The 57,191-nt window shown below is 72.9% G+C and carries 48 protein-coding genes (1 of these 48 running past the window's edge); 22 read left to right on the forward strand and 26 right to left on the reverse strand.

Going from position 1 to position 57,191, the window contains the following annotated elements; all coding sequences use genetic code 11:
• Positions 1-50: 50 nt before the first annotated feature.
• The 4 genes from ACWD4A_RS08570 to ACWD4A_RS08585 form a co-directional block, all read right to left on the reverse strand.
• Positions 51-1,406: a phosphatase PAP2 family protein gene (locus tag ACWD4A_RS08570; RefSeq protein WP_451191142.1), complete on the reverse strand. Its 1,356-nt coding sequence runs from the start codon at positions 1,404-1,406 to the stop codon at positions 51-53.
• Positions 1,407-1,660: 254 nt separating this feature from the next.
• Positions 1,661-2,026, reverse strand: coding sequence for an iron chaperone (locus tag ACWD4A_RS08575; RefSeq protein ID WP_451191145.1), 366 nt, complete (start codon positions 2,024-2,026; stop codon positions 1,661-1,663).
• An 86-nt stretch (positions 2,027-2,112) separates the two neighbouring features.
• Positions 2,113-2,523, reverse strand: coding sequence for a hypothetical protein (locus tag ACWD4A_RS08580; RefSeq protein WP_451191147.1), 411 nt, complete (start codon positions 2,521-2,523; stop codon positions 2,113-2,115).
• 395 nt (positions 2,524-2,918) lie between these two features.
• Positions 2,919-5,918: a BTAD domain-containing putative transcriptional regulator gene (locus ACWD4A_RS08585; protein WP_451191150.1), complete on the reverse strand. Its 3,000-nt coding sequence runs from the start codon at positions 5,916-5,918 to the stop codon at positions 2,919-2,921.
• 242 nt (positions 5,919-6,160) lie between these two features.
• Here ACWD4A_RS08585 and ACWD4A_RS08590 point away from each other — a divergent pair, with 242 nt between their 5' ends.
• Together ACWD4A_RS08590 and ACWD4A_RS08595 are read left to right on the forward strand one after the other, a co-directional pair.
• Positions 6,161-6,619 (forward strand): hypothetical protein, encoded by a 459-nt coding sequence (locus ACWD4A_RS08590; RefSeq protein ID WP_451191153.1) that lies wholly within the window; start codon positions 6,161-6,163, stop codon positions 6,617-6,619.
• Positions 6,620-6,729: 110 nt separating this feature from the next.
• Positions 6,730-7,689, forward strand: coding sequence for a hypothetical protein (locus ACWD4A_RS08595; RefSeq protein WP_451191156.1), 960 nt, complete (start codon positions 6,730-6,732; stop codon positions 7,687-7,689).
• Between the two features lie 5 nt (positions 7,690-7,694).
• Here the strand turns inward: ACWD4A_RS08595 and ACWD4A_RS08600 are convergent, their stop codons facing one another.
• Positions 7,695-8,003, reverse strand: a complete 309-nt coding sequence (locus ACWD4A_RS08600) for an Hsp20/alpha crystallin family protein (RefSeq protein ID WP_451191159.1) — start codon at positions 8,001-8,003, stop codon at positions 7,695-7,697.
• A gap of 192 nt (positions 8,004-8,195) precedes the next feature.
• Here ACWD4A_RS08600 and ACWD4A_RS08605 point away from each other — a divergent pair, with 192 nt between their 5' ends.
• Entirely contained in the window at positions 8,196-8,669 is a 474-nt protein-coding gene (locus ACWD4A_RS08605; protein ID WP_451191162.1) for a hypothetical protein, read from the forward strand.
• 87 nt (positions 8,670-8,756) lie between these two features.
• On the opposite strand, the gene ACWD4A_RS08610 is transcribed toward ACWD4A_RS08605, so the two are convergent.
• Entirely contained in the window at positions 8,757-8,963 is a 207-nt protein-coding gene (locus ACWD4A_RS08610) for a cold-shock protein (RefSeq protein ID WP_451191165.1), read from the reverse strand.
• Between the two features lie 291 nt (positions 8,964-9,254).
• On the opposite strand from ACWD4A_RS08610, the gene ACWD4A_RS08615 reads away from it, so the two are divergent.
• Complete coding sequence (locus ACWD4A_RS08615) at positions 9,255-10,415, forward strand: VIT1/CCC1 transporter family protein (protein ID WP_451191168.1); 1,161 nt, start codon at positions 9,255-9,257, stop codon at positions 10,413-10,415.
• A gap of 45 nt (positions 10,416-10,460) precedes the next feature.
• Here ACWD4A_RS08615 and ACWD4A_RS08620 read toward each other — a convergent pair whose 3' ends face one another.
• Positions 10,461-10,991, reverse strand: a complete 531-nt coding sequence (locus ACWD4A_RS08620; RefSeq protein WP_451191172.1) for an N-acetyltransferase family protein — start codon at positions 10,989-10,991, stop codon at positions 10,461-10,463.
• A 149-nt stretch (positions 10,992-11,140) separates the two neighbouring features.
• Here ACWD4A_RS08620 and ACWD4A_RS08625 point away from each other — a divergent pair, with 149 nt between their 5' ends.
• The 5 genes from ACWD4A_RS08625 to ACWD4A_RS08645 all read left to right on the forward strand — a co-directional run bounded on the left by ACWD4A_RS08625 (position 11,141) and on the right by ACWD4A_RS08645 (position 19,102).
• Positions 11,141-11,542: an effector-associated constant component EACC1 gene (locus tag ACWD4A_RS08625; RefSeq protein ID WP_451191176.1), complete on the forward strand. Its 402-nt coding sequence runs from the start codon at positions 11,141-11,143 to the stop codon at positions 11,540-11,542.
• Complete coding sequence (locus tag ACWD4A_RS08630) at positions 11,539-16,092, forward strand: caspase, EACC1-associated type (protein ID WP_451191179.1); 4,554 nt, start codon at positions 11,539-11,541, stop codon at positions 16,090-16,092. The genes ACWD4A_RS08625 and ACWD4A_RS08630 overlap by 4 nt, the downstream gene beginning before the upstream one ends.
• A gap of 295 nt (positions 16,093-16,387) precedes the next feature.
• On the forward strand, positions 16,388-16,654 hold the full coding sequence (locus tag ACWD4A_RS08635) for a hypothetical protein (protein WP_451191181.1): 267 nt from the start codon (positions 16,388-16,390) through the stop codon (positions 16,652-16,654).
• 103 nt (positions 16,655-16,757) lie between these two features.
• Positions 16,758-18,359 (forward strand): DHA2 family efflux MFS transporter permease subunit, encoded by a 1,602-nt coding sequence (locus ACWD4A_RS08640; RefSeq protein ID WP_451191184.1) that lies wholly within the window; start codon positions 16,758-16,760, stop codon positions 18,357-18,359.
• A gap of 542 nt (positions 18,360-18,901) precedes the next feature.
• The gene (locus ACWD4A_RS08645) at positions 18,902-19,102 is read left to right on the forward strand and encodes a hypothetical protein (protein WP_451191187.1); all 201 of its coding nucleotides are present in this window, start codon (positions 18,902-18,904) and stop codon (positions 19,100-19,102) included.
• Between the two features lie 41 nt (positions 19,103-19,143).
• On the opposite strand, the gene ACWD4A_RS08650 is transcribed toward ACWD4A_RS08645, so the two are convergent.
• Positions 19,144-20,124, reverse strand: coding sequence for a GlxA family transcriptional regulator (locus tag ACWD4A_RS08650; RefSeq protein ID WP_451191190.1), 981 nt, complete (start codon positions 20,122-20,124; stop codon positions 19,144-19,146).
• 158 nt (positions 20,125-20,282) lie between these two features.
• On the opposite strand from ACWD4A_RS08650, the gene ACWD4A_RS08655 reads away from it, so the two are divergent.
• Complete coding sequence (locus ACWD4A_RS08655) at positions 20,283-20,996, forward strand: DJ-1/PfpI family protein (protein ID WP_451191193.1); 714 nt, start codon at positions 20,283-20,285, stop codon at positions 20,994-20,996.
• 112 nt (positions 20,997-21,108) lie between these two features.
• The gene (locus ACWD4A_RS08660; RefSeq protein WP_451191194.1) at positions 21,109-22,227 is read left to right on the forward strand and encodes a DUF5954 family protein; all 1,119 of its coding nucleotides are present in this window, start codon (positions 21,109-21,111) and stop codon (positions 22,225-22,227) included.
• 48 nt (positions 22,228-22,275) lie between these two features.
• Here ACWD4A_RS08660 and ACWD4A_RS08665 read toward each other — a convergent pair whose 3' ends face one another.
• The 5 genes from ACWD4A_RS08665 to ACWD4A_RS08685 are packed head-to-tail and all read right to left on the reverse strand — an operon-like array spanning position 22,276 to position 29,101.
• Positions 22,276-23,784 carry an MFS transporter gene (locus ACWD4A_RS08665; RefSeq protein WP_451191197.1) on the reverse strand — a complete coding sequence of 503 codons (1,509 nt, stop codon included), beginning with the start codon at positions 23,782-23,784 and terminating at the stop codon, positions 22,276-22,278.
• On the reverse strand, positions 23,781-25,565 hold the full coding sequence (locus tag ACWD4A_RS08670) for an IucA/IucC family protein (RefSeq protein ID WP_451191199.1): 1,785 nt from the start codon (positions 25,563-25,565) through the stop codon (positions 23,781-23,783). Before ACWD4A_RS08670 ends, ACWD4A_RS08665 begins: the two co-directional genes overlap by 4 nt.
• Positions 25,562-26,149 carry a GNAT family N-acetyltransferase gene (locus tag ACWD4A_RS08675; RefSeq protein WP_451191201.1) on the reverse strand — a complete coding sequence of 196 codons (588 nt, stop codon included), beginning with the start codon at positions 26,147-26,149 and terminating at the stop codon, positions 25,562-25,564. Before ACWD4A_RS08675 ends, ACWD4A_RS08670 begins: the two co-directional genes overlap by 4 nt.
• Positions 26,149-27,474 (reverse strand): lysine N(6)-hydroxylase/L-ornithine N(5)-oxygenase family protein, encoded by a 1,326-nt coding sequence (locus tag ACWD4A_RS08680; protein ID WP_451191204.1) that lies wholly within the window; start codon positions 27,472-27,474, stop codon positions 26,149-26,151. Before ACWD4A_RS08680 ends, ACWD4A_RS08675 begins: the two co-directional genes overlap by 1 nt.
• A gap of 34 nt (positions 27,475-27,508) precedes the next feature.
• The gene (locus ACWD4A_RS08685) at positions 27,509-29,101 is read right to left on the reverse strand and encodes a pyridoxal phosphate-dependent decarboxylase family protein (RefSeq protein WP_451191207.1); all 1,593 of its coding nucleotides are present in this window, start codon (positions 29,099-29,101) and stop codon (positions 27,509-27,511) included.
• Between the two features lie 249 nt (positions 29,102-29,350).
• Between ACWD4A_RS08685 and ACWD4A_RS08690 the strand changes: the two genes are divergently transcribed.
• Positions 29,351-31,405 carry a penicillin acylase family protein gene (locus ACWD4A_RS08690; protein ID WP_451191209.1) on the forward strand — a complete coding sequence of 685 codons (2,055 nt, stop codon included), beginning with the start codon at positions 29,351-29,353 and terminating at the stop codon, positions 31,403-31,405.
• The gene (locus ACWD4A_RS08695) at positions 31,395-31,991 is read left to right on the forward strand and encodes a GNAT family N-acetyltransferase (RefSeq protein ID WP_451191211.1); all 597 of its coding nucleotides are present in this window, start codon (positions 31,395-31,397) and stop codon (positions 31,989-31,991) included. Before ACWD4A_RS08690 ends, ACWD4A_RS08695 begins: the two co-directional genes overlap by 11 nt.
• A gap of 113 nt (positions 31,992-32,104) precedes the next feature.
• Here the strand turns inward: ACWD4A_RS08695 and ACWD4A_RS08700 are convergent, their stop codons facing one another.
• Positions 32,105-32,977 (reverse strand): 3-hydroxybutyryl-CoA dehydrogenase, encoded by an 873-nt coding sequence (locus ACWD4A_RS08700; RefSeq protein ID WP_451191213.1) that lies wholly within the window; start codon positions 32,975-32,977, stop codon positions 32,105-32,107.
• A gap of 127 nt (positions 32,978-33,104) precedes the next feature.
• Positions 33,105-34,391, reverse strand: a complete 1,287-nt coding sequence (aceA, locus tag ACWD4A_RS08705) for an isocitrate lyase (protein WP_451191214.1) — start codon at positions 34,389-34,391, stop codon at positions 33,105-33,107.
• 254 nt (positions 34,392-34,645) lie between these two features.
• Between aceA and ACWD4A_RS08710 the strand changes: the two genes are divergently transcribed.
• Positions 34,646-36,073 (forward strand): short-chain fatty acyl-CoA regulator family protein, encoded by a 1,428-nt coding sequence (locus ACWD4A_RS08710; RefSeq protein WP_451191216.1) that lies wholly within the window; start codon positions 34,646-34,648, stop codon positions 36,071-36,073.
• A 109-nt stretch (positions 36,074-36,182) separates the two neighbouring features.
• Here the strand turns inward: ACWD4A_RS08710 and ACWD4A_RS08715 are convergent, their stop codons facing one another.
• From ACWD4A_RS08715 to ACWD4A_RS08730, 4 genes are all read right to left on the reverse strand, one after another.
• Positions 36,183-37,745: a hypothetical protein gene (locus ACWD4A_RS08715; protein ID WP_451191218.1), complete on the reverse strand. Its 1,563-nt coding sequence runs from the start codon at positions 37,743-37,745 to the stop codon at positions 36,183-36,185.
• Positions 37,746-37,924: 179 nt separating this feature from the next.
• Entirely contained in the window at positions 37,925-38,377 is a 453-nt protein-coding gene (locus ACWD4A_RS08720) for a hypothetical protein (RefSeq protein ID WP_451191220.1), read from the reverse strand.
• Positions 38,377-38,982: a hypothetical protein gene (locus tag ACWD4A_RS08725; protein WP_451191222.1), complete on the reverse strand. Its 606-nt coding sequence runs from the start codon at positions 38,980-38,982 to the stop codon at positions 38,377-38,379. The genes ACWD4A_RS08720 and ACWD4A_RS08725 overlap by 1 nt, the downstream gene beginning before the upstream one ends.
• A gap of 541 nt (positions 38,983-39,523) precedes the next feature.
• Positions 39,524-40,819 carry a CAP domain-containing protein gene (locus tag ACWD4A_RS08730; protein ID WP_451191225.1) on the reverse strand — a complete coding sequence of 432 codons (1,296 nt, stop codon included), beginning with the start codon at positions 40,817-40,819 and terminating at the stop codon, positions 39,524-39,526.
• A 92-nt stretch (positions 40,820-40,911) separates the two neighbouring features.
• Between ACWD4A_RS08730 and ACWD4A_RS08735 the strand changes: the two genes are divergently transcribed.
• Complete coding sequence (locus ACWD4A_RS08735; RefSeq protein ID WP_451191227.1) at positions 40,912-41,736, forward strand: class I SAM-dependent methyltransferase; 825 nt, start codon at positions 40,912-40,914, stop codon at positions 41,734-41,736.
• Positions 41,737-41,879: 143 nt separating this feature from the next.
• Entirely contained in the window at positions 41,880-42,458 is a 579-nt protein-coding gene (locus ACWD4A_RS08740; protein ID WP_451191229.1) for an RICIN domain-containing protein, read from the forward strand.
• 60 nt (positions 42,459-42,518) lie between these two features.
• Here ACWD4A_RS08740 and ACWD4A_RS08745 read toward each other — a convergent pair whose 3' ends face one another.
• From ACWD4A_RS08745 to ACWD4A_RS08765, 5 genes are all read right to left on the reverse strand, one after another.
• Positions 42,519-42,866, reverse strand: a complete 348-nt coding sequence (locus ACWD4A_RS08745; protein ID WP_451191231.1) for a DUF488 domain-containing protein — start codon at positions 42,864-42,866, stop codon at positions 42,519-42,521.
• Positions 42,867-43,072: 206 nt separating this feature from the next.
• Entirely contained in the window at positions 43,073-44,104 is a 1,032-nt protein-coding gene (locus ACWD4A_RS08750) for an ABC transporter permease (RefSeq protein WP_451191233.1), read from the reverse strand.
• Complete coding sequence (locus ACWD4A_RS08755; protein ID WP_451191235.1) at positions 44,088-45,665, reverse strand: sugar ABC transporter ATP-binding protein; 1,578 nt, start codon at positions 45,663-45,665, stop codon at positions 44,088-44,090. Before ACWD4A_RS08755 ends, ACWD4A_RS08750 begins: the two co-directional genes overlap by 17 nt.
• A gap of 46 nt (positions 45,666-45,711) precedes the next feature.
• Entirely contained in the window at positions 45,712-46,752 is a 1,041-nt protein-coding gene (locus tag ACWD4A_RS08760; protein WP_451191237.1) for a sugar ABC transporter substrate-binding protein, read from the reverse strand.
• 145 nt (positions 46,753-46,897) lie between these two features.
• On the reverse strand, positions 46,898-47,695 hold the full coding sequence (locus ACWD4A_RS08765; RefSeq protein WP_451191238.1) for a hypothetical protein: 798 nt from the start codon (positions 47,693-47,695) through the stop codon (positions 46,898-46,900).
• Between the two features lie 306 nt (positions 47,696-48,001).
• Here ACWD4A_RS08765 and bla point away from each other — a divergent pair, with 306 nt between their 5' ends.
• Positions 48,002-48,859, forward strand: a complete 858-nt coding sequence (bla, locus tag ACWD4A_RS08770) for a class A beta-lactamase (protein WP_451191399.1) — start codon at positions 48,002-48,004, stop codon at positions 48,857-48,859.
• A gap of 7 nt (positions 48,860-48,866) precedes the next feature.
• On the opposite strand, the gene ACWD4A_RS08775 is transcribed toward bla, so the two are convergent.
• The gene (locus tag ACWD4A_RS08775) at positions 48,867-49,139 is read right to left on the reverse strand and encodes a hypothetical protein (protein ID WP_451191240.1); all 273 of its coding nucleotides are present in this window, start codon (positions 49,137-49,139) and stop codon (positions 48,867-48,869) included.
• 403 nt (positions 49,140-49,542) lie between these two features.
• Between ACWD4A_RS08775 and ACWD4A_RS08780 the strand changes: the two genes are divergently transcribed.
• The 4 genes from ACWD4A_RS08780 (at position 49,543) to ACWD4A_RS08795 (ending at position 55,688) form a co-directional block, all read left to right on the forward strand.
• The gene (locus tag ACWD4A_RS08780; protein ID WP_451191242.1) at positions 49,543-50,001 is read left to right on the forward strand and encodes a hypothetical protein; all 459 of its coding nucleotides are present in this window, start codon (positions 49,543-49,545) and stop codon (positions 49,999-50,001) included.
• 115 nt (positions 50,002-50,116) lie between these two features.
• A complete protein-coding gene (locus tag ACWD4A_RS08785; RefSeq protein WP_451191244.1) occupies positions 50,117-54,439 on the forward strand; it encodes an HAD-IC family P-type ATPase in 4,323 nt (1,440 codons plus the stop codon).
• Between the two features lie 459 nt (positions 54,440-54,898).
• A complete protein-coding gene (locus ACWD4A_RS08790) occupies positions 54,899-55,261 on the forward strand; it encodes a hypothetical protein (protein ID WP_451191246.1) in 363 nt (120 codons plus the stop codon).
• A gap of 7 nt (positions 55,262-55,268) precedes the next feature.
• Positions 55,269-55,688, forward strand: a complete 420-nt coding sequence (locus tag ACWD4A_RS08795) for a glyoxalase (protein WP_451191248.1) — start codon at positions 55,269-55,271, stop codon at positions 55,686-55,688.
• Between the two features lie 13 nt (positions 55,689-55,701).
• On the opposite strand, the gene ACWD4A_RS08800 is transcribed toward ACWD4A_RS08795, so the two are convergent.
• Positions 55,702-56,835: a questin oxidase family protein gene (locus ACWD4A_RS08800; RefSeq protein WP_451191249.1), complete on the reverse strand. Its 1,134-nt coding sequence runs from the start codon at positions 56,833-56,835 to the stop codon at positions 55,702-55,704.
• A gap of 62 nt (positions 56,836-56,897) precedes the next feature.
• Between ACWD4A_RS08800 and ACWD4A_RS08805 the strand changes: the two genes are divergently transcribed.
• Positions 56,898-57,191, forward strand: partial view of a MarR family winged helix-turn-helix transcriptional regulator gene (locus tag ACWD4A_RS08805; RefSeq protein ID WP_451191251.1) — the 5' portion only. Its footprint extends 186 nt past the window's final position; only the first 294 of its 480 coding nucleotides appear in the window; the start codon lies at positions 56,898-56,900; its stop codon lies beyond the right edge, outside the window.

Below are 57,191 nucleotides of genomic sequence, written 5' to 3' on the forward strand. Positions count from 1 at the left end.
GTCAAAGCGGGGGTCCGGAACACCGGACCCCCGCTTTGACGCGACACGACTCAGACCAGTTCGGGTTGCGGTTCCGGTTGCCGTGCCGGTGCGGCCTTCGGTTCCCACAGTTTGGTGGTCCGCACGTAGCCGTAGATCACCGAGGTCATCGCCAGGATGAGAAGGGGGCCGAACACCCACGGATGTTCGGCCATCCGCATCGGCAGATAGCGGTAGGACACCAGGAGCGCGGCGAATACCGTCGTGCCGTAGGCGACCAGCCGGATTCCGGACCGGTCCCAGCCACGGTCGAGCGAGCGCAGCGCCGTCTCGATCGTGAGCGTGAACACCACACCGGCCACGAGATCCGCGCCGTAGTGGTAGCCGAAGCCCAGCGTCGCGCCGAGCGTGGCGATCAGCCAGAACGTCCCCGCGTATCGCAGGGCCCGGGGGCCCTTGCGGGTATGGATGAAGATCGCGGTAGCCCACGCCGTGTGCAGGCTGGGCATGCAGTTGCGCGGGGTGAGTCCGTCGTACGGCACCGGGTGCGGGGCGGAGACCGGCGGCAGCGTGTGCGGCCACAGGTCGGCCACCGCCCACTGCACGCCGCCGGTGCCGGAGGTGCCCGGTCCGTAGGCGAAGACCGGTCCGACCACCGGGAAGATCATGTAGATGGCCGGCCCGAGGAGGCCGATCACCAGAAAGGTGCGCACCAGATGATGGCGCGGGAAGCGGCCCGCGGCCGCCACGTTGCGCAGCTGGTACAGCGCGACGACGATCGCGGCCACCGCCAGCTGGGCGTAGACCAGGTCGAGAAGATGGGTGCCGACCGGGGCGGTGGCTCTGAGTATCCGGCCTGCCAGCCACGACGGGTTGCCCAGCGCGTGATCAGCTGTTGCCACGTACTGGTCGAGCACCATGGGGCGGGTCTTCGCCGTGATGAGCAGCCAGGTGTCGCCGATCTTGCGGCCGGCCACCAGCAGCAGGCCCAGCCCGACGCCCTTCAGCAGCAGGACACGTTCCCGGCCGGTGCGGCGCGTGACAGCGATGACCGCACAGCCCAGCATCACCCACAACGCGCCGTTGCCGAAGAACTGGCCGTCGGGCACCTTGGCACCGACCGCCCACCGCACCAGCACGAAGACGACGTCGATGCCGATCGCGGCACCGGCCGCGACGAACCGTTGCCGCCAGGTGAGCACCACCATCATCAACGCCAGCCCGCCGTACAGCGGCCCCGGTTTGGGGGCGAAGATCACCCCTTCCGCCAGGGTGGCCATCGGCCCCGGCACGCCGCCGTAGCGACGCGCGGCGATCTCCAGCGCGACGAGGAACCCGAGGGCCACCACACCCACCGCGGCCCACAGCACCGCCCGTGGTCGACGCCACGTGGCGAACGCGATTCTGGCGTTTATTCGTGAAAACACCCGCCACACTATAGGTGTCAATTGGGTGACCGACTTTTTAGATGTTGGACGAATGGGTCACTCTCCGTGTCGACTGCTGTACACGCGTACACCAGGGAGTGGCTTCATGATCACCAGTGGCGGGCCGCAGCGGGCTTGAGGGACTGCCGTCGGGCGGATGCGCGGGGATCCCCGGGTGACCGACACGGTGCGCGCGGACCGGACGGCCGCCGGGCCCTGGACGTATCGGGCGGCACCCCGGCGGTCCGGGGGTGTCAGCAGATCCTGCCGGGCCGGGCCGCGGTGGCCTTGAGCAGCTCCCGGACCAGGTCGAAGTCGATGTTCTCCGGCCTGCGGAACCGCAGACAGCCTTTGCCCATGTCCTGGCCGGCGAGCCGTTCCTCGAACGCCTCGCGGACGTCACTGCGCATGAGGTAGAAGGAGACGTACTGTTTCTGGCTGGCGAACGCGATCTCGGCGTCGCCGTCCCGCTCGTATGCGGGCATCCCGTACGCCATGACCTCGTCGAAGCCGGCCAGCTCGTCGCGGCACAGTTGCCGCAGCCTGGTCAAGGCGGCCCTGCGTTCCTCGGGCACCTCGGTCAGGTAGTCGCCGACGTTGTTCGCCTTGCTCTGCACCATTCCATGAGGCTATGCCGGATTCGAGTGATCAGGCGCCTCGGGGGAGGTCAGCCGACCCGCCGGGTCCGGGTGTGCGGTCGAGAGATCTACCAGGTTGCGTGGAGCCGCGTGGGGCGGCGCAGGATGAGGTTGGCGGGGCGGGGGACGGGGGCGGTGGTGGTGAGGGTGAGCCGGGGCAGGGCGTGGGTGAGGGCGGTGACGGTGTGGTGGGTGACGAGGCGGGTGTACCGGGCGCCGGGGCAGTAGTGGACGCCGGCGCCGAAGTTGAGGGTGGGGGGCGTGTCGGTGCGCCGGTGGTCGAAGGTACGGGGGTCGTGGACGGCATGTGTCTCGTCGTGGGCGGCGGAACACATGAGGAGCAGGAGGCGGGCGCCTTGGGGGAGGCCGACGCCGACGAGGGCGACGGGGCGGGCGGCGAGGGCCCTCGCCGCTTGCCGGGCGCGCTGTTCGACGTGGGTGTGCCAGGGGGCGAGCTGGGTGGCGCTGGTGGGCCACACGGCGGTGAGGGCGTCGCGGTAGCGGGCGTGGACCGGGGGGTCGGTGGAGGCTGCGACGGGGACGTCCTGGACGGCGGTGTGGATCCGGGCGGCCTCGGGGTCGACGGGCTGGACGGGGTCGTAGCTGTGGGCGGGGGTGAAGGCGCGGTGCCGGTCGTGCAGGACTTCGTCGATGTCGCGATGGCGGGAGACGACCCACAGGTCGAGCTCGGGTCGTCGGCGGCGCGACCGACGACGTCATCGCCAGACGCCTGGGCCTGGGCCGCCGCACCGTCGTGCGCCGGGTCTCCGCCCTTCTGGCCGCGCTGGGCGCCACCACCCGCTTCCGGGCCGGGGCCCAGGCGGCCCGGCGCGGCTGGCTGTGAAGAACCGTCGCGGGCCGGACGGCCGGGCCGTCAGCCGGGCGGCCGGGTCCCGTCCGGGTGCTCCGGTACGGCACCCGTGGCGTCCGCCGCCGTCCCCGAAGGCCGCCTCAGCCCCCGGTACAGCTTGTCGGCCCGGGTCAGATGCGCCTCGGCCTTCGCCTCCTCGCCCACCGCCCGCAGGGCCCTGCCGAAGGCCTGGTGACTACGGGCCATCAGCAGGTGCTCCTGGGCCAGTTGAGCACCCGTCAGGGCCTGCCGCGCGGTGTCGAGAGCGGCTTCGGTGTCGCCGGTCGCCAGGAGCGCTTCGGAGAGCCGGAACAGACACTCTGTCTCGTTGCGGGCATGGCCACTGGCCCGAGCGCGTTCCAGCACCTGGCGGTACAGCCGGGCCGCCTCCGCGTGGCCGCCACCGCGCAGCAGGCTGTCCGCCTCGATCATCATCATCCTGATGAGCCACTTCTCGTCCTCGCCCCGGGTGAAGACCTCCTTCAGCTTCCGGCACATGGCCCCGATCCGGCCCAGATCCATCCGCCGGTCCGGGTTCTCGACCTCGATCTGGAGCAGGATGGTGCGCCGCCGCGCGACCAGCCTCCGGTCGCCGCTGAGCGCCGCGAGGGCCACCGACCGCTCCGCGCAGGAGCGGGCCGCCGCGAAGTCGCCGAACTGGAGCTCCAGTTGGGCCAGCATCGCCAGGGTGAACAGCACCAGCAGGAAGGGCCGGTGGCCGTCGCCCGGCGCGGGAGCGTCCCCGACGATCTCCAGGACCTTCATCAGGTGGGCCCGTGAGAGGTGCAGGGACTCGGGGGAGGAGTGCTTCTTGAGGATCACTCCCGCCGCGTAATGGGCGGTGCCCGCGACGCCCTCGCCGCAGTGTTCCAGGGCGGCCGGGACCAGAGCGGTCGCACCCTTCGCGAGCGGCCCCAGCGGCACGGTCTCCTCGAAGCAGGGCACGAGAGTGATCGTGTCGACGGCCAGCGCTATCGCGTCGGGGTCGCCGCAGGCCGCCGCCTGCTCGACGACGGCGGCCACCGTGGGCAGCGCGCCCCGCATCCACTCCAGCACGTCCCGCCCGGTGCCCACGTCCGCGCCCGCCGACCGCAGCGGGTGGATCTCCGCGGTCAGCGGTCCGGCCAGGGGCTGGGAGGCCCGTACCGCGGCCACGACACTGGCACACATGTAGTCGGCCGCGCGGCGCACCACTTCGCGCCGGTCCCGCTCGGTGAGCTCCGACTGCGCCTTCGCCCGCGCGTACGCGCCGACCAGGTCGTGGAAGTGGTAACGGCCGTGGGCGCGGGTCTCCAGGAGCACGGCGTCGACCAGCGCCTCCAGCACGTCCTCGGCGTCCTGCTCCGGCAGGCCGAGGACGGCGGCCGCGCCCTTGACGTCGAACTCCGCGCAGTGCGGGATGGACAGCGCCATGAACGCGCGGGCCTGCCGGGGAGGCAGCTGGGAGGTCGACAGCTCGAAGACCGCCTCGATCGTCAGCTCGCCCACCCGGAGCTCCCCGAGCAGCCGGGCTTGGTCCGACACACGCGTCACCAGTGTGGCGACGGTCCACGCGGGTCTGGCCGCCAGCCGGGCCCCGGCCGCACGCAGCGCCAGCGGCAGGTGGCCGCAGGCCGTCGCCAGTTCCGCGACGGCGCCCGGCTCCTCCTTGAGCCTCCGCGCCCCGCCGACCTTGCCGATCAGCTCCGCGGCGTCGTCGGGCCCCAGGCCCTCCAGGGGCACGGTGAGGGTGGCGGGCATCGCCGCCAGGGCACGGGCCGTGATCAGTACGGCGGACCGGGCGGCGCCCGGCAGCAACGGCTCGACCTGCGCCACGCTGGTGGCGTTGTCCAGCACGACCAGTACGGCGCGCTGCGACAGCATGGTGCGGAACAGTGCGGCACGGTCGGCGAGCGACACCGGGATGCGCTCGTGCGGAACGCCCAGCGCCGTCAGGAAGCCCGTCAGGACCCCGGCGGGGCCGCACGGTGTCCCGTCGGGCCCGCGCAGATTCGCGTACAACTGCCCGTCGGGATAGACCCCGGCGACCGTGTGCGCCGCGCGCAGGGCCAGCGCGGTCTTGCCGACCCCGCCCATCCCCGTGATGACCACGACGGCGTGTGCGGTACCGCCGGTGAGCGCCCGGACCAGCGCCGATATCTGGTCGTGGCGGCCGGTGAAGTCGCCCGGCGCGGGCGGAAGCTGAGCGGGTTCCCGCGGGCCCTGGACGTCCGGCCGTACCTGCGCGGCCCGTGCAGGTGCCTCCCCGGCCGGCGCGGAGGGAGCCGCGAGGAGCGCCCGGTCCTCCGCCAGGATGGCGGCGTGCAGTTTCCGGAGGGCGGGACCCGTACTGATGCCCAGCTCGTCCGCGAGCACCCGACGGGCATTGTCGTAGGCCAGCAGCGCTTCGGCGCCGCGCCCGGACCGGTAGAGCGCCAGCATCAGCGCACCGTGCAACCGCTCCCGGTACGGGTGCGCCTCAAGAGCACGCAGGATCTCCGGCACGAGCTCCGCGTTGCGCCCGCACTCCAGCAGCAGTTCCAGGCGGTGTTCCACCGCGGACGCGTGCTGCTCGGTCAGCGCGCGGCGGTGGTTCTCGGCGCCGGGGCCGGGCAGCCCCGCCAGAGCGGGGCCCCGCCACATCCCGAGGGCCTCTTCCAGACAGGCCGCGGCGGCCAGGGGATCGCCGTCCCGGGCCCGGTGCCGGGCCCGCGCGGTGAGCAGGCCGAAGTGCAGCGCGTCGACGGACTCCTCGGGAAGCCGCAGCACGTATCCGGCAGCCGTGGTTCCGATGACCGAGGACGGGCGCCCGCCGCCGCTCGCGGCCACCCGGTCGATGTGCGTGCGCAGCCGGTACACGTAGTTCATGACCACGCGCCGGGCGGAGGACGGCGGGTCGTCGTGGTACAGCCCGTCGATCAGCTCGTCGATGGTCAGCAGGCTGCCGGCGCGCAGCGCCAGGGCCGCCAGTACGGTCTGCGGCCCCGGCGCTCCGGGCCGGGTGGCCGTCCCCTGAGCGGAGACGAACTGGACGGGACCGAGCAAACGGATGCGGGTTCCCTCGTACGACGCGGGCAATTGAGATGTCTCCCCTTATCCCGACGGATGGCTGATGATCATATGGGGAGTCCGGCCCGGGGCCCCAGGGAGGCAGGCCGGAAAACATCTGTTCCCTGTGTGGCTCCTCTTCCTAGCGTGTCCCCTCGCGAGACCCGGCCTGAAAGAGACCCGATCCGATCCGGCCTCTCGCAGCGCACCTTCCGCCTGCCGCGACGAAGGGAAACAACATGTTCTCCAAGCTCGTTGCACGGACAGCAGCAGTGGGGGCGGTGGCGGCCCTGGGAGTCCTGGGTCTCGCCACGACGCCCGCGAGCGCACGGAGCGACAACATCAACCAGTGGGACACCAGCCGGTGCGACACCGTGAACTGGTTCTGCCTCTACTACTCACCCGACGCCAACGGAGCGAGCTTCGGTTACCCGCACGCCGACGCCAACGTCCACGACCTGTTGAACTACCGCTTCGCGAGTGGTGGGACGGGCGGCGGCCAGGTCGTCGGCAACAACGCCGCCTCCGCCGAGAACGCCTCCTGGTGCAACGTGGGTATCTGGTACCACGCGAACTTCACGGGAGACAGCAACTGGCTCTTCCCCTGGAAGGGCGGCAACCTCACCTCCTACATGAGGAACAACGAGAGATCCATCGCGGTGGACGACGCCACGCACGCCAACTGCAAGGTGGTCTGAGCCCGCGGAACGGCCCGAACGGCACCCGTGGTGCCCCTCCGGCATGCGCTTCCGGCGTGCGCCGGGCGGGCACCACCCCAGGAACGGGACCTCTCACCATGCCGATCACCATGCCGACACGACGCGCCCCACGAGCCCTGCTGGCCGCCGCCGCGACAACCACGATCGTCGTGACCGCCGCATGCTCGGCCGACGGCGGCACCACCCGGCAGGACGGGCGGCCCGCGCCGGTCCCGACGGCGACGGCGCGGGCCGCCTCCGCGGGCCTGCCCATCGAGGACTACATGCTCACCGCCGACCAGTCGGTGCGATACCAGTACGTCACCGATGCCGTCATCAGGGACTGCATGCGCCGCCACGGCCTCGACTACCCCGAGGCGGCCACCTCGCTCCCCGCCCCGGACAGCTTCGCTGTCCAGAGCCGGACGGTGATGTTCCGCCGGTACGGGGTGACGGACGAGGCGACCGCGCGGCAGTGGGGCTACCACGTCCCCCACGACACCGGCCCCGCCACGCCGTCCGGGCCTCCCCCCACCCTGACCCCCGGGGAACGCCGCACCCTGCTCGGCACCGAAGGCGGAGGCCCGTCCGCCACGGCCCGCGACCGCGTCCCGTCCGGCGGCTGCGTGGGCGAGGCCACCCGCGAGGTCAACGGCGACACCCCGGCCGAACTCCAGCCCGGACACGGCGACCTGGGCATCGTGCCCGAGATCAAGAGCCGCAGCTTCCGCGCCTCGCTCGCGGACCGGCGCGTCCTCGCCGCCTTCTCGTCATGGTCGTCCTGCATGGGCCGTCGCGGGTACCACGTGAGTGCCCCCCTCGAAGCCGCCGACGGGCTGCCCTCGCTCAAGGACAGCCGGCCCAGTGCCGGGGAGATCGCGCAGGCCGGGGCCGACGTCGCGTGCAAGAACGAAACCGGCCTCGTCACCACCTGGCACGCAGTGGAGGCCGAGTACCAGAGCGCCTCCATCAAGGAGCACGCCGGAGAACTCGACCGCGCCCGCCGCGCCCGCGACACCCAGACCCGCAACATCCAGCGGCTGCTCGAGAAGTTCCCGCCCAGCGGGTGAATCCGTCAGCCGGCGCGACGGACGGGAACGGTACGGGTGGCCGGTTCCTCCCCGGCCGTGCGGGGGACGGTCACGGTGAGGATGCCGTCCCGGTATTCGGCCGCAGGGCCCTCCTCCGGAATCGGGAACGGCAGCCGGACAGTGCGCTCGAACGAGCCGTAGCGGAATTCCGAGTGCTTTTTGTCCTCGGCGCTCTCGGCGCTCTCGGTGCTCTCGGTGCGCACGGTCAGGGAGTCGCCCGCGACCGTGATCTCGACACGGCCTCCTCTCCCGGCGGCGCTCGGCCGTCGCTCACGTGTCTCTTCCTCCACCATCCCTCAGCGGCGCGATCGGGGCACGGGAGACCCGGCGCGTATCAGGGGAACCCGGTACGACGGCGCACGCCGAGGCGCGCGCAACCGGGTTTACGACACCCTGACACGCCCTCCTGCACCGGATGTCCTGACAACGCTCCTACGCTGTTTTCGGTGGCCTCCACACCGTCGAAAACCGTCGAAAGGAGTGCCATGGCACAAGTGGACGGGTCTGCTCTCGAACCCCCTTACGGTGAGCGGGCCCTGGTGCAGAGCACGGCGTGGCTGCTCGTGCTGCTGGCCCTGAGCATGGAGGTCTTCCACCAGTCGTGGAAGCCCCTGGCCATCGCCGCGGGAGCGATCGTCCTGGTCAGCACCGGGCTCGCCATGCGACTGCAGAACGTCAACCTCGTCGCGTTCCTGAAGAAGACGGGAATCTGGTTCGCTCTGATCATCGTCGTGCTCGTCGTGGAACTGGGAATCCACGACCACTGGGACATCGACGCGGCGACCGGCAGACAGGTCACGACGGCGACGGTGCTCGTCATGATCGGAGACCTGGTCGCGGAGGTCCGTGACCACATGAGCGCGAGGGTCGCCGTGCATCAGCAGAACGACCGGATCCGTGATTCCGTCAACACCATCGGGCTGGTGATCGAGAAGATCCGGCACCGGTCAGCACGGTGAAGGCCGCGCGCGTCGGCGAATTCGGCCGGCCATGGAGGGCTCGTGCACGGGTGGGCCCGCCCCTGTCAGGCGGGCCCACCCGACGGCCTACTCGACGATGTGCACGTGCTCGGCGTGCACCTCGTCACTGCCGTTCACCGCGACATACGTAACCCGCAGGCCCTCGGTGAGGAACGTGCCCCCTTCGATGGCCTGGCGGCGGACCAGGACCTCGCGACCGTCGTCCCCGGTGATGTATCCGTACCCCCTGGCCTGGTTGAACCACTTGACCACGCCGCTGACTCGTTCCCCCATCGGCCCTGCCTTCCGTACGGAGCTGCGTCGACCACATGTGGCGGTGTTCCCGCACCGGCACGGCTGAACGCGCCGGTGTGCACTGAACGTTCGGCACCGGCCGAAAGTGCCGCGCAGCTCCGGCGCGCGAGCGGCCCGCGAGCCGGGCCGTCGGCGTCGGGCGGCATCCCTTCGCCATGAGGGGTAAACCGAGGTATTTTGGACATGTTCCAAGTGGGGACGTCTGGAAAGCGAACCGGGCGGTGTGGAGCGCCCCCGTGCCGCCCGGCGGCCGGGCAGGAGATCCACACCATGAACGCCGACACACGCCGGACGCACCGCAACGGCACCGACGCCCAGGCGGCCGCACGTTACCGGGACCTGCTCCGCTCCGAACGGCAGGGCGCGGCCCTGTACCGAGGGCTCGCCGCGAGTGCCACCGGCGAACAACAGCGGATCTTCCTGGAACTGGCCTCGGTGGAGGAACGGCACGCCGCCCACTGGGCGGACAGGCTCACCGCCCTCGGCGCGCACGTCCCCGAACCCCGCCCGCCGGGCCCGCGCACCAGGCTGCTGTCCTGGCTGGCCCGCCGGTTCTCCGTCGACGCGGTGCTGCCGTTCGTCGAGCGCGCCGAACACTCCGACGCCGGACTGTACGAGGGCGACCCCGACGCCGCGCCGGGGATGGCCGCCGACGAGCGTTCGCACGCCCGCGTCCTGACCCGGCTGCGGGACGAGTCGGGGGCCGGCACCGGCGAGGGAGGCCGGGCGATCGCCCGGCGCGAGCGCTGGCACCGCGGCGACCGCTCCGGGGCGCTGCGCGCCGCCGTGTTCGGCGTCAACGACGGCCTGGTCTCCAACGCCTCCCTGGTCATGGGCTTCGCCGGATCCGGGGCGGCGGGCACGACCATCCTGTTCGCCGGAGTCGCCGGCCTGCTCGCCGGCGCATTCTCGATGGCCGCCGGCGAGTACATCTCCATGCGCAGTCAACGGGAAGCCTACGAACGCGAAATCGCCCTGGAGGCCGAGGAACTGCGCGACGACCCCGAAGCCGAGGCCGAGGAGCTCGCGCTGATCTACCGCGCCAAGGGCCTGGACGCCGGCGAGGCGCAGCGCGTCGCCACGACCATCATGAAGGACCAGGGCGCCGCCCTCGACACCATGGCCCGCGAGGAACTCGGGCTCGACCCCGAGGAACTCGGCTCACCCTGGTCGGCCGCCTTCTCCAGCCTCGTCGCCTTCGCCCTCGGCGCGGTCGTCGTCGTCCTTCCTTACCTGTTCGGTTCCGGCACCGCCGCACTCGTCACCGCGATCGCCCTGGCCGCCACCGCCCTGTTCGCCGTCGGCTCCGCCCTCGGACTGCTGAACGGCAGGACGGCCCTGCGCTCCGGAGCCCGCCAGCTCCTCGTCGGCTCCGGCGCCGCCCTGGCCGTCTACGTCATCGGCCACGTGATCGGCGCCGGCCGGATCTGACACCTCTGCCCCGCCGTCGCCGCCGCCCGTCCGCCGACGCGACGCTCAGCTCAGCGCCTTCTCCAGCCAGGCCACGTCCCAGTAGGTGCCGAACTTGCGGCCGACCTCGCGGTGGATGCCCGCGGGGTGGAAGCCGAAGCGCTCGTGGAGGCGCATCGACGCCTCGTTGGGCTGGGTGATCACCGCGTACGCGCGGTGCACGTCCTCGTCGGCCAGGGCCTCGAAGAGGGCACGGTAGAGCAGGGGGCCGATGCCGCGGCCCGTGTGCCCGGGAGCCAGGTAGATGCTGGTCTCCACCGAGGTCTCGTAGGCCTGCTTGGGGCGCAGGGGGCTGCTGGTGGCGTAGCCCAGCAGGTGGCCCGCTTCCTCGGCGACCAGCAGCCGGTGCCGGCCGGTGGCCGGGTGGTCGGCCAGCCACTGCCTGCGGTTCTCGACGGTGACGGGCTCGAGGTCGAACGTGACGGGGGTGCCGACCACATAGTGGTTGTACACCTCGGTGAGGCGTTCCAGATCGGCCTCCGCGCCCGGCCGTATCCGTATGCCGATCCCGGTGTTCACCGTGGTGTCCTGGCGCATGGGCCACTCCCTTCTCGAAGGGGGCACTGTACGCACGCCGTGTTACAGAAACATGTCGGAATATGTCCCGACGCCGGACCACCGAGGCCCCGGATACGGGTCCCGTCAAGACATTCCCACCGGCCCCTGGCCTTCACTACGATCACAGCATGCAGGCCACCATCATCGTGGAAAGCGTGAACGGCCCCGCGGGGTCGGATGACTTACGGCGTTGGCTCGGTGGGCAGCCGGCGCTGCGCGGCCGGATCCGCAGACAGCCGGACGGGCCGGCGCCCGGGACCATGGGAGCCGCGAGCGACGTGGTACTGGCGGCCCTCGAACCGGGGGGAGTGGCCGCCGCGTTCGCCGGTGCCGTGGTCGCCTGGGTACGGACGCGCCGCGGCAGCCAGACGGTGACGGTCACCCGGCCCGACGGCACGCGGTTCACCCTCAGCACCACCCAGGTCAAGGGGCTCGACGCCCGGCAGGCGGCCGATCTCGCCCAGCGGCTGGCCGCCACGCTGGAGGGCGGGGACGGCGAAGCGCCGCCCGTCGCCCCGCCGCGGCCATGACCAGCAGCGCGACGGCGGCCCGTACGACCGGCCTGGCCGCACCCGGCACCCGCGCCGTGCTCGTCGGAACCGGCAGCCACGCACCCGGCTCCGCCCTCCCCGCGCTGCCCGGCGTCGACACGACGCTCGACGACCTGGCCCGCGTCCTCCACGACGTGTGCGGCATGCCGGAGGACCGCATACGCCGGGTGCCCGCTGACGCCACCGGGTCCGACGTGCTCGCCGCCGTGGAACAGGCGGTCGCCGAGGCCACCGGCACGGTGCTCTTCTGCTACACGGGCCACGGCCTGCTCGGGCCCGGCGACGAACTCTACCTCGCCACCCACGCCACCACCGCCGAGGACAAGATCGCCTACGGTGTGCCGTACCGCGTCGTCAAGGACCTGCTCGGCGGGGTCGTCGGCGGCAGCATCGTGGTCCTCGACTGCTGCTTCTCCGGGCGCGCGGCGGCCCCCGGAGCCGACGGTCCGCGTGGCGTGTTCGACTCGGCGCTCCCCGACGGCAGCTTCCTGCTCACCTCCGCCTCCGACTTCGCCGTGTCCTACGCACCCGAGGGGGAGCGGCACACCCTCTTCGGCGGCCGGCTGCTGCACCTGCTGGAAGAGGGCGACCCGTCCGGCCCGCCCCTGCTGACGATGGACGACGTCCACGCGTTCCTCGACCGGGCCTTCCGGAACGGGCCGGTACGCCCGCACCGGCACAGCGCGGGCACCCTGGGCGCACTGGTCGTCGCACCGAACCGCGCGTACCGCCCGGAACTCCCGTCGGCCGCGCTGCCCCCGGCCGACGTGCCCTGCCCGTACCCCGGCATGGAACCCTTCCGGCCCGAGGACCACGCCCACTTCTTCGGCCGCGAGGACGTCACCGGGCGACTCCTCGACGCCGTCTGCGCCCCCGGGGCGGACGGCCGTCCGCTCGTCCTCGTCGGCTCCTCAGGCGCGGGCAAGTCCTCACTGCTGCGCGCGGGACTGCTCGCAGGACTGGACCACCGCCGCGGAGCGGGACGCCCCGACGTCCCCTGGCCCGCCCTGCTGCTGCCCGCCCCCGGCCCGCACCCCCTGCGGACCCTCGCCGAACGCTGGGCCCACGCCACAGGCCACCCCGCCGACGAGGTCCACGAGGCGCTGGCCGCCGGGGAACGACTCCCCGCACCCCGGCCCGGGTTCCCGGCCTGCCGACTGCTCGTCGTGGACCAGTTCGAGGAAACCTTCACCCGCTGCACGGACCCGGAGGAACGCGCCCGGTTCATAGGCGCGTTGTGCGCCGCCGAGGACGACCCGGCCGTACGCCCCCGGGTCGTCCTCGGGCTGCGCGCCGACCACTACGGCAGCTGCCTGGCCCACCCGGAGCTCGTACGGGCCCTGGAGCGCGGCCAGTTCACCGTCCCGCCCATGGGCGGGAAAGCACTGCGGGCCGCCATCGAACGGCCCGCCCTCGCCGCCGGACTCACCCTGGAGGACGGCCTCGTCGACCGCCTCCTCGCCGACCTGTGGCAGGACCCCGGCGCGGACGGCCCGGCCGACGAGGCCCCGGAGGCCACCGCGCTGCCCTTCCTCGCCCACGCCCTGCGCGAGACCTGGCTGCGCCGCTCCGGCGCCGCCCTCACCCTGGCCGGGTACCAGGCGACCGGCGGCATCCGGCAGTCCGTCGCCACCACCACCGAAGCCCTCTACCAGGACCTGGACGCGCCCGGCCGTACCGCACTGCGGGAACTCCTCCTGCGCATGATCCAGTTGACCGCGAGTGCCGAGGCCGTACGCCGCCGCGTCGAACTGCCCGACCTGCTCGCCGGACGCCCGGAGGACGGCAGGCGGATCGTCACGGACGTGTGCGACCGCCTCGCCGCCGCCCGGCTGGTGACCGTCGACCAAGGCGGCGCCCAGATCTCCCACGAAGCCCTGCTGCGCGCCTGGCCCCGGCTGCGCTCCTGGATCCGCGAGGCGACGGCCGAACTCCTCGCCCACCAGCAGCTGTCCGAGGCCGCGACGGCCTGGGAGGAACACGGCCGCGACCCCGGCTATCTCTACACCCGCGGCCGCCTCGAACAGATCCGGCCCTGGCTGACCGAAGCGGGGGAGCCCGGCCCGAGCATCGCGCTGACCGCGACGGAACGGGCCTTCGCCGAGGCCGGTGTGCGGGCGGCGCGGCGCACCCGGCGCCGCCGCGTGGCCTTCGCCGCCGTGGCGGCCTGCCTGGCGCTGCTGCTCACCGGCGTCGGCACGTTCGCCGTCATCGAACGGGGCCGGTCGCAGCAGCGGGCGGCGGTGCTGGACTCCAAGCTCATCGCCGGACAGGCGGAGGCCATGCGCCCGCTGGACGCCACCGCGGCGCTCGACCTGAGCCTCGCGGCCTATCGCGCCGCGCCCACGGTCGAGGCGCGCACGAGCCTGCTGCGGAGCGCGCTGGCCCCGGTGACGCGCGGTCTGACGGGACATACGGGCGAGGTCGTGAAGCTGGCGTTCCACAAGGACGGGAAGGCGCTGGCGAGTTCGTCCAAGGACGGCACCGTACGCCTGTGGGACTTCAGCGACCCGTACCGGCCGGTCTCGGGACCCGTACTGAGGACCGGTGGTTCCGTGGCCGCCGCCTGGCGTCCCGACGGCCGTTACCTCGTCGGGGCCACCCGGGACGCGCTCTTCGTCTGGGACACGGCCGACGCCCTCCACCCCCGGCAGGTGGCCAGGGTGCCCGCGGGGCGCGACGAGGTCTCCCGCGGCGTCGCCTTCAGCCCGGACGGCCGCACGTTCGCGGTACCGGTCCAGAACGGGCGTGTGTGGCTGTGGGACGTGAGCGATCCCGTCCACCCGGTGTCCACCTCGGTCCAGATCGCCGAGGACAAGACGGACAGGATCGTCGGGGAGGTGGCCTACAGCCCGGACGGCCGTGTGCTCGCCGCGTCGGTGCAGGACGAATCCCTGCGGCTGCTGGACACCGGCCAGGCCCGGACGCTCAAGCCGCTCGCCACGGTGAAGGACGCCTCGGTGTTCTCCCTGGCCTTCCGGCCCGGCGGGCGGCTGCTGGTCGGAGGGGGCAAGGAAAGGCCGAAGAGCTGGGACACGACGGACCCGGCGCATCCCCAGGAGCAGAAAAATAACGGCCTGTCATACAGCTCTGGATTCTTCAAGTCCCTCGCCTTTCGCCCCGACGGGCAGTTCCTGGCGGTAGCGGGCTGGTCGGACCGGAAGGCCTATACCTTCGACTTCAGCAAGCGCTACTTTGACCCGGCCGGGGACGTACCGGTCGGCGGCAAGGCGGGTTCCATCGCCTACCAGCCCGACGGACGGGGCATGGTGGTCGGCGACGATGCCGGCCACATCACCCTGCGCGAGGCCCCGGCGCGATCGGTTCCGGGAACGATCGTGGCTCCGGGGGAGGCGCCGGGCAAGGGATTCGATCCGGCCGCGCGCCATGTGGTGACAGGCGAGGGCGACGGGAAGAGCCCGGTGGAGATCTGGGACGTCGGCGGTCTGGGCGTCCCGAAGCGGGTCGCCCGGCTGCCGCGGCCGTGGGACAAGGCCACGCTCGTCGCGCACGGCCGGATTCTCCTCAGCCAGAGCGGCGACTACACCCGGTTGAAGCTGTGGCACTTCGACGACGGCCGGCTGCGGCCCGGGTACGAGTTCGTGGTGCCTGGCGGTTCGGTGCGGGACGAGGATCCGGTGGAGGTCGGCGTGGACGGTGCCGGAACCCTGCTCTCCTTGCGCGGCCCGTCCGAGAAGACGATCGGGCTCTGGGACATCCACGACATCGACCGTCCGGAACGGGTCGGGCAGGTGCCCTGGCCCGAGAGCGACGGCCGGATCGAGACCGGCTTCGTGGGGCCGCGTGTGCTGGTGGTGATGACTCCACGGGCAACGCAGCTGTGGGATGTCCGCGACGCCCGGCACCCTCGGCTGGCGGCCACGGTGAAGGAGCGGCCGTCAGCGATGTTCGGCGGCTCCGGCGGAGCCTTCCTGGTGAGCAAGGAGCCCACGAGCTCGGTCGAGGAGCCGAACGCACATGTATGGGCCGTGGCCGACAACGGTGCCGCACGGCTGACCGGTTCGATCGACGAGCGGGACTGGTCGGCGTCCGCCCTCGCCTCCGACCACACCTTGGCCACCCTCTCCAAGGAGGGACGGCCGATGCTGTGGGACCTGCGGAAGCCTCAGCTGCACGGCGTCCCGCTGCCGGGCCCCGCGTCCAAGATGCAGATCCTGCATGTCTCCCGGGACCGCCGGCTGCTGGTGGCCTCGAACTACGAAGGCTTCCTCGGGGTGTGGCGCGTCTCCGATCCGGATGGTTCCCGTCCTGGTGGTGACGACGAACAACTCGTGCTGTCCGATGGATCGCAGAATGCGAAAGTCGTCGAGGTGAGCCCTGAGGGCGACCTCTTCCTGGAAACGACGAGCGGAAGTCCCCTCAAAGCCTTCGGTGTCAAGAGCCTTGCGGTGAGTACCGACTTCGACCGCCTCACCCGCACCCTGTGCGCGGTCCGTACGGCGCCGATGCCGGGCAAGCAGTGGAAGGAGCTGCTGCCCGGTGTGGACTACCGGGACGCCTGCCGGTGACTGCCGCGACAGCGTTTGGCCCGGTTCCCGCCCCGGTCGCCGCATTCCGTGGCTCTGCTTCTAGGCTGCCTCCATGCTTGATCGAATAATGAAGCGCCCGGCAAGGCTGGCCATGGTCACGTCGGCTGTGGCCCTGTTACTGAGTGCTGCGGTTGCCTGCGGTACCGGCTCGGTTTCCCAGGCCGACCCGACACCGACGTCCGTGTCGTCGGCCCCGCGGTCGGCCACGGCGAAGGCGGAGGTGAGCCCGGACGAGGAGTCCGCACCTGCTGAACGTGCCGAGGAAGCGCGGTCAGTGCCCCGAGCGCCCGAGGACGGAAGCGCGGACTCTCCCGGTCGGCACGACGGCAGCAACTACGACCGCCTCTCGCCGGAGGGCCGAGAAGCGCACGACACCGAGAACTGTGCCAAGATCCCCGGCAAGAAGAAGGGCAGCTGCAACGAGCTGCACCGCAAATGCCGGGAGAGCGGAGCCACGGCCGTCTCCTCGAAGGGCGAAGAACTCACCTGCCGGACTTCCCCGAAAGACGGTCGACTGCGCTGGCTGACCGCAGGTGAATGATCCGCATCTTCCATCCGTGTGGGGGACGGGAGGTGTCCCCGTCCGCCGTCCCGGGAAGCGGCGCAGACATGAACCTCCACCGGCGTGACACGGGGCCCTCCGCGTGAGCGGGACCGCCGTGCCGCGGCAACCACGGCATACGACCGCGCTGGCCGTCGTGTCGAGCTCGGTCTTCATGGCCATGCTCGACAACCTCGCCATGAACAACGCCCTGCCCCGCATCGGCGCCGAAATGGGCCTCGGCGTCAGCGGACTGCAATGGGTCGTCGCCGGATACACCCTGACCTTCGCCGCCTGCCTGCTCTCCGGCAGCGTCCTCGGCGACCGGCTCGGACAGCGGCGCTCCTTCGTCGGCGGAGTGCTGGTCTTCTGCGCGGGCTCCGCGATCAGCGCGCTCGCCACGAACTGGGCCTGCCTCGTGACCGGACGCGTCGTCCAGGGCCTCGGCGCCGCCGTCCTGATGCCCGCGAGCATGGCCCTGCTGCGGCACGTCTACACCGACCCCCGGCGCCGCACGCGCGCCATGGGCATCCGGGGCGGGGCGGGCGGCCTCGGCGTCGCCCTCGGACCCACCGTCGGCGGTCCCCTCGTGGACGCCTTCGGCTGGCGCAGCGTCATGTGGATCAACATCCCGATCGGGCTGGCCGTGGCCCTGCTCGCGCTGCGCGCCCTGCCGCGCGTCCCCCCGGCACCCGCCCGCTGGGACCCCCTCGGCCAGGCCCTGGCCGTGACCGGCTCGGGCAGCCTCGTCCACGCCCTGGTCCAGGGCCCCGTGGACGGCTGGACGTCGCCCGCCGTCCTCGCCACGCTGGGCCTGGCGGCCGTCGCCCTGCCCGCCTTCGTCGTCGCCGAGTCGCGCGCGGCCGCCCCGATGCTCGACGTCCGCCTGCTCCGCGACCGGGTGCCGGCCGCGGCCTCCCTCGCCTACTTCACCGCCGGCCTGGGACTCTTCGGCGCCGTTTTCTTCCTCACCCTGTACCTCCAGGACATCCTCCACTGGTCCCCGACGGGCGCCGGACTGGTGTTCCTCTGCGCCTCCGCCTTCATCGTCCTGGCGGCACCCGCGGCCGGACTGCTCTGCGCCCGCAGCGGCCCCCGCCTGCCCCTGGTGACCGGACTCGCGCTCTGCGTCGTCTCCCTGCTCGGCCTGAGCCGCAACGGCGTCCACGCCTCGTTCGGCGACTACGGCCGGCTGCTGCCCCTCCTCGGCACCGGCGTCGGCCTCACCTTCGTCTCCGCCGTCATCGCCGCCGTCCAGCGCGCCTCCCTCAGCCGCACGGCCATGACCTCCGCCCTCATGGACACCCTGCGGGAACTCGGGGGAGTCGTCGGCGTCGCCGCCCTCGGCGCAGTCCTCACCGGCCGGATGCGCCCGGCCCTGTACGAGCGGGCGACCGCCGCCGGACTCCCCGACGGGATCGCCCACGACCTGGCCCGGTCGGTGATCCGGCACGGCCCCGCCGCGAGTCTCCACGCCACGGCCCCCGGCCCGGCGGACGTGGCTCGCGCCTGGGTGGCGGAGGCGTTCGTCGAAGGACTGCAACTGGCCCTGACCTGCGGGGCGTTCGTACTTCTCGGCGCCACCGCCGCCGTGGCGCTGCTGCTGCGGGGCGCCTCCGAGGCCGCCGTCATCGAGCCCGCCGTCATCGAACCCGCCGCCATCGAGCAGGCACCCCCTCCCGCGCCCTCCGCCGAGCACTCATGACCGGTACGGCGGTCCGGTCCAGAGCGTCAGTGCCAGCTCGCAGGCCCGGTCGGGCCCGCGCCGACGACGAGCACATCGGCGGCCCTGTCCACGCCCATGCCAGTCACCCCACCACCTTTTGAGGACGGCGGCTCACCGCAACCGCTGCTCGGACACCACCGCACTGCGCGTCCGTGCCGCCGCGGCCCGCGCCGCCGCCGACCGCTTGTCGGCCTCACGCTTCCGCAGCTTCCCCGCCTTTCGCTCGGCGCAGGCATACTGCTGCCTCTTGTGCGTCAACTGGACCCGATACGACGCGGCACCCACTCATGGCCCCCTGCACTGCAGTACCGTGCGACCTTCCCGAGCCTATGCTCAGCCCGCACCGTCGGCCCCGCGCTCGTCGGGAAGATCGGTCCTCGCGAACAGGCCCACCCTTGGTACCTGGAACACGGAAGCGCGGCGCGGTCACCTGTTCGTCGTACCTGGATGTCGTACGCCGGGCCGGGACCTGGGCTAATGGGCTCGTACCCCGACGTGTGCTCGATGCCGGAAGGTCGGTCATGGCTAGAAACAGGGACGCGAACAAGAAGGAGACCGCCGCCGAGGGAGCGCGTGCGCGGACCCCCGAGCGGGGGCGCGCCGCGGCGGGGCGTCCGGAGGAGGCGATGGCCCAGACGATCTCCGACTGGGAAGAGGAAGGCGGTGCCCTGCCCGACCCCACGCCGCGCGCACGCCGGACGGGCGGACACCGCGATCGCTGAAGCCGTCGCCGTCCCCCGTCACCCCGTACGCCGCGCCCCGGCTACACGCCGACTGCCGCCTCGGGAGCCGGAGTCGACCGGAACGCCATGCGGTAGCCGCCGGGGCTCGTGCCGAGCAGGCGGCGGAAGTGGACGCGCAGCGTCACGGGGGAGCCGAAGCCGGACAGGGTGGCTATCTGCTCGACCGGCAGGTCGGTGGTCTCCAGGAGGACCCGGGCACGGTGCACCCGGGCCCTGAGGAACCACCGCATCGGCGAGGTCCCCAGCTGTGTGCGGAAGTGCCGGTTGAGGCTGCGCACGCTCACGTTCGCGTGCCGGGCGATCTCGTCGAGGGTGAGGGCACGGTGCACGTTCCGCTGCATCCACTCCAGCGTGGGGTGGAGGTTCGCGCTGTCGTCCACGGGTGTGGCCGTACTGATGAACTGCGCCTGCCCGCCCTCCCGTTGCAGCGGCATCACCACGAGGCGCGCCGCGTCGGCGGCAACCGCCGCGCCGTGGTCCGTCCGCACCAGGTGCAGGCACAGGTCCAGGCCCGCGGCGACCCCCGCGGAGGTGAGCAGCCGGCCGTGGTCCACGTACAGCACCGCGGGATCCACCTCGACCCGCGGATAGCGGCGGGCCAGCTCGTCCGCGGTGGCCCAGTGGGTCGTCACGCGCAGCCCGTCCAGCAGCCCGGCCGCCGCCAGTACGAACGCCCCGGTGCAGATCGACGCGATCCGCGCCCCGCGCCGGTCGGCCTCGCGCAACAGGGCGAGCAGCTCGGGAGCGGGCTCCAGCGTGATGTCGTCCACCCCCGGGACGACGACGGTGTCCGCGTCGAGCGCGTCCTCCAGGCCGTACGGTGCCCGGAGGTCGAAGCAGCGCACCCCCGCCGCGAAGACCGTCGCGTCGCGCGGCGCGCACACGCGCACCTCGTAGGCCGCCGAGCCGTCCGGCAGGCGCGCGCTCGCGAAGACCTGACAGGCCGTGGTGACATCGAAACCCGCCATCCCGTCCGGGGCGACGACAGCGACAACATGCATGGCCAGAACGTATCCCAACCCGGCATTTCTCCTTCTGTCGAGGTCCCCGCGGAGCGACGAAGCTGATCTTGTTCGATGAATGGATTCGATGAACGGAACAGAGAGCAGGGGGAACAGTGCGTCGCAGGGATCTACTGAAAACGGCGGCGGTGCCCGCCGTGGCGGGCGCTCTCGGACTGGGGGGCGGCACCGCCTTCGCGGCCGACACCGCGGCACGGCCAGCCGCGGCACGACCGGCCGCGGCCGCGCGGACCGGGCCGCTGCGCGTACAGGTCGTCATGTTCGACGGCGTGGAGGAGCAGGACTTCATCGGCCCGTACGAGGTGTTCGCGGCGGCCAAGCGCTTCCGCGGCGCGGCCGTCGAGACGACGTACGTGGCCCTCGACGGCCCCCGGACCGTCGAGGCCGCCTACGGCTCCAAGATCACCGTCGACCACGGCTGGGCGCCCGACGCGGCCGACGTCCTCGTGGTGCCCGGCGGGGGCAGCGGGGTGAAGGAGGGCGTCCCCGGCGTCGACCAGGAGGTGCGCCGCGGTGCCCTGCCCCGCGCCATCGCCGCGGCCAGGCGCCCCGGGCTGACCATCGCGGGCGTGTGCACCGGCGCCTTCCTGCTGTCCGCCGCCGGGATCACCAAGGGCCGCCCCTGCACCACCCACCACAAGCTGAAGGACGAGCTGCAGAAGCAGGGCGGAATCGTCCGCAACGCCCGCGTCGTCGACGACGGCGACCTGGTCACCTCCGGGGGCATCACCTCCGGCATCGACCTGGCCCTGTGGGTCGTGCAGCGCGAACTCGGCTCCGACCTCGCCGTCGACATGGAGGACATCCTGGAGCACGAGCGGCGCGGCGCGGTCTGGCGCAGCGCCGCCTGACCCACCGCCGCGCCCCGCATCGCCCTGGTGTGCAAGGGGCGTTCACCGCCGCGCGGTACGCTCGGTCCGTTTCGGCTGCGAGGGACGCGCCGCGCACGGCATGCTGAAGGGCATGGCTGAGCTCGATGGTGAGAACGTCCCCGCGTACCGGATCGTGCGGGTGACGGCGCCCGAAGCGCCGGTGGCGGCGCTGGCGGACGAGGAAGCGTGGCGGGCGCGGGAGGCGTATCCGGAGGTCCTCCTGGCCGGCGGGCCGGTCTTCGGCGTGGTGCGCGAGCGCGAGGAGGGCGGGTGGGAGATCGTGTCGTCGTTCTCCGGCCTGGCCCCGCAGGACGCCCGCGACGACATGGGCTGCCAGTTCCGCAAACTGGCCCAGGAGGCGGAGAAGGAAGGCGACACCGCCGCCCACGAGGAATGCATGGCGGCGGCGAAGCGCACCGACTGGGAGCCCGTCGACGAGCTGACCGTCCTGGGCGCCCGCTACCGGGTCGCGCGCGCGGAGCGCTTCGTCCGCTCCGGTCCGCAGGGGCCCGAGCCGCCGCGCCCCACGGACCCGGACCCCGCGAAGCCCGGGGAGTCCCACAGGACCCGCGACGCCGAACGCGGGCTCGTCATCGACCCGTTCACCGCCACCGGCATGTCCGAGGGCATCCTCAAGGTCGAGCTGCTCGCGCTCGTGCGCAAGGCCGGCACGGTGCCCCGGGACGTCCGCGAGGACTCCCTGCGCGCCGCCGAGACGCACCCGGGAGGCGTGCTGCTCCCGGCGACGTTCGGAACGGCGGAGAAGGAGTACGGCCACTGGCGGCCCGACTCCACCGGGACGGCCACCACACCGCAGGGCGCGCGGGACACCCTCGCCATGGGCATGCGCGTCATGATCCCCTGGCAGCTCGGCCTCAGGCCCGAGCAGCGCGCCCCCTACATGGCCGCCGCGGACCGGCTCGACGAGGAGCGCGGCAACGAACTGAGGGTGTCCGGGCGCGAGTTCAGGGTGGTCCGCATCGAGCGCCTGGTGCGCATCGGCCCGGACGGCCCGGAGGGGCCGCGCCCCTCCGACCCCGACCCGCAGCCGCCTGTCATGGTGCAGGACCGGCAACTGCGCGAGCAGGGCGTCATCACCGACGACGAGGACGAGGACGCGCCCATCGAACTCGACGAGCACACGCAGCGCCTCGCGGACCTCTTCAAGGAGGAGGAGGCCAGGCGCGAGGCGAAGCTGCAGGGACGCTGAAGGGGCGGGGCCGGAAGATCCGGCCCCGCCCCTTCGTACCGACGCCCCTCAGCCCGTTCCGGTGGTCGTCGTGCTCCGCCCGGCCCGGTGCAGCAGGCAGGCCGCCGCGCAGCCGCCGAGGAACACCGCCGCCGCGCCCACCAGCTGGCCGGTCTCGACGCCGGACGAGAAGGCGGACACCACCGCCGCCCGGTCCTCCTCGGTCCGTGCCTCCGCGAGGGCGGCCGGCAGGGAACCCGCACCGGTGATCGCCGCCGGGAGCAGGGCCGTGAACCGGGAGTTCATGACCGCGCCCAGCACGGCGACGCCGAGGCTGCCGCCCAGTTCGGACAGGGTCCCGTCGATCCCGGCCCCCGCGCCCGCCTTCTCCGGCGGGATGGCCCCCATGACCGCGCCGGCGATCGCCGGGTTGGCCAGGGCGCAGCCCGCGCCCATCAGGACGAGCCCGAGCAGCAGCACGGTGTAGCCGTCCGAGGGGAAGGCCGCGACGACCGCGAAGCCGAGTGCCATCACCCCCACCCCGACCGCCACGGCGACCGGCAGCCGCATGCGCTTCAGCAGCCACGTGGAGATACCGGTGAAGTTCAGGGCGACGACGGTGAGCGCGAACGGCGCCGTGCGCAGCCCCGCCTCCAGCGGCGGGTAGCCGCGGACGAACTGGAGCTGCTGCGACAGCAGGAACAGCGCGCCGGCGCTGCCGAAGGTGATCAGCACCACGCCGACGACGGCGCCCACGAACTGGCGGTCGCGGAAGAAGTGCATGTCCAGCATGGGGTGCGGGATCCGGCTCTCCCAGAACGCGAACGCGCCCAGGACGGCCACCCCGAGCAGTGCCGGGAGCAGCACCCGGCCCGAACCCCAGCCGTGCTCGGGCCCGGAGATGACGGCGAAGACGACCGCCACCATGCCCACGGTGGACAGCAGCGCGCCGAGCAGGTCGGGCCGCTGACCGGTCGCGTTCCTGGACTCGGGTACCAGGACCCACGCCGCGACGAGACCGATCAGCACCACGGGGATGTTGACCAGGAAGATCGCGCCCCACCGGAAGTGGTCGAGCATCAGGCCGCCGATCAGCGGTCCCGCGGCGAAGCCCAGGGCGTTCACCGCGGCCCAGACGCCGATGGCCCGCAGCCGCTCCTCCTCGTCGAAGACCTGCATGACGACCGCGAGCGTGGTGGTCAGCAGCAGGGCGCCGCCGACGCCCATGCCCGCGCGGGCGGCGATCAACTCCCCGGTGGAGTCGGAGAACCCGGCCGCCAGCGAGCCGATGCCGAACAGGACGAGCCCCGCGAGCAGCATCCGCTTCCGGCCGTAGCGGTCGGCGGCGCTGCCCCCGGCGAGCAGCAGCCCGGACTGCACGAGCGAGTAGGCGTTGATCATCCACTGGACGTCCGCGGTCGTCGCGTCCAGTTCCCGGGTGAGGGACGGCACCGCCACGTTGAGGACGGTGTTGTCCAGCACCACGGTGAGCTGGGCGAGGCAGATCACCCCGAGGATCAGCCACCGGGTCGGGAGCCTGGTGGCCTCCGACCCGGTGGCGTCGACCGTCACGCTCATGCGCGCGGGGCGAAGCGCGCGATCGGGTTGCGCAGCGTGCCCACGAGCTGGAGGGCGCCCGAGGGGTCGGCCAGGTCCACCATCTGCTGGTTGTTGCGCAGCTGGAGGCGGTTGAGGCAGGACAGCGCGAACTCCTCGGCGAACATGTCGTACTGCTCGAACTTCGCGGCCAGTTCCGGCACGGACGCCTGGTAGTCCGTCACGCACTCGGCGACGGTCCGCCAGAACGCCTCCTCGTCCAGGACGCCCTCGGAGGCCAGTACGGCGTTGAGGTAGCGGAGGAAGCAGTCGAAGACGTCCGTGAAGATCGACAGGAGCTTCATGTCCTCGGGGACCTCCGCCTTGACCCGCGCGACCTGCGGCGGGAGCGCGGCGTCCGGGTCCATGACGACGATCTCCTCGGCGAGGTCCTTGAAGATCACCCGCTCGACGGTGCCCCCGTCGAGGACCAGGATGACGTTCTCTCCGTGCGGCATGAACGCCAGGTCGTAGGCGTAGAAGCTGTGCAGCAGCGGCGTCAGGTACGCGTCGAGGTAGCGCCGCAGCCACACCTCGGGGGCCAGCCCCGACTGCTCGATCAGCGCGGCCGTGAAGGAACGGCCCTCCTTGTCGGTGTGGAGCAGCGACGCCATGGTGGCCAGCCGCCGGCCCGGCTCCAGCCCGGCCACCGGGCTCTCGCGCCACAGCGCGGCGAGCATCTTCCGGTAGGGGGAGTAGCGGTCGGTCGCGGCCTCGTACTGCCGGTGGTGGTAGCCGATCGCGGCCCGCTCCCGGATGACGGTCAGGCGCGCCGCCTGGAGGACGCCGTCGGCGGCGATCAGGTCGGCCAGCCAGTCGTTGATGGCCGGGGTCGCCTCCATGTACGCGGCCGACAGGCCCCGCATGAAGCCCATGTTCAGCACGGACAGCGCGGTCTTCACATAGTGCTTGGCGGGCGCGCTGGTGTTGAAGAACGTGCGGACCGACTGCTGCGCGAGGTACTCGTCGTCGCCGGGGCCGAGGCACACCAGGCGCCGCTGGGCCACCTCGGCGGCGAAGGTCACCGACAGCTTGTTCCACCACTGCCAGGGGTGGACGGGGATGAGCCGGTAGTCGGCGAGGTCGAGCCCGAGGCCGGAGAGGGTGTCCGCGAAGCGGGCCAGGGTCTCCTCGCCCAGCTCCTCGCGCATCAGGCCGTCGTAGTCGAGGTCCGTGCCCGAGGTGAAGGTGGCGTGGTCGTGGTGGGCGGCCAGCCAGATCAGCCGGATGGGGCTCGCGGCCTCCGGTGCGTACGCGTGGTACTCGTGCACCCCGAAGCCGAGGCGCCCGTTGTTGGCGACGAAGCCGGGGTGGCCCTCGGTCATCCCCGTCTCGATCGTCTGGAAGTCCGCCTTGGCCAGCTCGGCGGCGCTCGGCAGGTCCTTGGCGAGCTTGTAGGCGGTGCCCGACAGGGTGGAGCTGATCTCCTCCAGGTAGACGGGGAGGATCGCGTCCGACAGGCCGAGCGTGCCGCGCAGCCCGATGAGGAAGTCGAGCGCGTCGAGGGGCAGTTCCTCGCCGTCCCGGTGCCGGGTGATGGACCCGGCGTCGATGTGCCAGTGGTCGAGCGTCAGCAGCCGGGCGGCGAACCGGTACTCCTGGGTGCCGTCGTCGCTGCGCACGACGTAGTGGCCCGGCCCGGTGGGCTCCGGGGCGAGCAGCCGCTCGTGGGAGAACTCCGCCAGCGCCTTGCGGATCAGCTGCCGGTTGGCGGCCGCCCAGTGGCCCGGGGTCAGGTGGGAGACGGCTTCACGGGGGTTCACGCGGATACTCCTCGGGTGGCGGCCAGGCCGCTCGCTTGCACGAACTGGTCACGGGTGCAGACGCTGAGCAGCGCCTCTTTCTCGGGCTTCTGGACGGTGCGCAGGGCCTCGAAGCCGACGGCCGCGTTGAGCGCGTGCACCGCCGTGTTGCGGACGTCCGGCTCGACGACGACGCGGCGGGTGGCCGGGGAGTCGAAGAGCCAGGCCATGACCGTGGTGATCACCGCGCGGGTGAAGCCGTGCACCGGGGTGTCGGACGGCGCGCACAGGAAGTGCATCCCGGTGTCGCCCTCCTCCGGCTCGTACAGGCCCACCAGCTCGACCTGCGCGGGGTCGTAGCGCTCGGCGAGGAAGACCGGACGGCCGTTCAGCGAGCCGACGAACGCGTCGTGGTGCGGGTGTCCGGCGATCTCGCGGTAGACGCGGGCGACCTCCGCGACGTCGGCGTCCTCCATCATCCAGAAGGCGGCCTTGGGGTGGGTCACCCAGCCGTGCAGCAGCGCGGCGTCGGCGTCCGGGTCGAGCGGCCGGACCGTGAACTCGCCGAGCCGCTCGTCGGTGCGGGTGTAGACGGTCTCCGTCATCAGAGGACACCGCCCTCGGGCGCGCCGAACTGCTGGAAGGCGATGGACTTCTCGATCGGGTAGTGCTCGCGGCCCAGCAGCTCGCGGATGATCCACGAGTTGCGGTAGGGGCCCATGCCCAGGTCGGGGGAGGTGATGCTGTGCGTGTGGGTGCCGGCGTTCTGGAGGAAGATGCCACGGCCGGTGGTGTCGATGCTGTAGTTGCGGGCGACGTCGAAGCGGCCGTGCCGGTCCCAGCGGATCCGGTCGCGCACCGGCTCCAGGAAGGCGGGGGTGCGGTAGCGGTAGCCGGTGGCCAGGACGAGGCCCTGGGTGGTGAGCGAGAAGTCCCGCTCCTGCTCCACCTGGCGCAGGCCGAGGGTGTAGGTGCCGGAGATGTCGTCGTACGAGGCGCTCTCCAGCGCGGTGTTGGTCATCAGCCGGGTGGGCACCGGGCCCTTGAGGTTCTTCTGGTAGAGCAGGTCGAAGATCTCGTTGATCAGGTCGGCGTTGATGCCCTTGAAGAGGCCCTTCTGCTCGGTCTCCATGCGGTACCGGGTGTCCTCGGGGAGCGCGTGGAAGTAGTCCACGTACTCGGGGGAGGTCATCTCCAGGGTGAGCTTGGTGTATTCGAGCGGGAAGAAGCGCGGGGAGCGGGTGACCCAGTCGAGGCGGTAGCCGTGGGTGTCGGCGTCGGCGAGCAGGTCGTAGTAGATCTCCGCGGCGCTCTGGCCGCTGCCGACGACGGTGATGCTCTCCTTGGCCTGGAGCTTCTCCTTGCCCTCCAGGTAGCCGGAGTTGTGCAGGAGGTCGCCGCCCAGCCCCTGGCAGGCGTCCGGGACGTAGGGCGGGGTGCCGGTGCCGAGGACGAGGTGGCGGGCGCGGTGCTCGGTGTTCTCACCGGTGGCCGTCTGCCGGGCGCGCACGGTGTAGAGGCCCTCGGCCTCGTCGTACTCGACGGAGGTCACCTCGTGGCCGAAGCGGACGCTGCGGAGCTTCGCGGCGGCCCAGCGGCAGTAGTCGTTGTACTCGTGGCGCAGCGGGTAGAAGATCTCGCGGATGTAGAACGAGTACAGCCGTCCGGACTCCTTGAGGTAGCTGAGGAAGGAGTACGGCGAGGTGGGGTCGGCCAGCGTGACGAGGTCGGCCATGAAGGGCGTCTGGAGGTGGGCGGATTCCAGCAGCATGCCCGGGTGCCAGTCGAACTCCGGCTTGCTCTCCAGGAAGAGGCCGTCGAGCTCGTCGAGCGGCTCGGTCAGGCAGGCGAGACCGAGGTTGTAGGGGCCGAGGCCGATCGCGATGAAGTCATGGGCGGACGTGGACGCCGTGGATATGGATGCGGACATGGAGATCTCCCGTTCGAGGGGGCGGTGGGGTGGTTCAGCCGGCGGTGTGGACGAGCTCGGAGGCGAGCTGCTCCTCCACGTACCGGCCCGCGTGCCCGGCGAGGAGGTCGAGGACGTGCGCGATGTCGTCCAGCGAGGTCTCCGGGTTGAGCAGGGTGAACTTGAGGTAGTGCTTGCCGTCGACCTTGGTCCCGGCCACCACGGCGTCGCCGGAGGCGGCCAGCGCGTCGCGGGCGTGGAGGTTGGCGCCGTCGGCCAGTTCGCGGGCCCGGTCCTCCGTGGGCACGTAGCGGAAGACGACGGTGCTCAGCTGGGACTTGGTGACGACCTCGAAGCGCGGGTCCTCGGTCAGCAGGTCGTACGCCTGGGCCGCGCGGTCGATGACCTCGTCGAAGAGCGAGCCGATCGCGTCCGGGCCCATGATGCGCAGGGTCAGCCAGAGTTTCAGCGCGTCGAAGCGGCGGGTGGTCTGGATGCTCTTGTCGACCTGGTTGGGGATGCGCGCCTCGGCCATGCGGGCCGGGTTGAGGTAGTCGGCGTAGTACGTGGCGTGCCGCAGCGCGGCCCGGTCGCGTACCAGGAGCGCGCTGGAACTGACGGGCTGGAAGAAGGACTTGTGGTAGTCGACGGTCACCGAGTCCGCGCGCTCGATGCCGTCGAGCAGGTGGCGGCGGGTGGGGGAGGCCAGCAGGCCGCAGCCGTACGCGGCGTCCACGTGCATCCACAGCCCGGCCCACTCGCACAGGTCGGCGATCTGGGGGAGCGGGTCGATGGAGCCGAAGTCGGTGGTGCCCGCCGTGGCGACGACGGCCATGATCACCAGGTCCTCGGCGTGGCAGCGCTCGATCTCCCGGGCGAGGGCGGCGGGCCGCATGCGCCGCTCGGGGCCGGTCTCCACGACGATGACGGCGTCCCGGTCGAGGCCGAGCAGCTTGGCCGACTTCTGGACGCTGAAGTGGCTGGCCTCGGAGGTGAGGATGCGCAGCCGCGGCAGGATCTGGTGCCGCTCCAGCGGGGTGGCGGAGTTCTTCGCGGCGAGGACGCAGGCCTCCTCGCGGGCGAGCAGCAGCGCCTGGAAGTTGGACTGGGTGCCGCCGCTGGTGAAGATGCCGTCGGCGTCCTGGCCGAGGCCGATGCGCTCGGCGGTCCAGTCGATGAGGCGGCGCTCGATGAGGGTGCCGCCCGCGCTCTGGTCCCAGGTGTCGAGCGAGGAGTTGACGGCGGTGAGGACGGCCTCGCCGAGCAGGGCCGGGATCACCACCGGGCAGTTGAGGTGCGCGAGGTAGCGCGGGTGGTGGAAGTAGACGGCGTCCCGCAGGTAGACGTCCTCGAGCTCGTCGAGGGCGGCGGCGGGGTCGTTCAGCGGCCGCTCCAGGTCGATCCCGGATATCTCGGGGGCGAGCTCGGCGGGGGATATGCCGCTGAAGGGCCGTTCGGTGCCCGCGATCCGGTTGGCCACCCGGTCGATGCCGGCGGCGAGGGAGCGCCGGTAGCTGTCGACCGTCAGGTGGTTGAAGAGGTGCGGCCTGGCGTCCTTCGCACCTGTGGCATCCGCCGCAGTGGACCCGGGGGCCTCCGGTGTGGCGGCTGCCGAAGGGGCTTCGGCGGTGTGCCCCTGGAAACTCATGAGCGTGGTGTCCTTCCGGTCGCTGACGCGATCAAACTTAGGCGAGCCTAACCTAACCCATCCGCGATGATGCCGACCCCTCCCGGAACGTCCGGTGCGGGTGGGGTCCACGGGGGTGGGGGGGTGGGGTGAAGCGAGAGTTAGGTTAACCTAACCTAAGCGTTTGTCCAGCTAGGGGGCGCGGCACCCCGACGGGCACCGGGACCATTCGTGTCGCACCGTCAGTTCACCGCAGAACGAGGAGACTTTGTGAGCATCGAGGTCCACCGGGACGCCTGGGGCATCCCCCATCTCCGGGCCGGCAGCCCGGACGAGCTCGCCTTCGCGCAGGGCCACAACGCCGCCGTCGACCGGGCCTGGCAGATCGAGGTCGAACGCCACCGCTCGCAGGGCACCACGGCCGCCTTCCTGGGGCCCGACGCCCTCGGCTGGGACCGGCTCGCCCGGCAGTCCCTGCTCGACGACACCGCCCGCCGCTGCTTCCACGGCCTCGACGACGGCACCAGAGCCTGGGTCACCGCCTACGTCGACGGCGTCAACTCGGGACTCGCCGAAGGGGCCCGGCGCGCACCCCAGTTCGCCGCCACCGGACTCGCCCCCGGGCAGTGGCGGCCCTGGACCCCGCTGGGGGTCTGGCTCTCCCACCACCTCCTCTTCGCCGGCTTCCCCACCAAACTCTGGCGCGAGGAGGTCGCCCGACGGCTCGGCCCCGACGCGATCGAGATCTTCGCCACCGACGGCCCCGCCACCTCCGGGAGCAACGGCTGGCTCGTCACCGGCGACCGCACCGCCACCGGCGCCCCCCTCATCGCGGGCGACCCCCACCGCTTCATCGAAGACCCGGGCATCTACCAGCAGATCCACCTCAACTGCCCCGACTACGACGTGGTGGGCCTCGCCGTCCCCGGCGTCCCCGGCATCGCCCACTTCGGCCACACCGGCACCGTGGCCTGGGCGATCACCAACGCCATGGCCGACTACCAGGACCTCTACCACGAGCGGCTGCGCCGCACCGCGGACGGCGTCGAAGCCCTCGGCCCCGACGGCTGGCGGCCCGCCGAGGCCCGCACCGAGACCATCGAGGTCGCCGGAGCCGACCCCGTCGGGATCGAGGTCATCGAGACCGACCGCGGCCCCGTCGTCATCGGCGGCCCCGACGCCGACCGGGCCGTCAGCCTCCGCTGCCCCCCGCGCGTCCGCGAGGACCTCGGCTTCGCCACCCTCCCCGCACTCCTGCGCGCCACCACCGTCGCCGACGTCGACCGCGCCTTCGACCAATGGGCCGAACCCGTCAACGTCGTCCAGGCCGCCGACACCCGGGGCGGCCTGCTGCACCGGGTCGCGGGCAAGGTCCCGCTGCGCCACCGCGACAACCGGCTGCGCATCGTCCCCGCGTGGGAGGCCGCCCACACATGGCAGGGCTGGCACGAGCCGATGCCCCGCGCCGACGTCGACGGCGTCGCCGTGATGGCCAACCAGCGCGGCCTGGCCGCACCCCTCGGCGTCGAATTCGCCCCGCCCCACCGGGCCGACCGCATCCGGCACCTGCTGGAGGAGTCGGACGGCTGGACCGCACCGGACATGGCCACCGTCCACACCGACACCCACCTGGCCTCCGCCCGGCCCCTGCTCGGACTCCTCGCCGCGCTCGACGGCCTCGCACCGGACGCCGCACGGCTGCGCGACCGGCTGCTGCGCTGGAACCGCCGCATGGACGCCGACAGCACCGACGCCTCGGCCTACGCCGCCGTGCGCTCCGCCGTGGTACGCCGTCTCGCCGGGCACCCCGCGCTCGCCGCGCTCGCCGACCGGGCCCCGTACCCGGAGATCTTCCTGCCGTGGCTCGTCCCGGTCCAGCGGATCGCCTTCGCCCTGGAACACCTGCTGACGGACCGTCTGTTCACCGCCGAGGACCGCGCGTCCGCCGTCCGCGCGGCCGTCGAAGAGGTGGCGGCCGCAGGCGAGCCGAAGCAGGCCTGGGGCGAACTCCACCGGCTCGCGCCCTGGCAGTCGCTGCCCGACGCGACCCCGGAGGAATGGCCCGGCCTGCCCGGCGACCACGACTGCGTCCTGTCCACCACCAGCGTCCCCGGCCTCACCGACCACAGCTCGCGCGGGCCCGCCGCGCGCTACGTGTGGGACCTGGCCGACCGCGACAACAGCCTGTGGGTCGTGCCGTTCGGCGCCTCCGGCGTCCCCGGCGACGCCCACCGGCGAGACCAACTGCCGCTGTGGCTCCGGGGCGAACTCGTCCCCGTCGTCACCGACTGGCGGAACCTGACCGAGGAGCACCATGATTTCTGAGCCCGTCACCCCCCGGACCGCCGTCCACGAGCAGGTCGTCGAGGGCTTCGGCACCGTCCGCGTGGTCCCGGTGGACCCCGCGGCCGACATCGACCTCATCCACAGCTGGGTCGTCGAGGAGCGCGCCCGCTTCTGGGGCATGCGGGAGGCCGGCCGCGAACGCGTCCTGGAGATCTACGAATACCTCGACTCCCTGACCACGCACCACGCCTACCTCATCCACCGGGACGACCGGCCCGTCGCCCTCTTCCAGACGTACGAGCCGGAGAACGACCCGGTCGGCGAGTACTACGACGTCCAACCCGGCGACTACGGCATCCACCTGATGATCGGCCCCGTCGACGGCACCGCGGAGCGGGGCTTCACCGGCAACCTCATCTCCGTGTTCCTCGCCTACGTCCTGAAGGAGCCCGGCCGCCTGCGGATCGTCGGCGAACCCGACGCCCGCAACGACAAGGCTGTCGCCCTGCTGAGCAGGCTGGGCTTCGAACTCGGCCCCCAGATCGACCTCCCCGAGAAGCGGGCGCAGCTCGCCTTCCTCACCCGGGAGGCCTACGAGCGGGGCCCGCTGGCGCCCGGCGCCTGAGCCCGGCACGGCCGGAGCGGGTGCGGCGCGGCCCCTGCGCCGCACCGCACCCGCTCCTCCGCCGGGCCGGGCCCCTCAGCCCCGCCCGGCGGACCTCCTGGTTCCGCCCGTGGTCAGCCCGTGGCCCGCCCGTAGGAGTGGAAGCCCCGCCCCGACTTCCGCCCCAGCAGGCCCGCCTCCACCATCCGCCGCAGCAACGGCGGCGGCGCGTAGAGCGGCTCCTTGAACTCCGCGTACAGCGACTCCGCGATGGCCACCACGGTGTCCAGCCCGATCAGATCGGCCAGCGCCAGCGGACCCATCGGATGGGCACAGCCCAGCTCCATCCCCGCGTCGATGTCCCCGGCCGTGGCGAACCCCGACTCGGCCATCCGCACGGCCGCCAGGAGGTAGGGCACCAGCAGGGCGTTGACGACGAAGCCGGCCCGGTCCGGCGAGCGCACCACCGTCCTGCCCAGGACCGCCGTGGCGAACTCCTCGACGGCCGCCGCCGTCCCCGCCGCCGTGTGCAGCGAGGAGACGACCTCCACCAGCGGCATCACCGGTGCCGGGTTGAAGAAGTGCAGCCCCACCACACGGTCGGCCCGGCGGGTCGCCATGCCCAGCCGCATCACCGGCACGGACGAGGTGTTGGTGGCCAGGATCGCCGCCGGATCGTCGACGACCTTGTCGAGGGCCGCGAAGACCTCCGCCTTGGCCGCGGCGTCCTCGACGACCGCCTCGATCACGAGCTGCCGGTCGGCGAACGCGTCGAGGTCCGTGGTGAACACGATCCGCGCGAGCGCCCGTTCGGCGTCGGAGCGGTCCGCCCGGCCGTGCTCGACGGCCCGCTCCAGCGACCGGGCCACGCGCTCACGGGCGCCACGCGCCGCGGCCGCGTCCACTTCCCGGACGACGGTGTCGAGCCCGGCACGGGCACAGACCTCGGCGATACCGGAACCCATCAGGCCGCCGCCGACCACGCCGACGCGGTGCAGATGTGACATACGGGTCTCCTCGGTGAGGGCGATGGCCTGAGCGGGCCCGGAGAAGCGCCGGTCTGCGGCTCCGCCGCGTGGGCGCGACCAGCCACGATGTACCCGCAGATGACGTACCGGGCTTCCGGCGGAGCGCTCAGTGGAACTGCTCTTCCTCGGTCGAACCCCGCAGGGCCAGCGTCGAGGCGTCGGGATTGACCGCCGAACCGACCAGGTCGAAATACCCGGTGCCCACCTCCCGCTGATGCCTCACGGCGGTGAACCCGTGCTCCCGCGCCGCCAGGAACTCCCGCTCCTGAAGGTCGACATAGGCCGTCATCCCCGACTCCGCGTACTCCCGCGCCAGATCGAACATCGCATGGTTGAGGGAGTGGAAACCGGCCAGCGTGATGAACTGGAAGCGATAGCCCATCGCCCCCAGCTCCCGCTGGAACTTCGCGATCTCGTCGCTGTCCAGCGCCGCGCGCCAGTTGAAGGACGGCGAGCAGTTGTAGGCCAGCAGCCGGTCCGGGAACTCCGCGTGGACCGTCTCCGCGAACTCCCGCGCCTGGGCGAGGTCCGGCGTACCCGTCTCCATCCACAGCAGATCGGCGTACGGGGCGTACGCCAGCCCCCGGGCGATCACCGGCCCCATGCCGGGCGTCACACGGTGGAAGCCCTCCGCGGTGCGCTCGCCCGTGCAGAAGCGGGCGTCGCGCTCGTCCACGTCACTGGTCAGCAGGTTCGCGGCGAGCGCGTCCGTACGCGCCACGATGACCGTCGGCACGTCCGCGATGTCCGCGGCCAGCCGGGCCGCGTTGAGGGTGCGGATGTGCTGGGCGGTGGGCACCAGCACCTTGCCGCCCAGGTGGCCGCACTTCTTCTCGGAGGCGAGCTGGTCCTCGTAGTGCACGCCCGCCGCACCCGCCGCGATCATCGCCTTGGTCAGCTCGAAGGCGTTGAGCGGCCCGCCGAACCCGGCCTCGGCGTCCGCGACGATCGGCGCCAGCCAGTCCACGGCCCGGCCGTCGCCCTCGGCGGTCGCGATCTGATCCGCCCGCAGCAGCGCGTTGTTGATCCGCCGGACCACGCTGGGCACCGAGTTGGCGGGGTAGAGGCTCTGGTCGGGATAGGTCTGCCCGGCCAGATTGGCATCGGCCGCGACCTGCCAGCCGGAAAGGTAGACGGCCTGCAGCCCGGCCCGCACCATCTGCACGGCCTGACCGCCGGTGAGCGCGCCCAGGGCGTGCACGTAGTCCAGCTCGTGCAACTGCCTCCACAGCCGCTCGGCACCCCGCCGGGCCAGGGTGTGCTCCTCCCGGACCGTCCCGCTGAGCCGCACCACGTCCGCGGCGGTGTACGTACGCCGCACGTCCCGCCAGCGTGGATCGGTGGCCCACCGCCGCGCCAGCCCATCGACCGCCGACGTCCCTGCCTGTGCCATGACTGTCTCCCGGTATCGGTGTGAACCACGAGCGTCTTGCCAAGAGTGCGAAGAACAAGGACCCCCGGTGAGGCGCCGCGGCCCGCCGTGCCGCCACCGGCGCGGAGAGGCGACTTCCGGCGGCTTTCCGGCGGGCCGTACGACGACTCTCGCAGCGAAACAGAACGCTGACAACCATGGCCGAATGCCAAGTTCCGCAAATCTTCCGCACCCGTTCTGCCAACTCTGCGAAGGCGGCTGGCTAGGCTGTGGCGATGGCCAAGACATACGCCGGGGCGCGCCTGCGCCGACTGCGCGAGGAACGGCACCTCAGCCAGGCCGAACTGGCCCGGACGCTCGCCATCTCGCCCAGCTACCTCAACCAGATGGAGCACGACTCCCGTCCGCTGACCGTGCCCGTACTGCTGCGCCTGACCGAGACGTTCGGCGTCGACCCCGGGTTCTTCTCCGAGCGCGACACCAGCAGGGCCGTGGCGGACCTGCGCGAAGCCCTCGCCGACGAGGTCACCGCGGGCCGGGTGACGCCCTCCGACCTCGCCGAACTCGCCTCCCGGCTGCCCGCCGTCGCGGACGTCCTCCTCGGACTGAGCCGCCGCCACCAGGCCCTGACCGAACAGCTCGCGGAGGCCGCGGAAGGCCGTGGCACCACCGGCCCCGCCCTGCCCCGCACGCCGCACGAGGAGATCCGCGAGTTCTTCCACCGCAGGCAGAACTACCTCCACGACACCGACACCGCCGCCGAGGGCCTCGCCGCCGAGCTGGACATCCGCCCCGGCACCGCCCTGCGGGCCCTCACCGCCCGGCTCTCCGCACACCACGGGGTCCGGCTCGCCACCGCCACCGGCACCGACCGGCTCCACCACTACGACCCGGCCGACCGCATCCTGCACCTCTCGAACCGGCTGCGCCCCGGCCAGCGGGCCTTCCGGATGGCCACCCAGCTCGCCCTGCTCGAATACGGCGACGAGCTCTCCCGCCTCGCCGCCGAGGACTACGCGGAGGGCTCCACGAGCTGGTCGCTGGCCAGGATCGGCATCGCCCACCACTTCGCCGCCGCGCTGATCCTGCCGTACCGAGCCTTCCACACCGCGGCGGAGGAGGTCCGCTACGACATCGAGCGGCTCACCGACCGCTTCGGCCTCGGCTACGAGACCATCTGCCACCGGCTCAGCACGCTCCAGCGCCCACGGCTGCGCGGCGTGCCGTTCTCCTTCGTCCGGGTCGACCGCGCGGGCAACATGTCCAAACGGCAGTCGGCCACCGGATTCCACTTCTCCCGGGCCGGGGGCACCTGCCCCCGGTGGAACGTCTACGAGGCGTTCGCCGCCCCCGGCCGCATCCACGTCCAGATCGCCGCCATGCCGGACGGCAGCCGCTACCTGTGGACCGCCCGCACCGTCACCCGCCACCGCGGCGGCTGGGGCGAGCCCGGCAAGACCTTCGCCATCGGGCTCGGCTGCGAGATCCGGCACGCCTCCCGGCTCGTCTACTCTGACGGCCTCGACCTCGGCCGGATCTCCGCGGCCACCCCGATCGGCATGGGCTGCCGCGTCTGCGAACGCCTCGACTGCCCCCAGCGCGCCGTACCGCCCCTCGGCATGACGCTCGCCGTCGACGAGAACAGCAGCACGTTCGTGCCGTACCCGGTGAGAGGGCTGGCCGACGGACACGCCCCCGCCTGACGGACCGCCGCGGTTCCCCGCCGGCCCCAAGGGCCACGCGCCGCCCACCCGTCGACGGAGCAGCGGCAGCCCTCGCCCGGTGCGCCGGCCCGACGCCGGCCGCCGGTCGTCAACTGCCGGACGTCAGCCGTCGGTCGTCGAGCTCCGCGAGCCTGTGCCGCAGTCCGCCGAGCGCGTCCACGGCCTCCGGCCCGGCGCCGGGCCGGTCGGGCGGGTCCACCGTCCCCAGGACCCGGGTGACACGGTCCAGCGTCCGCTCCACGGCGGCGCGCAGCGCATCCGTCTCCCGGCGGACGGCCGCCGGGACACCGTCGACGAGGGCGGCGACCCGGTCCCGTACGGCGGACCTGCCGTACGCGGCCGCGCGGCCGACCTGTTGCTCGGTCTGGAGACGGTGGAGCACGCCGCCGGCCGCCGCCCCGACCCCGGCCCCGAGGACCGTGCCCAGCCTGTTGGTCATCACGGCCCCGGCCGCGGCCCCGAGCGCCCCGCCGACGACCATCTCCGTGGGCACCCCCGGCGGCTTCGCCCCCGCGGGCCGTCCCCCGGCCGCCGGGAGCGGGCCGCGGGCGGCGGCGTCGAGGGAGACCGACGGCGGGGCACCGACCGTGCCCGCCGCCACGCCGTGCGCGACGAGGGCCCGCTCCGCCTCCCCGAACACCTCCGCGACCGCCAGGTTGATCCGCGCGGCACGGGCCCGCAGCCCGGACGTGGCGGCGGCCGCCCAACTGCGCGTGCCCCGGTCGAGATAGCCGGTGACGAGACCGCGGGCCCGCGCGGGCTCGGCCGCCTCCTGGCGGTGCCGCTCCAGGAAACCGGCCAGCCCCCGCAGCAGATCCCGCTCCAGCACCCGCAGCGAGGCGACGGTCTCCCGCTCCGCGGCCGCCGTCTCGACGTCGACGACGCCCACGACCTTCCGGCGGCCGCCCTCCAGCACCGCACGGGCCCCGGCCGCGGCGTCGGCGCGCTGCGCCGCGAGGTGGTCGGCGGCGAGGCCCAACAGGCGGGTGACGCGGTCGTGGAGCAGCCCGGCGGGCACGACGACGTCCGCCCGCAGCCGCGACCGCAGCGCGGCGGCGTCCCGCACGAGCAGGCTGTGCAGCGGCTCGGCGGCGGCCGCGAGGTCCTCGGCGCTCCACAGCAGGCAGCCGAGCTCCGCGAGCCCGCGGCCGGTCCACTGCTCGCCGGGGCCCGCGTACAGGACGCGCCAGATGCGCCGGGCCACCAGACCGAGGTCGTCGTCCCCGGACAGCGCGTCGGCACCGGTGAGGACGACGAGCACGGTGCCCGGCGGGCGGGCCGCCAGGAACGCGCCGGCCGTGGCCGCCTCGTGGCTGAGCAACTCGGCGCAGCCGAGGGCGAGGACGACCCGGTTGGCGCGCAGCGCCGCCGACGGATCGGCGTGCAGGGGCTCCAGCGGGGCCGTACGCAGCTCCAGCTCCGGCAGCCGGTCGCGCAGGTACGCGGCGAGGGCGGTGGCGTCGGCCTTGGGCGAGGCGCACAGCAGGACGGCCCGGTCGTCCCGCTCCGGCAGCGCGGCCGCGGCCTCGGCGACGGCGGTCCAGCCATGGCGTCGGGCGACGCGGGCGGTCTCGCCGATGAGCGCCTCGAGCTCGGTCACGAGCGCGTCGTCCGTACGGCCCTCCGGGCCGGGGAAGTCGGAATCGGCCATGACAGCTCCATCCAGGCGTAGAAGGTCGGGGTAGGGCCCGGGGCCGGACGGCACTCCCGGGCGGCGCCTGGCGGCAGCCGGGTCAACGGCACTTCCCAGGCGCGGAGTTGTGCGGCGGCGCGTCGCGCGTACGGGGCGGGCGGCCGCGGTCGGCGGCCGGGCACCCGCGGACGGCGGGATCAGGAGGCGGCCGGTCCGTTGCCGCTCTGCCCGGTGGACGCGGTGGCGTCCTGGACTCCCGCGCCGACGGAGGGGGCGCGGCGCAGCCGCCTCGATACGCGCGTCATGGTGCCCAGGGCCTGGGCCGCCGGGAGCTTCTTCAGCGCGAAGATGGAGGCGACGGACGTGACGGGCATTCCGCAGAGCAGCACGCAATATCCCGCGTCGCCTCTCTGGACCATCTGATATCCGACCCAGAGATAGGCCAGTACGAGGCCGCCGGACAGACACTGCCCGAACGCCGTCGTGGCATTTCCCAGAATGACGTCGAGCCGTTGGTTACGGGCGTCCATATTGATGGACCGAATGGCGCGCCGTAAATTTCTTGAATTCACATGTTCGAGATTTTTCACCAGCTCCATCAACTGGTCGATGGCGACCGTCGATTCGGTGGTTCCCCCGTTGTCGGTCATCAGCGCGCCTCGCTCACGTCCGCGTCCACGTCCGAGGCCAGCCGGCGGAGTGTCCGGGCGATCAGATGGTCCTGGTTGGCCGGTTTCGTCACCTTGTCCACCAGGACGGAGAATGTATGCCCTCGGTCCGGTTCCGCGCTCCTCCCGGCGGACTGCTCGGCGTCCGTGTACTCCCGGACGATGCCCGCGAGGATGGCGTTGGCCAGCTCGGGATCGTCCTGGCTGTGCCGCAGCAACTGCTTGGCCTCCAGGTCGAGCACCTGCTCCTCCGCCATGCCCCGCAGGGCGGCGCAGAACATCTCGTGGGAGACCTGGAGCCGCATGGCCTGCTTGACCAGCGACCGGCGCAGCGCGGTGAAGAAGGCCAGGATGGCGAGGGTGGCCGCGGCCGACACCGCCCACACGCCGATCAGCGGCCACTCGGCGTCGCTCGCGAAGGCGAGGGTGCAGAAGCCCAGCGTCGACACCGCCGAGAGAAAGCTTCCGGCCACCGCCGCGATGCGCAGCCTGGTCAGTTCCGGGTGCCCGCAGAGCCCTTGCCGCCGTCGTGCCGACTCCGCCCCGGCGCTTTTCCGTCCCGCTTCGCGCAGGGCCGATATCAGCACTTCGGAACTGTCGTCGAAACTTCGCGGCCGCGTGATGCGAGGGGCTGAACGCGCGGGAAACGACTGGCCCGTGGGGTCGATCAGACTGCGCACGCCCACAGCGAATTCTTTTCTCCGCACGGCGTCCCCCTGACGTGTCTTGAGCGTACCCAACGTAGCAGATCGCCAACCGTTGGTGAAGCTGTGTCGAAAGATTTGGGATACCCGAAAAGGTGCGCTCCCGAGGTCCGTCGGAAGGCCTCCGGATTACTCGGTGGTAGAACGATCAAGCAGCTGTGGAAGAACGATTCTGTAGCGGAAATTCCTGCGCTCGCGGGCTCCTGTGATCCAGTGACGCACAAGGAAATACGTTGGCGGGCCCGTACTCCCGATGCGGTATTTGCCCGGTACGGCCGCACGATGTGCACCCGGGCCCGTGGAGACACCGATGGTCACCGATGTCCACGACCCGCTGCGCGCGGTCGAACTGCCCGAAGGCGTACGGCTGTTGCCGGTGGCCGGCCCGGACAGGGGAGGCGCGCGAACTGCTCCCGGACGGCGGTCAGGGGGACAGGCCGAACAACTGGGTCCAGTACGTGCCGGTGCGGCCGCCGCCCGCGAAGCCGATGCCTATGTGGGTGAAGTCCGGCTTGAGGATGTTGGCCCGGTGCCCGGGACTGTCCATCCAGCCCTGGACCACTTCGGCGGGGGACCGCTGGCCGCACGCGATGTTCTCGCCGATGCCCCGGTGCGTGCACCCCGCGGCGGCGGCGCGGTCCCAGGGCTGACGCCCCTCGGGCGAGGTGTGCGCGTAGAAGTCGCGGGCCACCATGTCCGAGGAGTGCCCCTGCGCGGCCGCGGCCAGCAGCCGGTCGTCGGCCAGCGGCCGCAGACCGGCCGCCGTCCGCTCGGCATTGGTGAGCGCGACCACCTCGGCGGCCGTCCGGGCCAGGCCGTCCATGCTGAACGGCTTCGCCCACAGGGCCGTCCAATAGGTGGTGCCGGAACGGGCGTCCACGGCGTGGCCCAGCCCCACCTCGGTGAGCGTCGCGTCGCGCAGCGGGCCGCGCGCCTCCTCGTGGCCCAGGCAGTACTCCAGGAACTCGCCCTCCGAACGGGGCCCAGAGACCAGGTGCTCGGCGATGCCCAGATAGGCGTAACCGCCTCCGGTGACGCGCTGGAAGACGGACACCCCGTCCGGGCCCTCGGCACTGAGCCGCCCCTGCGCCGCCATCGCCGACGCGTGCCCCCGCGCGGCCGCCGTGAGCCGCGGCTCCACCGTCACCGGCGGGGCTCCGCTGTGCGCCCGGCCGGAGTTGACCAGCCCGGCGAGACCGTCCGAGCCGCCCGCCGGAGCCGGGGAAACGGGCTCCGCGCCCTCGTTCAGCACGTCGACGCCGAAGTCGCGGGCGAGCCCGGCCAGCCCGTCCGCGTACCCCTGCCCGAGCGCGCGCAGCTTCCAGACGGCGCCGCGTCGGTAGATCTCCGCGAGCAGCAGCACGGTCTCGCCGCCGGGGCGCCGGGGAGTGAAGCGGGCCAGCACACCCCGGCCGTTGCCGGTCACCGACAGCGTCGGCACGGGCAGCCCGCCGAGCGGCGTGCCGGGTTCGGCGGGACTGACGATCAGCGTGACCCGGCTCGCCCCGGCCCGCAGCCGCGCCGGATCGACCGTGAGGCCGCCCTCCGACAGCCGGGTGCCGGGTGCCTCCGGCTGGTTGTAGAAGACGAAGTCGCCGTCACCGCCGACCTTGCCGCTCTCATCGGTGATGATCGCCGACAGGTCGAACGGCCCCGGCACGCGCAGCGACAGCACCCCGTCCGGCAGCGGCACATTGCCACCGGGAACCAGTTCGTCCATCGCCGCCACCCGTTTCGTTCACGTACCCGTTCGCACGGAGAACGCGGGGACGCCCCAAGAGGGTTCCCGGGACGGCGCTCTAGGGTGGGCCCATGGCTGAAGACCCGACAGCGACCCCCGCCGCGGCCCGGCGCGAACGGCGCCACGTGTTCGGCGAGGTCGCCGAGCAGTACGACACGTTCCGCCCCGGGTACCCCGACCGGCTCGTCACCGACGTCCTCGACTACGCGCGTCTCGACGGCGCCCCCGCCGTGGAGGTCGGCGCGGGCACCGGCAAGGCCACGCTCGCCTTCGCCGCCCGCGGCATCCCGGTCACCTGCGTCGAGCCCGACCCGCAGATGGTCGGCGTACTCACCCGCAGGTGCGCCGGAACACCCCATGTCACCGTCGACGTCGACAACTTCGAGACCTGGCGACCGGCCGCCCCCTACGGCCTCCTCTACTCCGCGCAGGCGTGGCACTGGGTCGACCCGGAGACGCGATGGGCACGCGCGCGGGCCGCGCTGCGTCCGGGCGGGACCGTCGCACTGTTCTGGAACGAATGGACCGTGGCCGGGGACGGCGTGGAGGAGGAACTGGCCGCCGTGCACGACCGCCACCTCGCCGACGAACTCCCGAACGCCTTCCACGAGCTTCGCCCCCGGTGGAGGGTTCCCGGCGCGGAGTCCTCGGTGCACCGGGAGATGGCGGCGGACGGCGGCTTCACGGACGTGACGTACCAGGAGTACGACTCCGTGCACGAGTACTCCGCACGGGGCCTGTCCGACCTGCTCGCCTCGCACTCCGGCTACCGCATGCTGCCCGAGGCCCTGCGGGAGGTGGTGCTCACGGACGTCCGGCGGGTGATCGAGGCACACGGCGGGACCGCCCGGCTGGACACGATCACTGGCCTGTTCCTGAGCCGCACGGCCGAGTAGCACGGCCGGATAGCCCGGAAAGCGATGTGTCCCGCGTCTCATCTCTCCCGCGCGGGCGGAGCACCCGGGATTTATAGGATCTCGAACGACTCGGGGAACGCCGCACGTGCCGGCGCGCCGAGAGGAATCGAGGCAGAACGAACATGAAGACTGTCGCGAAGTTCGCGGCTGTGGCGGCGTCCGGTGCCGCCCTGGTGATGACGGCCCCCGGCGTGGGCCAGGCGGCGTCGCCCGGTGGCGATCTGATCGTCAACACCCTCACCAGCAAGGGCAAGTGCCTGGAGATCGACGGCTCCAGCACGAAGAACGGTGCCAAGGCCCAGCAGTGGACCTGCAAGGGCCAGAAGGGCGCCTTCTGGAAGGCCGTCAAGGTCACCGAAGGCGACGGCTACCAGCCCAGCAACGCCGAGTACCAGATCGTCAACGTCAACAGCGGCAAGTGCCTGGAGATCGCCGACTCCCGCAAGGACGTCGGTGCCCCGGTCCAGCAGTGGACCTGCGTCCCCGGCGTGGCCACCCAGCTGTGGCTCCAGCAGGACGGCCACCTGATCAACGCGAACTCCGGCGCCGGCCTGGAGTTCGAGCACATGGTCAACCGCAAGTGGGTCGACGACGGCGCCCCGGCCGTGGCCGGCATCGGCGACTGGTGGGGCTGGAAGGACCCGTTCACGGGCAGGATCACCGAGCTCGGCAAGGCCGACCAGCCGGCCCGGAGCCGCTGACCCGACGCCGCCGCCCGTTCCCCCGCCGGGGAACGGGCGGTTTCCCGTCCCCGGTGACCACTACTCGGCGAGCAGTCGCGCCAGCACCGCCGTGTGGCTGACCGAAGGGTCCTTGGCCGCCGTCAGCAGGGTGATCCGCTCACCCTCCCGTACCCGGGACCGGACGCCCTCCAGCGCCAGGGCCGCTTCGGGCGCCGTCAGTTCGGCCTCGTACCGGCGGACGAACTCCTCGTGGTCCCCGTCGGGCCCGTGGTACCAGCGGCGCAACTCGGTCGACGGGGTCAGCGCCTTGGGCCACTCGTCGATCCGGGCGCCGGCCTTGCCCAGGCCGCGCGGCCACAGCCGGTCGACCAGGACGCGCACGCCGTCGTCCGGCGAGGGGGACTCGTAGACGCGCCGTACACGCACGGGCCCGGCCCGCCGGGTCACGGGCGCGCCCCCGTACGGGGCAGGGCTGTCGCATGGAACGGCACGCCCCCCATACTCCGGTCCCCGACCGGGTCCGGCACTCCGGGGAAGACCGGCCGGGGGAACTCCGCCCCTGACACCCCGCCCCTGACACTCACTCCTGGCGCTCACTCCTGGCGCTCACTCCTGGCGCTCACTCCTGGCGCTCACTCCTGGCGTTCGCCCGACGCGAAGCGGGAGAGGGCCAGGGCCACGATGATGATCACGCCGTTGAGGAACTGGTTCCACAACGGGGGGACGCCCGCCAGCGTCATGACGTTCACCACCAGCTGCAGTGTGAGCACACCGGTCAGCGCGCCGAAGAGCGTGCCCTTCCCGCCGTTGAGGCTCACCCCGCCGATCACGGTCGCGGCGAAGACCTGGAAGATCCAGCCGCTGCCCTGGGTCGCGGACACCGAGCCGTAGTGACCGGTGTAGAGAATGCCCGCGAAGGCGGCGAGCAGACCGGCCAGCACGAGAACGGCACACGTGACGCGGTCGACGCGGATCCCGGCGACGCGCGCGGCCTCCGGGTTGCCGCCGATGGCGTACAGCGCCCGGCCGTGCCGGAACCAGGCCAGCGCGAGCCCGCCCACCAGGAACAGCACACCCGTGATCCACACGGCGGCCGGCGCCCCGAGCCACACGGCCTGTCCGAGGTACGTGAACGACGCGGGCACCTCGACGATCGACTGCCCCTTGGACACGGCGATCTGCAGACCGCGCAGCATGGTCAGCGCGCCCAGGGTGACGATGAACCCGTTGAGCCGCAACCCGAGGATCAGAAAGGCGTTCAGCGCGCCGACCAGCGCACCCACGAGCAGGCACACCGGCACCGAGAACGCGCCGGGCAGCAGACCCGCCCCGTGGAACCGCCCGCCGTCGGGCGGCAGCACCACCCACATCGCCACGACCGGCGCGACACCGATGGTCGACTCCAGGGAGAGGTCCATCCGCCCGCCGATGAGGACGAGCGCCTCGGCGAGCACCAGCACCCCGAGCTCCGTCGACTGCTGGGCCACACCGAGCAGGTTGTCCGAGGTGAGGAATGCCGGCGACACGACGAAACCGATCACCCCCAGCGCCAGCAGCACCGGCACCAGCGAGAGGCTCCGCAGGCGCGCGAGGACGACGCCCCGGCCCGGCCCGCGCGACCAGGCGCCTCCCGCCGCGCGGACGACGTCAGTGACGGGCGGCATCGCCGTCCCCTTTCCCTGGCTTCCCCGGCTTCCCTGGCTTCCCCGGCGCTTCCGCCACGTCCTCGACGGCGGCGACCAGTTCGCCGTCGCTCCAGCCGCGCGCGAACTCCGCGGTGATCCGCCCGTGGCACATGACCAGGACCCGGTCGCACACCCGCAGGTCGTCCAGCTCGTCGGAGACCACCAGCACCGCCCGCCGGCCGTCCGCGAACCGCCGGACCCTGCCGAGCAGGAACTCCTTCGACCTGACGTCGACACCGTTGGCCGGACGGATCGCCACCAGCACCCGCGGATCCCCGGCCAGCGCGCGGGCGACGACGACCTTCTGCTGGTTGCCGCCGGACAGCGCCGCGACGGGCACCGCGGCATCCGGTGCCTCGATGTCCAGATCCGCGATCATGCGCTCGGCCACGGCCCGCTCGCGGGACGGGAGGACGACACCGAACGGCCCGGTCCGCTTCCCGGCGCCGAGCGCGATGTGCTCCCGCACACCGCGCCCGGCGAACAGGCCCTGCGCGTGCCGGTCCTCGGGGACCAGGGCGATCCCGGCGGCGAGCGCGCTCGGCACGCTGCCTTCGCGGACGGGGCGCCCCGCCACCTCGACGCGCCCGGCCCGCGCACGGCACAGCCCCGCGACGGCCTCCCCGACCCGGACGCTGCCGCTCGCCGCGGAGCCCGCCAGCCCCACGGCCTCCCCGGCCCGTACGGCGAAGGAGACGTCCCGGCAGGCACCGGGCAGCGTCAGCCCGGTGACGGAGAGCAGGACGGGGGCGTCCTCGCGGACCGGTGCGCCCGGCTCGTGGTACGGCGCCGCGGACGCCCGTTCCCCCGTCATCGCCTCCACCAGCGCCGCGTGGCCGAGCTCGGACACCGGCGCGGTCACGACGTGGCGCGCGTCCCGGTAGACGGTGACGGTGCCGCACAGTTCGTGGACCTCGCGCAGGTGGTGCGAGATGAAGAGGAACGCCACCCCCTGCTCCCGCAGGGCCCGCAGCTCGACGAAGAGGCGCTCGATACCGCGGGCGTCGAGCTTCGCCGTCGGCTCGTCGAGGACGACGAACCGGGCACCGGAGGACAGCGCGCGGGCGATCTCCACGAATTGCCGTTCCCCCACGGTGAGTTCGCGTGCCGGGCGGGCCGGATCGACGTCCACGCCGTACGCGCCGAGCAGTTGTGCCGCCTCCCGGCGCAGCCGCTTCCAGCGGATGGGGCGCAGTGCCGAGGTGCTCTGGCGCCCGAGGAAGAGGTTCTCCGCGACCGTGAGGTCGGGAAGGACGGTGGACCGCTGGTGGACACAGGCCACCCGGGAGCGCCAGGCGCCGGTGTCACCGAAGGCGGGAGCGGCCTCGCCGTCGAACAGGAGAGTGCCCTCGTCGGGCTTCCGGAGACCGGTGAGGAGCGAGACGAGCGTGGACTTTCCCGCGCCGTTGCGGCCGACCAGGGCGTGCGCTTCGCCCGGCAGGACGGAGATGCGGGCGTCGCGCAGCGCGACTGTGGCTCCGAAGCGTTTGGAGACGCCGATGGCTTCCGCCACCGGGACCTGTGAAGCGGCGTTCGTCATGGGCTCGCCATGGGTTCGCCATGGGGGAAGGGCGTCGTCCTTCCGGTCACTTGCCGACACCGTTCCCCCACAGGGACTTGTCGTCGACGTTCTCCTTGGTCACCAGGGGCGCGGGGAGCTGGTCCTCCAGACCGTTGGACAGCTTGACGACCGTCGAGCCGTGGTCGGTCGGACCGGGGCCGAACCTCTTTCCGCCGGCCGCCGCGCGGGCGTAGTAGAGGGCGTATCTGGCGTACAGGTCGGCGGGCTGGGAGACGGTGGCGTCGATCTGCCCCTTGCGGATGGCGTCGAGCTCCTGGGGGATGCCGTCGTTGGAGACGACGGTGACGTGGCCCGCTTCCCCCGCCGGCCGCAGCAGGCCCTTCTGCCGGAGGAGCGCGAGCGCGGGCTGCAGGAAGACACCGCCGGCCTGCAGGTAGACGCCGTTGAGATCGGGGTGCTGGGCCAGCAGGCTCTGCAGCTTCGCGGACGCGACATCGCCCTTCCAGTCGGTGGGCAGCGGGAAGACCTCGATGCCGGGGAACTCCTTCCCCATGCAGTCCGCGAAGGCCTCCGACCGGTCACGCCCGTTGACGGAGTCCAGCGACCCCTGGAGCTCGGCGACCTTCCCCCGTCCCCCCAGCCGGCCGCCGAGGAAGCGGCAGGCCTTGACGCCGTACGCCCGATTGTCGGCCCGCACGACCATGTAGACCCGCTCCTTGTCGGGCCTGGTGTCGACACTGACCACGGGTATGCCCCGGTCGGCGAGCCGCTTCAGCGCGGACGCGACGGCACCCGTGTCCTGAGGTGCCATGACCACGGCCTTCGCCCCGGTGTCCTGGAACACCTGCATATTGGCCACCAGCTTCCCGATGTCGTTCTGCGAGTTGCTGACCGGCAGCAGGTTCGTGCCCTTCCCCTCCGATCTGAGATACGCCGCATACGAATTCCAGAAGTCCGAATCGGACCGCGGCAGATCCACACCCACCGCCGGACCCGTATGCCTTCCGCCACCGGTGTTGCTCCCGCGATTGCACCCGCCGACGAAACCCGCGGCGACGACCACCGCCACGACCGCGGCACCCCTGCGAACGCTGCTCGGCTTCATGGCGCGCACACCTCCGTGTTCGGGGCCAGAGGTCCGATGGTTCCGCCGAACGGCACGGCGCACGAGGTGATTTGAGGCCGAAGGGGTCAGCGGGGGCGTGGTGGCATCCGGTCGTCCGGCACCGCGGTCCCTCGGGCGGTTGTCGCTACCTGCTCGGGACGCGTATCTCCCCTCGCAACCGGGCAGCCGCATCGGCCGCCTCGGCCAGGCTCGCACCGGCACCGCCCGCCTTCACAAAGTCGAAGACGAACGTGGCACCCACGGTGTCGTGGTCGGCCCAGACACACAGCGGTACGGGAAGCGGCGACGCCCCGGGGTCGGACCGCTTTTCGTGGGCGAACTGGCACTTCATCGTGGCGTCGTCGAGGCCTCGGGGCGAGAACTTCTCCGGCTTGCCCGCATCGAGCTCCATCGCCGGGCCGCGCATGGGCACGGGGGCGGTCTTGGTCAGGAAGAAGAAGTAGAGGTCAACGGCCTTGCCGGGATCCTCCACCCTGCCCCAGCCGCCCCTGAACATCAGCGCCCGGGTGGCACCCTCCTCGTCGTCAGGCTGCTCGTAGAGCGAGGCGGCGACCCGCGGTGCCTTCATGCCCAGCCACATGAACAGGTTCTCCCCGTTCCTCTCCTTTGTGCTGATGCCCGTCCCATGCCCCCGGTGGTAGTCGCCCAGGACCGTCTCCGGGGCGGAGAGCCTGTGGTCGGGGGCCGGGGCCGCCCTGGTGTCGACGGGCTGCTCGATCCCGGTGGGCAGCGTCTTCTCGTGCTCCGGCTCGAAGACGTTGATCAGGACCACGGCCGTGGTGATCAGGATCGCGATGACACCGGAAACCAACACCCTGCGGCGGCGCCACGCGGGAGCGGCCGAAGCCGTCGGTAAGTCCGCCGGGCCGACCGCCCGTTGCCCCGGCGATCGCTGCTGATCGTCGCTCGTCTCGTCGCTCATCAGAAGTCCCCCCTCAAGGACGTGAACAGCACTGGATCAGCTTCGCACGCGGTACTGACAATCCCCGGGCGCCGACGCTCTCGGCCCGGCCAGGGTGAGCCGCCGGGTCACCAGTGACGAACGATGTCAGAAGATAAAAATGAGATCGAATGCCACTTAAGTGGAACCAGTTATCGCATGAGAGGCGTGTTGGATGACATCGTGACCGACGAGTACGAGGAGAGAGCAATCTTGGAGACCACAGGAGCACGCCCGCCCCGCCGCGCGGTACTGGCCCTCGGCGCGGGGACGGCGCTGGCCGCCGCCATGTCCGTGGGGGCGGGGGGAACGGCGTACGCCTCGACGTCCCGGGCGGAGGCGGCGGAAGGGATCTCCCGGCGGCTGAGGAGGCTGGAACAGGAGCACTCCGCCCGCCTGGGTGTGTTCGCCCACGACACGGCCACGGGCAGGACCGTGCGGTACCGCGCCGACGAACTGTTCCCGATGTGCTCGACGTTCAAGACGCTCGCCGTCGCCGCCGTCCTGCGGGACCTCGACCACAACGGCGAGTTCCTCGCCAAGCGCATCCGGTACACCAAGGACTACGCCGAGGCGACGGGCCACGCCCCTGTCACCAGCAAGGACGAGAACGTCGCGAACGGCATGACCGTCGCGGAGCTGTGCGACGCCACCATCACCTTCAGCGACAACGCCGCGGGCAACCTCCTCCTCCGCGAACTGGGCGGCCCCACGGCCGTCACCCGCTTCTGCCGCTCCATCGGGGACCGCACGACCCGGCTCGACCGCTGGGAACCCGACCTCAACTCGGCCGAACCGGGCCGCGTGACCGACACCACCAGCCCCCGTGCCATCGGCAGCACCTACGAGCGTCTCGTGCTCGGCGACGCGCTCGACCAGCGGGACCGGCGACGGCTGACCGGATGGCTGCGCGCCAACACGACCAGCACCTACCGCCTCCGGGCCGGCCTGCCCAAGGACTGGATCGTCGGCGACAAGACCGGCGGCGGGTCCTACGGCACCAACAATGACGTGGGCATCGCCTGGCCCCCCGGCCGGCCCCCGATCGTGCTGGCCGTCCTGACGACCCATGACGATCCCGCCGCGAAGGCCGACGACCCCCTCGTCGCCGGGGCCGCCGCCCTGCTGGCGGAGGCCCTCGGCTGACGCCCGCTCACCCGGCCACGGCCGGAGCGGGGACGGCACCGCGCTCCGGCCCGTCGAGGGCCCGCAGCAGCAGACGGAGGGCCGACCGGAGGAGCAACTGCGCGGCGAGGCCCGCGCCTGCGGCGTCCGCGGCACTGCCGAGGACGGGTTCCGCGTGGGCCAGGGCCCACCGCAGCACCGGGCGGAACGCGTCGCAGGGGACGTCGGGTACGACGAAGGTGACGCTGGGACAGGGAAGACAGGACACGGCCAGGTTCGGCCAGATCAGCTGAACGCGCACGGTGGACTCCGGGAGGCGGGGCGGACCCGGTCACGTGCGGACGCGCGCGACCGGGCCCCGGCATGCCTCGGGGCCCCTGGGGCGGGGAGGCCGGCGCACGGGGAGGTCAACGGGCGCGTGAGCGGCGACCGGGCGATGACGGGCGGGTGACGGGCCCGGGAACGGGCTCGGGACTATGCCAGGGACTCAAGCCCCTCACCTCCTCGCGGCCTGGGCACCCGTGGATGCCGTACGCGCCGGGGAACCCCCGCGTCGCGGGAGGACACCTCTCGGTATCTCGAGAATCATGACGCCGCGCGCACATTGTCAAGGCAACTTTGGGGAAACAAGAGATGGCAAAGACAAACCCCCAGGAGGGCAAGGCTTGTTGGGGCCGTGCCCGCGATCCGTGTTGGGAGAATTCATGAGCGAGAGCGCCGGCATACTGCCCCCGTCCTCGTCACGGCCGGCGGGGCCGTCCGGCCCGGTCGGGGCGGTGAGGGCGGTGGTGGACCACGTGCCCGGCTCCGGTCTGGTGAAGGGGGCCGCGAACGGCGTGCTGGACGTGGTCGGTTCGGTGTCTCCCCAGGCGCGCCGCATCGCGGTGTACGCGGGTGTCGGCGTCCTGGGCGCGGTCGGCATCGTCGAATGGCCCGTGGCGGCCGTGGGCGCGGCGGCCGTGTGGCTGACGCAGCAGCGCCCCCGGAACGGCGGCGGCACGGGCGCGCCGCCGGCCGACGAGCGGCAGGCCCCGGCAACGGCCGACGCCGCCCCCAAGCGGACGAAGGGCACCGCCAGGGCCAAGCCGGGCGAGGCGCGGAGCGGGAGGAGCGGCGCGGCCGCGGCCGACGCGGCGCCCCCGCCGGACCGCACGGCCGGCTGAACCGCCGGGCGAGGTCAACGGCAGCCCGGCCGTCTCGGGCACAGAGCTCTCTCCGTACGCCGCCGCGACGCACCGCCGTCGTGACCGGGTACGGCCATCCCACGAAAGTAGGACAGTGGTTCTGCGTCTGCCGACCGGCCTGCCCGCGGCCGGGCTGGGCCTCGCCCTCACCGCCCCCGCCCGTACCGCCCGCCTCCTCGCCCCACCGGCCGGTGCCGTGCTGCGCGGCGTGGCCGGACTCGCCTCCACCGGTGCGCGCGCCGTCGCGGACGAAGCGGCCCAGGCGTCCACCACGGCCGTACGCCTGACGAAGGCTGCAGGCAACGCGCTGGTCCCCGGGCCGGACCGGCGGTCTCCGCGTGCGCCGGGCCGGGGCGGGCCGTACGCGTCCCGGCCCGGCGCCGACGACGACATCCGCGCCCTGGCGTTCGTCCTCGCCTGTGACGCGGCAGGCGTCGCCACGGCCGTGACCGCGCGGGCGATGCGCCTGCGGCAGTCGCCACGGCTGGTCACCGCCGCGGTCACGCTGCTGCGCGAGGACTCCCGGGTCCGGGGCGCCCTGCGCCGCGGACTCGGCGCACAGGGCGCCGACCTGCTGCTGGCCGCGGTCAACGCCGCCACGCACGGCCTCGGACAGTCGCCGACCGCGCTGGTGCTGGACGCGATGCTGCGCGCGGGCCAGTTGGGGGAGGCACTGGCCCGCGCCGCCGCGTTCGACGCGGCGTACGACACCCTCTGCGCGCCGGGCCGTACGGCCCCGGCCGCGCCGGAGCGGGCCCGGCCGCCGTTACGGCGCGGCCCGGGGGAGGAGTACGGCGACACGGCGGTCACCGGAAGCCTGGTGGGCGCGGCCGCCACGCTCGCGTTCACCCACAGCCTGGCGGGAGCCGCCGAAGCGGTCCTGGCCGGATCCCCGAAAGCCGCGCGGTACGGCCCGGCCGCGTTCACCGCCGCGCTGGGCGGCGCCCTCGCCCGCAACGACGTACTGGTACGCGACGTCGAACGGCTGCGCCGGCTCGAACTCGTCGACACCGTGGTCCTCCACCCCAGCGCCCTGCACGGACGGCGCCGGACCGTCCTCGACGTACAACCCGGCACCGCCTCCTGGGACCACGACCGGCTGTGGCACGCGGCGGCCACCGCGCTGCGCGGCGGCGGCGACGGCCCCGCACCGGTCCTGCGCCCGGCACCCGGCGCGGAACCCGCGGACACCGGTGTGCTGACCGTCTCGGTGGACGGGGAGGACGTCGGCACCGTACTGGTCGGCCGGGAGCTGGACCCGCTCGCCGAGGCGGTGCTCGACGCGGCCCGCCGGGCCGGCCTCGACGTCGTGGTGGTGGACGACCCGTCGCTCGGCGAGTTCGCCGCGCTGGCCGATGTCATCGCCGCCCCGGAACGCCCGTCGGCCGACGTGGTGCGGGCACTCCACGACGACGGGAAGACGGTCCTGACCGTCGCCCGCGTCCACTCCGGGGACCCCGGCGACGACGTGCTCGCGGGCCTCCTCGCCGGAGACCTCGCCGTGTCCCTCACCGACGGCCGCGGCGCCGTGGTGTGGGACGCGGACGTCCTCGCGCCGACCGGACTGGAAGGCGTCTGGCGGCTGTTGACGGCCGCCGCCGCCGCGCGGGACGTCGGCCGCCGCTCCACCGTCCTGGCCCAGTCGGGGGCGGCGCTGTCCGGGCTGCTGGTCGTCACGGGAGGCGCCTCCCGGGCCCGCCGCGTGCTGCTGCCCGTCGGCATCCGCCTCAGCCCCGTCAACGCCGCCGCCGTCGCCGCCCTGTTCTCGGGACGGCGGGCCGCGCACAGAGCCGCCGGACGCGAGGCGCCCCGCCCCGGCCCCCGCGTACCCTGGCACGCCCTGCGGCCCGACGAGGCACTGTCCCGGCTGGCCCGTACGCCCCGTACCGCGCCCGGCACGCCGGACGGGCCGCGCACGCGCGTCCGCGCGCTGGCACATCTGCCGGTCTTCGCCCCCGCGCGTCTGACGACCCGTCTGATCGCGGCCGTGCGGGCCGAACTCGACGATCCGCTCACGCCCGTGCTCGCGGTCGGCGCGGCCGCCTCCGCGGTCCTCGGCTCCACCGTCGACGCCCTGCTGGTCACCGGCGCGCTGGGGATGAACGCCCTGGTCGGCGGAGTGCAGCGACTGCGCGCCGAGCGGGCCCTGGCGGCGCTCGCCGTGGGACAGCGGCAGACGGCCCGCCGCGTCACCGACCCGCGCACGGGCGCCACGGCGACCGTGGACGCCGCCCGGCTGCTGCCCGGCGAACTGATCGAACTGACCACGGGCGACGTGGTGCCCGCCGACGCCCGCCTGCTGGAGGCCGCCGACCTGGAGATCGACGAGTCCGCGCTGACCGGCGAATCCCTGCCCACCCGCAAGCAGTTGGCCGCCACACCACGAGCGGCCGTCGCGGACCGCAGCTGCATGGTGTTCGAGGGAACGACCGTCGTCGCGGGCCGCGGCCGGGCCGTCGTCGTCGGCACGGGCGACCAGACCCAGGCCGGCCGGGCCGCCGCGCTGGCCGCACGTGCCCCGGCCCCCGCGGGCGTCCAGGCCCGCCTGCAGGAACTGACCAAGCGCGTGCTGCCGCTCACCCTCGCGGGCGGCGCCGCCGTGACCGGGCTCTCCCTGCTGCGCGGACGGCCGGTGCGCGAAGCCGTCGGCGGCGGGGTGGCGGTCGCGGTGGCGGCCGTCCCCGAAGGGCTCCCGCTGGTGGCGACGGTCGCGCAGATGGCCGCCGCGCGCCGCCTCAGCCGCCGCGGCGTCCTCGTCCGCACCCCCCGTACCCTCGAAGCCCTGGGCCGCGTCGACACGATCTGCTTCGACAAGACCGGGACCCTGACCGAGAACCGCCTGCGCGTCGTGCACCTCGTCACCGCGAAGGGCCTCACCTGCCCCGCCGACGCCCCCGAGGCCGCCGACGTGCTCCGCGCCGCGGCCCGCGCCTGCCCGTGCGCCGCCGACGACACCGGCGGCCACGCGCACGCCACCGACGAGGCCGTGCTCGCATCGGCCCCGGACGACCCGGACTGGACCCGGACCGAGGCCCAGCCCTTCGAAGCCAGCCGCGGCTACGCCGCCGCGACCGGACGAACGGCCGACGGCGCCCACCAGTTGGTGGTCAAGGGCGCGCCGGAGATCGTCCTGCCGCACTGCCAGGACGTCCCCGCCGACGCGGAGGAACGGGCACAGACCCTGGCCTGCGAGGGCCTGCGCCTGCTCGCCGTGGCCCGGCGGACACTGGAGCCCCGGGAGACTCCGGGAGCGCTCGACCGGCCGCTCCGGGGACTGGAGTTCCTCGGCTTCGTCGCCCTCGCCGACACCCCGCGTGCGAGCTCCGCCCCGCTGGTGGCCGGGCTGCGCCGGGCCGGACTGCGGCCCGTCGTCCTCACCGGCGACCACCCCCAGACGGCCCGCGCGGTCGCGGTGGCCCTCGGCTGGCCGGAGGACGTACGTGTCGTCACCGGCGACCGGCTGTCCGGCCTCGACCGGGCGGGCCGGGCCGCGCTGCTGCGGGACTGCGGAGTGGTGGCCCGCGTCGCCCCCGAACAGAAGCTCCAGGTCGTCGAGGCGCTCCAGGAGGCCGGGCGGGTCGTGGCCATGGTCGGCGACGGCGCCAACGACGCCGCCGCCATCCGCGCCGCCGACGTGGGCGTCGGCATCGCGGCCCGCGGCTCCGCCGCCGCCCGCAACGCGGCGGACCTCGTCCTCACCGGCGACGAACTGTCCGTCCTCGTCGACGCCGTCGCCGAGGGCCGGGCCCTGTGGCGCAGCGTCGCCGACGCGATCAGCATCCTCATCGGCGGGAACTTCGGCGAGGTCGGCTTCACCGTGCTCGGCACCCTGCTGGACGGCGCCTCCCCGTTCTCCACGCGCCAACTGCTGCTGGTCAACCTCCTGACGGACATGTTCCCGGCGATGGCCGTCGCCGTCACACCGCAGGACGCCGTCACACCGCAGGACGGGGAACCGGACACCGGGGACCGCCCCTCCGGCGACACCCCCGTGGGCATCGCGGCGCTCGGCGCCCCGCTCACCCGCCAGATCCGGCAGCGCGGACTGGTCACCGCGCTCGGCGCGGCCACGGCCTGGCTCATCGGCAGGCTCACCCCGGGAACACCCCGGCGCACCAGCACCATGGCACTGTGCGGCGTGGTCGGGGCCCAGCTCACCCAGACCGTCCGGGGACGGCAGCGCAGCCCCCTCGTGCTCGCCACCACCTTCGGTTCCGCCCTCGTGCTCGCCGGAATCGTCCAGACACCCCTGGTCAGCCACTTCTTCGGCTGCACGCCCCTGGGGCCGGTGGCCTGGACCGGCGTCGCCGCCGCCGTCGGCGTCGCCACGCTCTCCCCCTGGGTGCTGCCGCACGCCGAACGCGTGCTGTCCCTCCTGGAGGAGAAGCTGCGCCCGGTCGTGCTCGTGACGCGCTGAGCGGAGCGGCCCGCGCCAAGGCCGCGTCAAGTACTTGCGTTGTCGCGCAAGTTTCGGGCTATGCTTCGGTCGGTTCGAGAAGTGTCAAAGCTCTGACGACCCACGGGTGAACCGGCCGCGAGGGCCGGTCCGTTCCCCGTCGCGTCGTCCGGCGCCCCGCGCGCCACGGCCGGAAGGAGGCGAGAGACATGGACAGCAGTTGCGGCAGTCCGGGCCACAGTCGCCCCCGCGTACGTCCGTCCTCGCCGGCCTCCGGCACGCGGTAACCACCTTCCCCACGCCCGCGGTCGGGCCGCCCTCCCGGCCGTCCCGCCACGGTCCGGCCGTCCCTCCGCGCGTACGTCCGGCCGCGCCCGCCGTACGCTCCGGGCGGCCGTCCGACGGCAGCGGCCCCGTACGCCGTCGCCGGAGCGGACCGGCCGCGCGGCGCCGACGACCGATCAGCCCAGGAGTATCACCGTGAGACTTCTGCACCGTCCCCTGCTCCGGCGCCCCCGCCTCCCCGAGCCCGCCGTGCCGACGGCCTGCACCGTGCACGCCCGGTGCGACCGCCGCTCGGAGGCCAAGGTGCGCGCCCTGTGCGTCATCGCGTTCACCGGGTCCGGAGCGCGCATGCGCAGCATGCACGTCACCGAACCCGACGACAGGGTCACCGTTCTGCTGCGTGTGACCTTCGCCATGGACGGCCCCGACACCGTCGCCCTGGAACGCCTGGTCACCGAGCTCTCCCGCGAACCCGGGGTACAGGATCTGCACTGGCGCATCCACGCGGCGGGCGACCCGATGACCGACGAACAGCCCGACCGCCTCCACCGGAAATGAGCACACCGTGACGACGGAAACCTTCCCCCACTACAGCTTCGGCGGACTGCACCACGTCCAGCTCGCCATCCCGCCCGGCGCCGAGGACCTGTGCCGCGCCTTCTGGGGCGACGTGCTCGGCCTGGCCGAGGTGGCGAAGCCCCCGGAGCTGGCGGGCCGCGGCGGCTGCTGGTTCCGCGGCGACCGCCTGGAGGTCCACCTGGGCGTGGAGCCCGACTTCCGGCCCGCGCGCAAGGCCCACCCCGGGATACTCGTGCACCGCCTCGGCGACCTGGCCCGCCGCCTGGAGGACGGCGGGCACCCGGTGGTCCGGGACACCGGCTTCCCCGGCTTCGACCGCTTCTACGCCTTCGACAAGGTGGGCAACCGGCTGGAGTTCCTCGAACCGAGCGGCGAAGCGAGCGGCGAGCCGGGCGACTTCGTCTGAGCGTCGTGCGCGCTCAGGGCCGCCCCCTGTGCACTGCCCCGATGGCGCCGCCCGCGTCCAGCGGCGGGATGCGCCGCTGTGCCGCGAACGCGGCGGCCGGGTAGCGCGGGTCGGGCCGCAGGGCGTACTCGCGCAGGCAGGCCTCGGTGAACTTGACGACGTGCTCGTCGCCGTGTTCGGCGGCCCGCGCGCCCAGTTCGTGCAGCGGCGGCAGGTCCGGGAGGTACGTCTGCCAGGGCGACGTGCCCTCCTCGCGCCGGTCCACGGTGAAGGCCAGCAGGAGCGCCGCCTGTACCTGCCAGAGCCGGGCCGCGGTCGGCGCGTGCAGCTCCTGCGGCAGGTGCGGGAGCACGATGCGCGCGGCGGCGGGCGCGGTGACACCGTGGATCAGCGGCACCGGCGGCACCTCGGGGTGGGCGAGGTAGACCTCGGCGAACTGCGCCGTCATCTCGCCCAGCAGCCTGGGCGCCTGATGGGGAGTCAGCCATGTCAGCGCCTCGGTGTAGCCGGGGAGCCGGTCGAGGGTGTCCAGGCGGTGGCGCACGGCGTCCGGCCGCAGACCGCCCTCCAGTGGCACGCGGGGGAGTGCGGCGACCGCGGCGGACAGCTCGTACGGCCCGGACAGCCCCGGGCTGCCCGGGAGTTCGGCGTAGCGGGCCGCCCAGTAGGCCAGCCCCCTGGCGAGCTCGCCCAACTGGAGGCGCGTGGCCCCGTCACCCGCGGCGTACAGGCCACGTACCGCGTGGGCGGTACGGATCAGGCCGTGGGTCAGGCCCGCGAACAGCCCCGGGAGCAGTCGCGGCCACCAACGGGTCAGCACCTCCCGCCAGTGCGCCTCGGCGAGCTCCCGGACGAAGAGCCGCTCCCAGTCCCCGGCCCGGCCGAACACCCCGAGCGCGGGTCGCCAGGAGGACTCGTCGGCGGGGTCGAGGGCGAACCGCGCGGCGGGCGGCTCGTGGTGCTCCATCGCCCGCCGGTACCGGCGCACCCAGCCGGCCACCTCGTCCTCCTGCCCGAGCAGGGCGAGCGCCTCGGCGCCCATCGGGCCGTGGTTGGCCAGATCGACCCCCTGCCCCCGCTCGTACCCGAGATCGTCCATCCGCTCCAGGGCATCGTTGACCGCATCGCTGTAACCGACCGACGGCATGGGACACCGACCTTTCGCATTCCCGAACAGTTTGGAAAGTCGAAGCATCTACAGTGGGGAGTATGCAGCACACGCACACGCCCCGGACACCCACCCCCGAAGAAGTCCGCATCGTCGGCCTCGTACCGCTCCTGGAGCCGTACTTCCGCGGACCGGCGGTCCGCGAACTCATGCCGGAGCCGCTGCGTGGAGCGATGGAGACCCACGGCCTGACACCACGTCACGGCGCGGTGCTCCCGCAACTGCTCGCAGGGGACCCCCTGACCGTCAGCGAGATCGCCCGGCGCCTCCAGGTCTCCCTGCCCACGGCCAGCGAACTCGTCGGCGGCCTGAGCCGCGCCGGCATCGTCGACCGC

It is taken from the genome of Streptomyces sp. NPDC002537, from assembly GCF_053594975.1.

Coding starts and splice junctions, on each gene's coding strand:
- ACWD4A_RS08595 (WP_451191156.1), top strand. CDS start 6,730: ATGCCGACACGACGCGCCCCACGAGCCCTGCTGGCCGCCGCCGCGACA.
- ACWD4A_RS08600 (WP_451191159.1), bottom strand. CDS start 8,003: ATGGTGGAGGAAGAGACACGTGAGCGACGGCCGAGCGCCGCCGGGAGA.
- ACWD4A_RS08735 (WP_451191227.1), top strand. CDS start 40,912: ATGGCTGAAGACCCGACAGCGACCCCCGCCGCGGCCCGGCGCGAACGG.
- ACWD4A_RS08590 (WP_451191153.1), top strand. CDS start 6,161: ATGTTCTCCAAGCTCGTTGCACGGACAGCAGCAGTGGGGGCGGTGGCG.
- ACWD4A_RS08665 (WP_451191197.1), bottom strand. CDS start 23,784: ATGAGCGTGACGGTCGACGCCACCGGGTCGGAGGCCACCAGGCTCCCG.
- ACWD4A_RS08575 (WP_451191145.1), bottom strand. CDS start 2,026: ATGGTGCAGAGCAAGGCGAACAACGTCGGCGACTACCTGACCGAGGTG.
- ACWD4A_RS08765 (WP_451191238.1), bottom strand. CDS start 47,695: ATGAGCGACGAGACGAGCGACGATCAGCAGCGATCGCCGGGGCAACGG.
- ACWD4A_RS08685 (WP_451191207.1), bottom strand. CDS start 29,101: ATGAGTTTCCAGGGGCACACCGCCGAAGCCCCTTCGGCAGCCGCCACA.
- ACWD4A_RS08610 (WP_451191165.1), bottom strand. CDS start 8,963: ATGGGGGAACGAGTCAGCGGCGTGGTCAAGTGGTTCAACCAGGCCAGG.
- bla (WP_451191399.1), top strand. CDS start 48,002: ATGTCCGTGGGGGCGGGGGGAACGGCGTACGCCTCGACGTCCCGGGCG.
- ACWD4A_RS08675 (WP_451191201.1), bottom strand. CDS start 26,149: ATGACGGAGACCGTCTACACCCGCACCGACGAGCGGCTCGGCGAGTTC.
- ACWD4A_RS08680 (WP_451191204.1), bottom strand. CDS start 27,474: ATGTCCGCATCCATATCCACGGCGTCCACGTCCGCCCATGACTTCATC.
- ACWD4A_RS08715 (WP_451191218.1), bottom strand. CDS start 37,745: ATGGCCGATTCCGACTTCCCCGGCCCGGAGGGCCGTACGGACGACGCG.
- ACWD4A_RS08625 (WP_451191176.1), top strand. CDS start 11,141: ATGCAGGCCACCATCATCGTGGAAAGCGTGAACGGCCCCGCGGGGTCG.
- ACWD4A_RS08780 (WP_451191242.1), top strand. CDS start 49,543: ATGAGCGAGAGCGCCGGCATACTGCCCCCGTCCTCGTCACGGCCGGCG.
- ACWD4A_RS08660 (WP_451191194.1), top strand. CDS start 21,109: ATGGCTGAGCTCGATGGTGAGAACGTCCCCGCGTACCGGATCGTGCGG.
- ACWD4A_RS08720 (WP_451191220.1), bottom strand. CDS start 38,377: ATGACCGACAACGGGGGAACCACCGAATCGACGGTCGCCATCGACCAG.
- ACWD4A_RS08650 (WP_451191190.1), bottom strand. CDS start 20,124: ATGCATGTTGTCGCTGTCGTCGCCCCGGACGGGATGGCGGGTTTCGAT.
- ACWD4A_RS08615 (WP_451191168.1), top strand. CDS start 9,255: ATGAACGCCGACACACGCCGGACGCACCGCAACGGCACCGACGCCCAG.
- ACWD4A_RS08605 (WP_451191162.1), top strand. CDS start 8,196: ATGGCACAAGTGGACGGGTCTGCTCTCGAACCCCCTTACGGTGAGCGG.
- ACWD4A_RS08750 (WP_451191233.1), bottom strand. CDS start 44,104: ATGCCGCCCGTCACTGACGTCGTCCGCGCGGCGGGAGGCGCCTGGTCG.
- aceA (WP_451191214.1), bottom strand. CDS start 34,391: ATGGCACAGGCAGGGACGTCGGCGGTCGATGGGCTGGCGCGGCGGTGG.
- ACWD4A_RS08710 (WP_451191216.1), top strand. CDS start 34,646: ATGGCCAAGACATACGCCGGGGCGCGCCTGCGCCGACTGCGCGAGGAA.
- ACWD4A_RS08645 (WP_451191187.1), top strand. CDS start 18,902: ATGGCTAGAAACAGGGACGCGAACAAGAAGGAGACCGCCGCCGAGGGA.
- ACWD4A_RS08700 (WP_451191213.1), bottom strand. CDS start 32,977: ATGTCACATCTGCACCGCGTCGGCGTGGTCGGCGGCGGCCTGATGGGT.
- ACWD4A_RS08620 (WP_451191172.1), bottom strand. CDS start 10,991: ATGCGCCAGGACACCACGGTGAACACCGGGATCGGCATACGGATACGG.
- ACWD4A_RS08730 (WP_451191225.1), bottom strand. CDS start 40,819: ATGGACGAACTGGTTCCCGGTGGCAATGTGCCGCTGCCGGACGGGGTG.
- ACWD4A_RS08695 (WP_451191211.1), top strand. CDS start 31,395: ATGATTTCTGAGCCCGTCACCCCCCGGACCGCCGTCCACGAGCAGGTC.
- ACWD4A_RS08755 (WP_451191235.1), bottom strand. CDS start 45,665: ATGACGAACGCCGCTTCACAGGTCCCGGTGGCGGAAGCCATCGGCGTC.
- ACWD4A_RS08760 (WP_451191237.1), bottom strand. CDS start 46,752: ATGAAGCCGAGCAGCGTTCGCAGGGGTGCCGCGGTCGTGGCGGTGGTC.
- ACWD4A_RS08800 (WP_451191249.1), bottom strand. CDS start 56,835: ATGCCGTCGGTCGGTTACAGCGATGCGGTCAACGATGCCCTGGAGCGG.
- ACWD4A_RS08740 (WP_451191229.1), top strand. CDS start 41,880: ATGAAGACTGTCGCGAAGTTCGCGGCTGTGGCGGCGTCCGGTGCCGCC.
- ACWD4A_RS08630 (WP_451191179.1), top strand. CDS start 11,539: ATGACCAGCAGCGCGACGGCGGCCCGTACGACCGGCCTGGCCGCACCC.